This is a genomic window from Oceanisphaera litoralis, from assembly GCF_016907015.1.
Classification (GTDB): domain Bacteria; phylum Pseudomonadota; class Gammaproteobacteria; order Enterobacterales; family Aeromonadaceae; genus Oceanimonas; species Oceanimonas litoralis.
In genome coordinates, this window is record NZ_JAFBBE010000020.1 from 1 (window position 1) to 56,213 (window position 56,213).

A 56,213-nucleotide genomic window follows, 5' to 3' on the forward strand; every position below is an offset into this window, starting at 1 on the left:
CTGATGGCGAAGTTTTCTTACTACCTGTCTCAGCACCGCTTATACAAGCGGATCTTCGGTATTATTTGAACAATAAAAATGAGGGGATTCGTAAGCCATTAACATCAAAACCCCAGCAGAAATGCTGGGTTTTTCTCGTTATGGCTGGCCTAGCCGGCTCATACGCGCCTTCGCTTTCAAGTGCCGGGCTTCTGCTACTCCACCATTACAGAAAAGCCCTGACATAAGGTCAGGGCTTTTTTCTTTTTCTGTAGTTCCTATACCAATCCGACTGGTATTGCTCAGGCGGTATAGTGGCCCCAGTTGATATCGGTGAGTGTGGTATTGATATCGAAGATTTTTGTCCGGATCTCGGTGGCGCCCATCGCCGCCACACGCTGGCTGTGCATCTGGGCATATTGATCGGCAAGTGCCTTGTCGGTAAAGACATAGATACCACCTGCTTCGCCGGTTTCGGCATTTTCCGTCCAGATCTTGGAGATGAAGCCGGGCTCCTGATTAATGGAATGGGCCAGCTCCCGGGCTCCTGCAGTGAGAGCATCGCCCATCATCTCTGTGGGGAATTTGAAATCGATTTGCAATACAGCGGGCATGGTTTTCGGTTCCTCAGGTAACGATGGTCTTGCCCTCGATAATGGCAAATCGGCACCTGGCCGACAAGTACCATTATCGTGAGAGGATGATGCAGGTCTGCAACCGAGGCCGGCCGGTATCCCACGCCAGGACAAGCAGCGGCCATACGCTTATGCCGCCCGGGACCATCATTCATCTCCATATTCATGCTCGATACCATCACCATCACCGTCAGGGCATGCAGGGAATCACGCCGCTGAGTGCCGGTTTCGGGAAGCAGGCGGCATAAGTAATCTTGCGTAACAGGTGTGGATACAAGGGTTGGTTTGCCTTTATCGTCACCCTCGCGAAGGCGGGGGTCCAGTGTCTTTACAGGTGAACCGCAGTCTGAAAATTCTGCGCTACAGGCCCTGGATTCCCACCTTCGTGGGAATGACGACTGAACCACTCCTGTTATGCGGTATTACTTAGAGGAACACCGTTCTTCATGTCGGACGCTGATCATCTGAACGGTGGTCTCGGCTGATGAATTATTTTATTTCTTCGTAGGGCAGGCCGACGTAGTTTTCCGCAATGGTCTTTCTTCCGGCTTCCGAGCCGACGAAATATTCCAGTTCGGTCTGCTGCATACGCTTGGTGAAGGCGTCGTTTTCCGGGAAATCATGCAGCATGCTGGTCATCCACCAGGAGAACCGCTCTGCCTTCCAGATCCGGCGCAGGCAGATTTCGGAGTACTTCTCCAGCAGTTCGGTACGGCCTTCCTGATAGACCTTGACCAGGATGCGGTACAGGGTGTTGACGTCACTGGCGGCCAGGTTCAGCCCCTTGGCGCCGGTGGGCGGGACTATGTGGGCGGCGTCGCCGAGCAGGAACAATTTGCCGTACTGCATCGGCTCCACCACAAAGCTGCGCAGCGGCGCTATGCTCTTCTCCAGAGACGGACCGGTCACCAGCTTGGCGGCCTGCTCGGCGGGCAGGCGGCTGCGCAGTTCATCCCAGAAGCGTTCATCTGACCAGTCTTCCACTTTTTCAGTCGCCGGTACCTGTACATAATAACGGGTGCGGGTGGAGGAACGCATGCTGCACAGCGCGAAACCACGCTCATGACGGGCGTAGATCAGTTCATCGTGCACCGGCGGGGTATCGGCCAGCAGGCCCAGCCAGCCGAAAGGATAGACCCGTTCAAACTCGGTGAGTACCTCGGCGGGAATCGACTGGCGCGATATGCCATGAAAACCGTCACAGCCGGCGATATAGTCACAGTCCAGGCGATAGCTTTCACCGTCTTTTTCAAAGGTGATATAGGGACTGTCGCTTTTCATGTCATGGGGTTGGACCTGGTCGGCCTGATAGATGGATTTGGCGCCACAGGCGTCGCGGGCGGCCATCAGATCGCGGGTGACTTCGGTCTGGCCATAGACCATCACTGTCTTGCCCCCGGTCAGCGCTTTCAGGTTGATATGCTCCAGCCGGCCATCGAGTGCCAGCTCAAAACCGTCGTGCACCAGGCCTTCGGCATCCATCCGTTCACCGACACCGGCTTCGCGCAGCAGGTCAACCATGCCCTGTTCCAGTACCCCGGCACGGATGCGGCCCAGTACGTATTCCGGTGTCTGGCGCTCGACAATCACATTGTCGATGCCCGCCCTATGCAGCAACTGACCCAGCAGCAGGCCCGCGGGGCCTGCACCAATAATAGCGACTTGTGTTTTCATTTCTTTCCTCCATGCCGGTTGAAACCGGTTATCCCGATGTTTCTTGTTTGTATTTTTGGTTAATATTGGGTGAATGAACAGGGACTATTGGTGATTATAGTTGGACTTTTTTAAACTCCAGGAGAGGGTATGGGTGGCGAAATACCGATTTTTAAGCTCTACGGAGAGCTGGGTCACTGGTTGACTCCCGATCTGTTGCACTATGAATCCATCGCCCAGCGCAGCAGCCTGCATGACTGGGAAATCAAGCCACACCGGCACAGTGATCTGTACCAGTTGCTCTATGTACAGCAGGGCCAGGCAGAGCTGTATATAGAAGGGGAGACCCGTGTCGTTGAGGGCGGGGTACTGCAGTGGGTCAGCCCCCTGTGTGTGCACGGTTTCCGCTTTTCCAGGGATGTGCGTGGCGCGGTACTGACCCTGGCGACGCCTCTGGTTTCCCGCTTCGAGCAAGCCATGAACATGCCGCTCGCCTTTGGCAGTGCGTCGCTCAGCCTGCCGATAGCAGAGGACAAGGCGTTTCTCGATTTCGTGTTTAGCTCATTGGCGCGGGAGTACGGCCATCATGGGACGGGCAGGGAGCTGGCACTGGAATCCTGGATCACCCTGTTGCTGACCTGGCTGCAACGGCGCAGTATCGAGCTGGATACCTTCAGTGAATTGCGCTCGAAGGGGCATGTCTATTTCGCCCGTTTTTCCGGGCTGGTCGAGCGCCATTATCATGAACAATGGTCGGTGCAGAAGTATGCCGCCAACCTGGGGATTTCGGTGGTGCGTCTGAACTGTCTCTGCCAGCAATTGGGCAAGCAGACGGCGTTGCAGTTTATTCACCAGCGCTTGTTGCTGGAAGCGAAGCGAAACCTGATCTACACCTCCATGACCATTGCCCGGGTCTCCGACAGCCTGGGATTCAGCGAGCCGGCTTATTTTTCACGTTTTTTTCGCCGACTGACAGGCCGTTCACCCAATGAATTTCGGCAGGCCGGGGTCGGGCAGTTGTCAGGCAAGGTCGACAAGGCCGAATCATGACATGCTGCCGGTAAGGGGGGCGGGGATCGGCCGTGAAGATAGCCGATACCCTGTTTGAGAGCACAGCAGTGGCGACGCGTGGCCGCCGCTGCCGGGGTTATGGGGTGAATGGGGTGAATGGGGTAAATGGGGTAAATGGGGTAAATGGGGTGAATGGGGTGAATGGCCGGCATGGTCCGGCCATTGCAGGTCAGGATTCAGCGTTCGAAAAACGCCAGCGCCCCCGTGACCATGGCCGCCATGCCGGTGATCAGTGAAGGCTGGCGATCCGGCGCATAGTAGGGCGAATGGGGCATGGGCAGTTGCAGCATGCGCTCGGCGGCCCTGTCTCCGGTGGTGGTTTGCCAGTTTTCCGGGGTCGCGGCACCGATAAACCAGTAGGCATAGGGGATATCCTCTCCGCCAAAGCCACCGGCGGCGGCATTGCCGAAATAGGGAAAGTCCTCACTGCCGCCCAGGCGCTTCATCTCGAAGAGCTGCCCGGCGCCGAAGAAATCCCCATGGGCCTGGCGCAGCCGGGCCACCGTGGCCGCGTCGTTGTTCATGGTGATGGTTTCGGTCAACACCCGGTATTCCGCCGGTCTGGGTGAGCGGCCCGCCTGGCATTCGGCATCGATGATACGCTTGATCGCCGCTATTACCTGATCATGCACCTCGTCGCTGAAGCTGCGCACATTGATTTCCAGCTCGGCGCTGTGCGGGATCACATTGCCCTGGGTGCCAGCCTGCAGCTTGCCGACCGTGACGATCACCTGTTCGCTCGGCTCCACTTCGCGGGAAACAATGGTCTGCAGCCGCACCACCGCATGGGCGGCGATCACCACGGGATCGACCGTTTGTGCCGGCATGGAGCCATGGCCGCCGTTGCCGTGTATGGTCACCCCCAGGGTGGTGGCGGCGGACATGGTCTGACCGGCCAGGTGGCCGACCATGCCGGACAATGCCGGCATGTTGTGCTGTCCCAGGATCACGTCGGGACGGGCGAAGCGCTCATAGAGACCATCGGCCAGCATGGCCTGGGCGCCGCCGAAAATCTCTTCCGCCGGCTGATGCACTATCATCAGGGTGCCCTGCCAGTGCTCCCGCAGGGCATGGAGTACGGCGGCGGCACCGGCCAGGCAACTGGCGTGCAGATCGTGGCCACAGGCGTGCATCACGGGGATACCCGCCTCGGTCTGCTTGCAGCTGGCATAGTCCAGCCCGGTCTGTTCGCGGATGGGCAGGGCATCCATGTCACCCCGCAGCATCACGCAGGGGCCTTCGCCATTGCGCAGCAGACCGACCACGCCGGTCTTGCCCACGCCGGTGGTGACCTCGTAGCCCGCCTGTCGCAGCTGCTCGGCCAGCTTGCGGCTGGTTTCAAACTCCTCGAACGGCAGCTCCGGATGCTGGTGGATGTCCTTGTACAGCCGTTCCACGCCGGCATAGACCTGGTCGATGGCGCCGCTAATCAATTCATTGATATGCATACCGTTACCTTAAGCCTTGGGTGAGACGGTGTGTGTCTTGCCGCTAATCAGCAACTGCAAGGTGGTCACCACCAGCAGGTTCAGGGCTATGCCCCAGAATCCCGGATGAAACGCGAAGGGGGAGGGCAGAATGAACTGATACAGCAGGGTCAGGGCACCGCCCAGGGCGGCGCCGGCCACCACGGAGCTCTTGCGCAGGCTCGGTATAAAGAGGGCACCGACCACCATGGGCATCAGTTGCAGGATAAGGCCGAAGGCGCCCAGCAGCACGGCCACCAGTGAGGCGGGGCTGTAGATGGCGAACAGATACCCCAGCAGGGACACCACCAATACACTGATCTGGATGGCCCTTACCACGGTTTGTTCCGAGGCATTGCGCAGTACCGAAATACAGAGAATATCGCGCACCGCTATGGTAGCGGCGGTATGCGCCAGGTTGGCACCGGTCGACATGGCCGCCGCCAGCGCACCGGACAGCATAATGCCGGTGACCCAGGGAGAAAGATCCAGCACCTCCATCACCAGCTTCAGCAGTACCTCATCGGGTTTGGCCAGAGGCGCATCGGCGAAGGTCAGTATGCCGGCAAAGCCAACAAACAGCAGCGGAACCAGCAAATAGGCGAACAGCGGATAGAACACGCTCACCTTGCGCAGGGAGTAGGCGCTGTCGGCGGTATAGAATTTCATGAACAGATGTGGCCACATGGCGCCACCGAAGGCGCTGACCAGGATGGCGGTGCTGAAGGCGCCCCAGCCCATGACCCCGGTGGAGCCGGGCATCACCAGGTATTCCGGCATCTGCAACTGGATTTGCTCGAACATGGGGCCGACGCCGCCAAACAGGTTATCGGTGACCACCCAGCCGAGGAACCAGGCAATGCCCACCATCATGACCCCCTGCATCAGGTTGGTCCAGCCGATGCCGCCCAGGCCACTGCAGTAGACATACACGGCCACTACCAGGAAGGCGATCAGCGAGCCCAGCCAGAAGGGGACCAGGCCGCCGGTCGCCGCCTGAAACAGCATGCCGGCACCGGCAATCTGAATGGCCAGATAGGGAATAAAGGCCACCACGCTGATGATACCGGCGAAGGCCCCCAGGCTCTTGCTGTTGTAGTGGTGGGAAATCATGTCGGCCTGGGTCAGGTAGCCGTGCTGCTTGCCCAGCTCACGCACCCGGGGGCCCATGATCCAGATGATGATGGGCACCAGGCTGAGGTAAGCCAAAATATAGAGGGCGGGAGCGCCGTGCTTGTAGGCCCAGCCGGGGGCCCCGAGGAAGGCGAAGGCCGAGAAGATTTCCGCACCCAGAATAAAGAACAGGATCACCACACCCACGTGACGGCCGCCGGCCACATATTCCTCCAGGCTGGAGCCGGTGTTCTTGGTGCGGGCCCGTAGCCCGACCCACAGCACCAGCGCCAGATAGGTCAGGGTGATCCCGGTAACAATAATCGAATCAGACATCACGCTTGCCTCCATGCACCTTGATAAAGGCCACCAGCAGGCCGGCGAACAGCAGGAACATCCACAGGATGTACCAGAAGAATAAAAACGGCAGACCCAGCACTGTGGGTTCATAGCGGTTGGCGATCAGGGCACCGGGCCAGATCATGGCCAGGGTACAAAGCACAAAATGCAACCCTATCCAGTAGTTGCTTCGCATACGGCATCTCCTTTGCGAGGTAATTTTTAACATGCAGGTGTTTTTTAACATGTAGGTAATATTATTGACCTTGCCAGTGAAGGTAACGTTAAAAAATGGATACATAAAATAGTAAATAAATATATAGTCCATGCCTTTATGGTATACCTTGCATGGGTAAAGTATGCCTTGGTGGCAGCAAGAGGGGAGCAGGAACCAATGGATTTTCGCCAGTTACGTTATTTTGTCGCCATCGTCGAGGAAGGCTCCATCTCCGCGGCCAGCCGCCGGGTGCATATCGCCCAGCCGGCACTGACCCGTCAGATCCATGCCCTGGAAACCGATTTGGGGAGCAGCCTGTTCGAGCGCGGCGCCAAGGGCATCAGCCTCACCGTGACCGGCAGGGCCCTGTACGAAGAGGCAAAGCAGTTGCTGGCAACCAGAGAGAGGGTCATCGCCCGCATCGGCTCCCTGAGCCAGGGGGTCATCGGCAAGGTGACCGTGGGGGTAACGGTGGCGCACCTGTGGGTGCCGGGGATCAAACGGGTGCTGTCCGGTTTTCGGGAGCGCTACCCTCGGGTGGCGCTGGAGGTGTTTCCCTTGTTGTCCGGCCCTCAAAGCGAAAAGCTGAAAGACGGCTCCATCGACGCCGGCTTCCTTTATATGGAGGACAACCGACCCGATTACCTGAAAGTCCGGAAGTTTCACCGGGATAACCTGGTGCTGGCGGTGCCCGAACAGTCTCCCCTGGTCAGCGCGCCGCCCGAGACCGTCGCACAGCTGAGTCGGTACAATTTTGTCTGGGGACCGCGCAGTTCCTCGCCCGTTTACTATGACCGTCTGCTCGCCTACATGCACCAGCTGGGCTTCTATCCCAGGGTGGTTCAGCTCGGCGCCGACAATGTCACCATCCTCAGCCTGGTGGCCGCCGGGCTGGGCATCTCCATTGTTCCCGGTGACTGTAAATGGATATCGCCGCCCGGCGTGAGATTTATCGAGATGCCGGAGCTGGCGCTGTGTGACATGTCGGTGTCCTTTGCCTGGAACACCCACAATCATTCCCCGGCCCTGCAGAACTTTATCAATACGGTACTGGAGTGCAGTCAGGATGAAAGCGTGGGCGGTTAACGGCCCGACATGAGCGGGCCCGGCCCGGCTCAGAAAATCTTGGTGAAATTGACCCGGAACAGCTCGCCCTGAGGGCCGTTCTTGACCTGATATTCGTTCAGGTAGGCGGCGGATACGCCCAGGCCCAGGCCGGGCCAGAAGTAGCCGGCTTCCAGGCCCATGGCATGTTTCTGCAGTTTGGCGTTGTCCTGGCCCTCGTCGTTTTCGAACTGCCAGCCGTCGTAGCCGACCAGACCCAGCTCGATGCCGTTGTCCAGACGCTTGCCCAGGCCCCATTCCACCAGCCAGCTGTCGCCCTGATCCAGCCCTTGCTTGTTGTCGCCGTTGATCTCGTAACGGGACAGGGCCGAGAAAGACCAGCTCTTGGCGGTATCGAAATGATAGGTGCCGCCCAGGGTGATCATCACGCTTTTGTAACCCAGGCCGGGGTCGGCGGGCTTGGAGCTACTGGCGTTGTCGAACCAGAGGCCGGAGGCAAACACCGCATCCCACTGCTGGCCGTGCCAGCCGAGGATCACCGGGCCGACAAAGATATCCCCCACCCCGCTCTCGGAATTGTCGATACCGGCGATATTGAAGTCCAGCGAGGTATGCTGGATCGGAATAATGGTCTCGAAGCCGTAGTCGGCATTGAGAAACTTCTTGTCGGTAATATGGATAATACGGTTGGCCAGGGCGGTCACCGAGCCGGTGTTGCTGCCGGGCAGGGCCTTGCCATTGTTGTCGTTGAGCTGGTCGATCTCGTACCGCACCGTATAGCCGCGGTAATAGGTACCGGGCGGCGGCGCGGAAGCGCCCCTGATCCCTTCTATACCGGGCACATAGTGGCCGTTAACGGCCAGGGCGGCACCGGGGGCAAGCAGCAGGGCGGCGATGAAACAGCGGCTCTTGTGACGGCCTTGTTCACTCGGTGAATAGGCGGGGCTATGAGTCTTCATAGGCGTTTCCTTACTGTGTGTTGTGTTGAGCATGCCTCCGGCATGCCGTTCTTTGTTGTAATAAATTGTTGTAATAAATGGTTGTAATAAGTTGTTGTAACAAGTCGTTTAAACATGTGGCTTAAATCAGGCCCAAAGCCAGTACCGGAAAGGCGATCAGCAGCATTAGTCGAACCAGATCCGACAGCACGAAGGGAAACACGCCCTTGTAGATATGGCCGATAGGCACTTCCGGTGCCACGCTCTTGATCACGAACACGTTCATGCCCACCGGCGGCGTTATCAATCCCAGCTCCACGGTGATCACCGCAACAATACCGAACCATACGGGATCGAAGCCGGCATTGAGGATCAGCGGCATCACTACCGGCACCGTCAACAGCAGCATGGCGAGGCTGTCCATCACGCAGCCGAGCAGTACGAACAGTAGCAGTACGGCAAACAACACCGCATAGGGAGAAAGCTGCCATTCGCCAACCAGATCGACCAGGAAGAAGGAAATACGTGATACCGACAGAAAATAGCCGAAGATTTCGGCACCGACAATCATGAAGAAAATCATCGCCGACAGTGCCAGGGTTTCCGATACCGCTTCTTTTAGCCCTTGCCAGCGCACGCCGCGCAGCAAGGCGATGATCAGGGTAATAAAGGCGCCGATGGCGGCGGCTTCGGTGGGGGTAAAGAAACCGCTGTAGATGCCGCCGATGATCAGGCCGAATACCAGCATGAAAGGAAGGAAACCCCGGGTGTCCAGCAGCTTTTGCTTCCAGCCCGTGACATTGCCTGGCCTGGCCAGGTGAGGATAAAAGTACACCAGTAGGGCGATGGTCGAGCAGTAGAGAACGAGTCCCAAAATACCGGGGAGCAGGCCGGCGATGAACATGTCACCCACCGATTGCTCGGTGATCAGCGCATACAGCAGCAGGGCGATGCTGGGCGGGATGATAATGCCCAGGGTGCCGCCGGCGGCCAGGGTGCCGGTGGCGAGGGAGTCGGCATAGCCGTGTTGGCGCATTTCCGGCAGAGCCACTCGCGACATGCTGGCGGCGGTCGCCACCGAGGAACCGGAGATGGCGGAAAAGGCGCCGCAGGCGGAGACCGAGGCTATGGCCATACCACCGCGCCAGCCGCCGAACAGCGAGCGGGCGGCATTGAACAACTCTTGCGACATACGCGCTTTGGATGCCAGTACTCCCATCAGCAGGAACATGGGAATGGGGCTGAAGCTGTAGTTACTCAGAGTTTCAAAAGGGCCGGCTTCCAGCAGGGCAAACGCCGGTTCGAAAGCCACGATCAGGCCGAAGCCGACCAGCCCGGTCAGAGCCATGGCCAATGCCACCGGGCAGCGCAGGGCTATCATCACCAGCATGCCGACCAGGCACAGTAATCCGAGAATGGCGGGGTTCATGAATGGGCCTCCTTGACGATGTCATCCTGATGGGAACCAGGTTGTGGCTGCTGAAAAAGGGTGGCCTGGCCGGCGAGCAGACCGCGGGCTGCCAGCATGGCCAGGGCCAGGGCGGCGACATAATAGATGTTGGACAGAGGTAACAGCAGATCCTGGGTCAGCTCACCGGTCTGGGTGGCGGAATGGGCCGCTTCAAAGAAGCGCCAACAAAGGGCGCCGCCGAGAAAGCCAAAACAGATGGTGTAGCCGCCGGTAAAGAAACGTAGCCTGGTCTCGTCCATCTGCTGAGTAAACAGATCGACCACGATTTGTCCCTTGTCCACCGCGTGGGGAAAGGCGAACAGCATGGAAAACAGCAGGCTGAACTTGACCAGCTCGATGCCGCCGACAAAAGTCAGATCCAGGCCGCCGGCGGTCACGGCAAACAGCGCCCTGGCCGCCACGTCGGCCACTACCACCAACATCATGAAAATAATCAGCACACCGGCAAGCCGATACATCAGCAGGGCGATAAAGTCTGCTATTCGTGTCAATACAGCCATTTCATACTCTCCTTGTAATTATGACTGACAGCGGTTGCTGAGCTCTCGGGCACGCTGATAGACATCACGAGCGGGCAGGCGGCGTTTTTCCAGGCCCGACAGATATTCCTCGGTAGCCTGCTCGAACACCGGCTGCCAGAGGCTGTTATCCGCGCCAGTAATGTCATGATTATCGGCCACCGCTTCGGCTCGCCCGGCGTTGTCCAGGCCATCAAATACCTGGGCCAGCTTTTGCGACCACTCCTGCCCCGAGTGCTGCTGGAGCACCTGCTTGAGATCTTCCGGCATGGCGTTGTAGACCTGCTTGTTCATGGTGACCATGAATGACAGAGTGTACAGGTTGACTTCACTATGATGGGTGGCCTGTTCGTTGGTGCGGAACACTTTCATGGCTTCCCAGGGGAAGGCTACGCCATCGAGCACACCGCGCTGCAGGGAAGGATAGGTTTCGGGGGCGGGCATGCCGACCGGCTGGGCACCCTGAGACTCGAGCAGTTGGGCGACGACGGTGGTGGGGCGGCGAATTTTGAGACCGGCCAGATCTTCGGGCTTTTCAATCGCCTTTTCACGGGTGTGCAGGTAACCGGGGCCATGGGTAAAGAGGTAGAGCACCTGGGTGTCCTGGTATTCTTTGGCGATCAGCCCCTCATCAAACAGTGACTGTAGCACGCAGGAACCGTGCGCCGCCGAATCGGCCATGCCCGGCAGTTCTACTATCTGGGTCAGAGGAAAGCGGTTGGCAGTATAGCCCTGCACGGTGGCGGCAATGTCGGTGATGCGCATCTTGACGCCATCGTAGCTCTGGGCCGCCTTGGTCAGGGTCTGGGCCGGGTAGAAATCCACCTTGATACGACCATCGGAGGCGGTCTCCAGTGATGTTGCCCAGTCTTCAAACCCCTGGTGCACTCCCGAGCTGGCCGGCCAAAAATGGGAAAACCGCAGATTATAGTCGGCGGCATGGGCGGCGGCGGTGCCGAGCAGCGTGGCCAGGGTCAAAGTTGCAAGTTTATTCATGGGCTCACCTCTATGATGGTGGTTGGCAGCGTCCTTGCGATTACCGAATAACTGCAAACCTATGAAACAATTACATCTCACTTGTGAAACAACATTAAAACAAAGGGGCGGGGAGGAATAATGAATAATCGGCCCTTGCTTATATCGGTTTCGATATGGTTAAGGGCCGAAGGCAGGGAGCGGGGAAGATCAGCGGATGAACAGCAACAGTACCGAAATGGTGATAAATGCGCTGATTGTGGTCAGCAGCAGGGTGCCGGCGGCGAAATGGCGATGGCCATACTGGCTGCCGAAGATGGGATAGATGCTCATCATCGGCATGGCGGCCAGCAACAGCAGCGCCAGCTGCAAATCAGGGTTGAAGGGCGGCAGCAGCCAGATCATCAGCCCCACCAGCAGCGGGTGGGCGATCAGCTTGCCGGCCAGAACCGGCATCATGCCGCCCACCTGCCCCCTGAGCGGGCTGCCCACCAGGGAGGCGCCGATCACGAACAGGGCCACCGCCGCCGAGGAGCGGCCCAGCATGTCCAGGGTGGTGGTCAGAGCCGGGGGCAGGCGCAGCTCAAGCAGGGCGAACAGCAGGCCGACGAGAATGGCGATGATCATGGGGTTGCGCAGTACCCGTTTGGGCAGGGTCAGCAGCACCTGACCCAGCGACTGGTTGCCGTCGCGCGAGGAGTAAAATTCCAGCAGCGCCATCGACAGCGGGATGATCAGCAGGGCCTCGACCAGCATGGCCAGGGCCAGGGCCTGACCGGCCACGCTGTCGACCACCTGCAGCAGCACCGGAAAGCCGAAATAGGGGGTATTGGGCATCACCATGCCCATGGTCTTGAGCGAGGCCAGCACCGGCTCCTGCCGCCATAGCCGGAACCCCAGCAGCCCAATCCCCATCAGCAGCAGCGAGCCCAGGCCATAGGCCAGCATAAAGCCGGGATCGATGACGTCCTCTATTCGCATCTTGCTCAGGGTGCTGAGGATCAGCCCCGGCATGGCAAAGTAGAGGACAAAGCGGCCCAGGCCGGGAACGGTCTCGGTGGGGATAATGCGCCAGCGGACGGCGCCATAGCCCAATCCTATCAGCAGGAAGATGGGGGCGGTAATCGATAGTATGGCCAGCAAGGCAACTCCTCTTATGTGTAATCGGTTCAGTGGTCGGTGGCGGCCAGTATATCCTCGAACCAGGTGGCGGTGGCACCCCCTTCGAGCAGGCTCTGTTGCAGGCTGGCCAGATCGAGGGTGATGCCGCTTTGTTCGGCGATCAGTGCAAACAGGTGGCGCTCACCACCAATGGCCTGTTTGCAGGCGGCCTTGACCAGCTCGGCCGCCTGATCCCGCGGCATCTGCCGGGCCAGGGCGAAGGTGGCGGCCTCGGCAAAGATAACCCCATTATAGAAGGCCAGGTTGTCCTCCATCCGGTCGGTGTTCACCACCAGGTGAGCGAGCGCCTCTTCGGCGTGCCGCAGGGCCACTGCCGTGCTCATCAGCATGCCGGGCAACACCAGCCACTCCTGGGTCCAGGCGCTGCCGCTGCGTTCATGCTCCTGCACCATGGCCTGGTGCATCTGCCCGACCTGTCCCGCATTATGGCGCGCCATGACCACCAGAATCTCGGCATTCACCGGGTTGCATTTCTGGGGCATGGTGGAGGAGCCGCCCCCATTGGTGAAGCTGATTTCACCGACCTCGGTCTGGCTCAGCCACAGCCAGTCCTGGCCGAGCTTGCCCAAGCTGCCTGTGGTCAGGGCCAGCCAGTCGGCCAGCTCCACCAGGCTGTCGCGCTGGGTGTGCCAGTTGCGGCCGGGGGCCAGCCCCAGTCGCTCGGCCAGCCGTTCGGCAATCCGTGGGGCCTGTTCCCCCATGGCGGCCAGGGTGCCGACCGCGCCGGCCAGCTGCACCTTGAGCAGACGCGGTTTAAGCTGTTGCAGCCGCTCCTGCTGGCGCAGCAGCGGGGCCAGCCAGTTGGCGGCCTTGAAGCCGAAGCTCATGGGTACCGCCTGCTGGGTACGGGTACGGCCGGCGATCAGGGTATGGCGATGGGCCCGGGCCAGTCGGGCCAGCCGACCGATAACCTGGGTCAGGCCGGCTTCATAGTGCCCCAGCAGCTCCCGGCAGTTCAGGACCAGGGCGGTATCGACAATATCCTGGCTGGTGGCGCCGAAGTGTACCCAGCGGGCCTGTTCGGCGGGCAGGGCCTTTTTCAGCGCCGTGATCAGGGCCGGAACAGGCACCCCGGCGGCGGCGGTGCCGGACGCCAGCTTGATGGCGGGCAATTCCAGTTCGGCGGCGGCCCGGGCGATGGCCTCGGCGGCGTCGACCGGGATCAGGCCGCAGTCGGCCTGGGCCAGGGCCAGCTCGGCCTCGACATTCAGCATGGCGCGGATCTGGGCCTCATCGCCAAGCCAGCGGGCGGCGTCCGGATGGGACAGCAGCTCGCGGAACAGGGCGGAATCAAAAGGAGAAATGGAAAACATGGCAGCCTCGCTGTACGGATGATGGCGGGGTTAAGGGTATCGTGCGGCGCACCTGGCGCATAGGGATACCGACGCGAAAAACGACCTGACGATGGGCGGAGGTGGGCACGAGGCTCCCGCCCGGGCGGGAGCCTCGTCGGCATGGCCGGCTCATCCCGGGCATGCCGATGCCTGCACCCCGGTCGCCAGCATGATGGCCGGGGTGCAGGCTGGGTGGTGAGGTTAGTCCCTATACATCGAAGAACACGGTTTCCTGCGGGCCCTGCATGTGAATATCGAAGCGATATTCCACCCCGGTGGCGGTGTCGGCACGGTGGGCGATCAGGGTCTGGCGCCGCTCGGCGGGCACCTTGTTCAGCACAGGGTCCGCCTCGTTGGCCGCGGCTTCATCGGCAAAGTAGATGCGGGTATAGGCATGGCTCAGCAGGCCACGCAGGAACACCACCACTGTGATAAAAGGCGCATGACCATCCTGGGCCGCACCCGGCTTGACGGTATCGAAGCTGAAGCTCTGATCGGTGCTGGTGCCGGTGCCACAGCGACCAAAGCCGAGGAAGCCGTCATCCAGCGGACGCTCGGCGCGCTGGTCGAGCGGATGCTTGAAGCGACCGGCGGCGTTGGCCTGCCAGATTTCGATCATGGCATCGTCCACCCGCTCACCCTGGCCGTCGAATACCTGACCGGTGATGCGGATGCGCTCGCCCTTTACCTCGCCCTGCACCAGCTGACTGCCGGCAATCTGGGAAAAGGGGTAGTGATATTGCTGGGGGGTCAGGCCATAGGCGAAGTAGGGACCGACGGTTTGCGACGGGGTTTGTTTCATGGTCATGGCTCAGGCCTCCACTGGGGTGGCGTTGATGCCACGCAGCACAATATTGAAGATATAACCCAGGGCAAAGCCCTCTTCGGTCACCTCCAGCGAGAAGTCGCTGATCAACCGGTCACGGGCTGCGGCCGGGGTGCTTTCGAAGATGGGGTCATACTCCAGCAGGGGATCGCCGGGGAAGTACATCTGGGTCACGATGCGGGTGGCGATGGACGGCCCGAACAGGGAAAAATGGATATGGTTCGGACGCCAGGCGTTGGGATGGTTGCCCCAGGGATAGGCGCCGGGCTTGATGGTGTAGAATCTGTAGCGGCCCTCGGCGTCGGTCAGGCAGCGGCCCGAGCCCAGGAAGTTGGGGTCCAGCGGTGCCTCGTGCTGGTCGGCCTTGTGTACATAACGACCGGCGGCGTTGGCCTGCCAGATTTCGACCAGAGTATTGGCCACCGGCTGGCCGAATTCGTCGAATACCTGGCCGGTCACCACGATGCGCTCGCCGAGGGGCTCGCCGTTGACCTGGCCGTTTTTGGTCAGATCGTGATCCAGCGGTCCCAGCACTTCTGGGCCGAAGGCCGGGCCGGTCAGCTCGGCCAGCTCGGGGTCGATCTGGATCAGGTTCCGGGAGGCGCCCCGCTGGATGGATGACTTGTATTCCGGCGAGAGGTAGGCGGGATGGCTGGACCAGTCCCTCTTGGTGATGCTGCTCATGCTCATTGTTCCTCTTGGTTTTCGAGTTCGTTATAGACTTCCTTGGCGATGCGGAAGGCGGTATTGGATGCCGGCACGCCGGCATACACGGCGAGGTGGAGCAGGGTTTCCTGCACTTCCGCCTTGCTGGCGCCGGTATTGCGGGTGGCGCGAATATGCATGGCCAGCTCTTCTTCATGCCCAAGCGAAGCCATCAGCGCTATGGTCAGCAGGCTGCGATCCCGCTTGCTGAGACCGGGGCGGCTCCATACCGAGCCCCAGGCGCCTTCGGTGATAAAGGTCTGGAAGGGCTCGTCGAAGACACTCTTGTTGGCATTGGCCCGGTCCACATGGGCATGGCCCAGTACCGAGCGGCGCACCGCCATGCCCAGGTCAAAACGATTCGGCGGGGCAGTGCGTTGGCCGATAAAGTCGGTGATCAGCGCCGCCAGCGCCGCCGGCTGCTCGACGCAGGGCAGATGCCCGGCATTGTCTATGATGGCGAAACGGCTGTTCGGGATCAGCTCGGCGGTGCTTCGCACCAGCTCCGGCGGGGTGGCGCCGTCCTGATCCCCGACCAGGCACAGGGTCGGCTGGGTCAGACGAGCGGAACTGTCGGTCAGATCCGCATCGCGGATGGCGGCACAGGTACCAATATAACCTTCCATCGGGGTACGAACCAGCATGTTGCGCCACAGGGCCAGCTCAACCGGCTGCTGGCGGCGGAATTCGGCGGCAAACCAGCGCTCCATGACCGCATCGGCGATAACCTCGATGCCCTGGCCGCGGATGCTATTGATGCGATCGTCCCAGCCCTGAGCAGGGCCGATTTTGTGGGCGGTGTCGCACAGAATCAGCTGCTTGACCAGCTCGGGCCGGCGGGAGGCCACGCCCTGGGCGATGATGCCGCCCACCGACAGGCCGCACAGGGCCACCTGATCAAGCTGGAGTGCATCGAGCAGGCCAATCAGATCATTGATATGATCATCGATATGATAAGGGGCCGGCGGACAGGCCGACAGGCCATGGCCGCGCTTGTCGTAGCGCAGGAAACGAAAATGGTTGGCCAGCAGGGGAAGCAGAGGCTCCCATACCCGCAGATCGGTGCCCAGGGAGTTGGAAAAGACCAACAGGGGCAGATGGCTCGGTCCTTCCAGTCGATAGTGGAGCATGACTCCATTGATTGCCAGGGTCTGTGTCATGATGCTTGCCTGTGTTGGCTACGGAAAATACTAAGCTTAATGTTGCTTAAAGTAACGGTCGTGTAAAATAAGGTTTTATCGAATTGATATATCGAAAACGGAATGGTTGTTGGGTGCTTCAGTTTGTACCCTGTCCGGAGTAGAATACCGGCGTAGAATAAGAGGTACTATTCATGCTGCCTCATCATCATGCATATCGTTTTCGATATGCATGACGGCAAAAAATTCATTTTTAACCGGCACTATTAATAATTAGTCTGGAATAACATTGATATAACATATTGCTGCCGGTTCCGGGGCATACATGTTTACTGGCAGAGAATCCCGTGACCCGGGGGTCAACGGATACCGTTATTCTCTGCAAGCCGGCAGTCTGCTACTGCTGATCCCAATTTAAAGAAAGGATGTTTTATGACTACCAGTTCTTACCAGAACCTTGAGCTGCAGCCGTTAGCCGGTCAATGGCGGCCCGGGCGCGCCGAGCGCAAGCTGCAAGTCGTTAACCCTTACACTCAGCAGCCCCTGCTGGAGCTGAATCTGGCCACCAGGGAGGACTTGGACGAGGCCTTTGCTGCCGCGCGCGAGGCCCAGAAAGGCTGGGCGAAGATGGCACCGGCGGCGCGTGCCGCGGTAATGCTGAAGGCGGTGGCTATCTTTGATCAGCGCAAGGACGAGATCGTCGACTGGATCATCAAGGAGTCGGGCAGTACCCGCATCAAGGCCCAGATCGAGTGGGGTGCCGCCCGCGCCATCACCCTGGAAGCCGCCAGCTTCCCGTCACGGGTGCATGGCCGCATTCTGCCGAGCGGTGTGCCGGGCAAGGAAAGCCGGGTCTACCGCAAGCCCCTGGGCGTGGTGGGCGTGATCAGCCCCTGGAACTTTCCCCTGCACCTGACCCAGCGTTCCGTGGCTCCGGCCCTGGCTCTGGGTAATGCGGTGGTGATCAAGCCGGCCAGCGATACCCCGGTCACCGGCGGCCTGCTGTTGGCACATATCTTCGAAGAAGCCGGCCTGCCTGCCGGCGTGCTGAGCGTGGTGGTGGGCTCCGGTGCCGAAATCGGTGACGCCTTCGTCGAGCACCCGGTACCGGGCTTTATCTCCTTTACCGGCTCCACCGAGATCGGCCTCAACATCGGTCGCCTGGCCACTGGCGGCAAACACCTCAAGCACGTGGCCCTGGAGCTGGGCGGCAACAGCCCCTTCGTGGTGCTGGCCGATGCGGACGTGGAGCAGGCGGTCAGTGCCGCCGTGGTGGGCAAGTTCCTGCATCAGGGCCAGATCTGCATGGCCGTTAACCGCATTATCGTGGAGCAGCCGCTGGCCGAGGAATTTACCCGTCGCTATGCGGAGCGCGTCAAGGCGCTGCCTTACGGGGATCCGAGCAAGCCCGACACCGTGGTGGGCCCGGTGATCAACCAGAAGCAGCTGCAGGGGCTGCTCGTCAAGATTGAAACCGCCAAGGCCGAAGGGGCCAGCGTGCTGGTGGGCGGCGAGCCCGAGGGCAATGTGCTGCCGCCTCATGTATTCGGCAATGTTACCGCCGACATGGAGATCGCCCGGGAAGAAATCTTCGGCCCGCTGGTGGGCATTCAGGTGGCTCGCGACGAGCAGCATGCCCTGGAGCTGGCCAACCAGAGCGACTACGGCCTGTCCAGTGCCGTCTTTACCGGCAACCTGGAGCGGGGCGTGCGCTTTGCCCAGGGCATTGAGGCGGGCATGACCCACGTCAATGACATGCCGGTCAACGACGAGCCCAACGCGGCCTTTGGCGGCGAAAAGAGCTCCGGTCTGGGCCGTTTCAACGGCGAGTGGGCCATCGAGGAATTCACCACCGATCACTGGATCACCGTGCAGCACGAACCGCGTCGTTATCCGTTCTGAGTTTCACTGAGCCCTTCCCCCGGTGCGCCGGGGGAGCATATGGCTTGACCCAACAAATAAGCAAGGAGCATCCAAGATGTCAGCGATTCGTTCCAAGGCAAGATCCCTTGCCGTTGCCGCCTTGGCACTGCCGGCGGCCCTGACTGCTTTTTCTGCCAGCGCCAGCGGCGATGGCCAGTGGAAAGGCGGTGAGCATGTGTACCAGAAGGTCTGTGGCCACTGCCATGAGACCAATGGCGAAATCGGCCCGGTACTGGCCGGCCGCGGCCTGCCGCCGGCCTATATCTCCGCCATCGTGCGCCAGGGCTTCCGGGCCATGCCGGCCTTTCCCGCTTCCTTTATTGATGATGCCTCGCTGCAGCAGGTGGGTGAATACATTCAGCAACTGCCGGCCCCGGCCAAGGAGTAAGCATGACTATTGAACGTCGTTCCGTACTCAAGGGGGTCGCGTTGGGCGGTCTGGCCGGCCTGACCCTGGGCCGGGCCGGTCTGGCCAGTGCCGGCCCGGTCGCCAGCGACCCGGCCGGCAAACCGCTGCTGATGCTGGTGAGCGGCGCCGAGGCCGAGGCCGCCTTTGCCGCCGGTGTGCGGGCCAACCCCGCCGGCCAGGACGCCACCCTGCTGCGCACCGACAGCGACATGGAGTTTCTTTCCGAGCTGCAGCAGCGGCTGCACGGCGCCCGGGGCGAGCGCATCATCGGCCTGGTGGATGACGCCAGCGGCACTCTTATTCTGAGCCTGGCCCGCAGTGCCGGTGCCCGCCTGCACTGGTCCGGTCAGCATGTGACCGAGCATGGCCAGTCGCGCCACCGGCTGTCGGTGACGTCCGAGGCCGGCGCCTGCATCGGCCAGTTTGCCTCCCTGAGTGACGGCTGTGATCGGCCCTCCGCTCTCACCGAGCAGACCCTGGCGGCGGGCACCCAGTGGGCACCGGCGCTGGCCTTTGCCCTGGCCTCGCCGGAGCCGGGTCGTCGTTACCTGCGCGCCGCGCCCCCGGCCCGTGCCGCCATTCCGAATGGCCACTATGTGTCATTTTCCATTGAGACCTGAAGGATACCCATCTCATGAGTGAACAAGATTACAAGGTATTGCCCCGCGATGTTGATCAGGGTGAGTTCCATCAGGCCATCGAGAAGTTCCGGGCCCTGCTGGGTGACGAGAACGTGCTGGTGGAAGACGCCCAGCTCAAGCCCTACAACAAGATCATGATGCCCAGCGAGGACGCCGAGCATGCGCCCTCCGCCGCCGTGACCGCCACCACGGTCGAGCAGATCCAGGGGGTGGTCAAGATCTGTAACGAACACAAGATCCCGGTGTGGACCATTTCCACCGGCCGCAACTTCGGCTATGGCACCTCGGCGCCCCATCATCGCGGCCAGATCATCCTGGATCTGAAGAAGATGAACAAGATCATCGAGGTGGATGCCGATCTGGGCACCGCCCTGGTGGAGCCGGGGGTGACCTACCAGCAGCTGTATGACTACCTGCAGGAAAACAACATTCCGCTGATGCTGTCGTTCTCGGCGCCCTCGGCCATTGCCGGCCCCCTGGGTAACACCATGGACCGGGGCGTGGGCTACACCCCTTACGGCGAGCACTTTCTGATGCAGTGCGGCATGGAGCTGGTGCTGGCCAACGGCGACATTTACCGCACCGGCATGGGTGGCGTGGAAGGCGACAACGCCTGGCAGGTATTCAAATGGGGCTACGGCCCGACCCTGGACGGTATGTTCACCCAGGCCAACTACGGCATCTGCACCAAGCTGGGCTTCTGGCTGATGCCCAAGCCGCCGGTGATCAAGCCGTTCGAGATCCAGTTTGAGGAAGAGACCGACATCGCCGAGATCGTCGAGTTTATTCGTCCGCTGCGCATCAACCAGGTGATCCCCAACTCGGTGGTGATCGCCGGTGTGCTGTGGGAAGCCTCCACCGCCGGGGTGCGTCGTTCCGACTACACCAGCGAGCCGGGCGCCACCTCCGACGCCATCCTCAAGCAGATCCAGAAAGACAAGCACCTGGGTGCCTGGAACGTGTATTGCGCCCTATACGGCACCCCTGAGCAGGTGGAAGTGAACTGGAACATCGTGACCGGTGCGCTGAAACAGCTGGGCAAGGGCAAGATCGTCACCGAGGAAGAAGCCGCCGGTACCGAGCCCTTCACCTACCGTGCCAAGCTGATGTCCGGCGTGCCCAACCTGCGGGAGTTCGGCCTGTATAACTGGCGCGGGGGCGGCGGCTCCATGTGGTTTGCACCGGTCAGCCAGGCCAAGGGCAGCGAGTGTGACAAGCAATACGCCCTGGCCAAGCAGATCCTCAACAAGCACGGCCTGGACTATGTGGGCGAGTTCATCGTTGGCTGGCGCGACATGCACCACGTGATCGACGTGCTCTATGACCGCACCAACCCGGAAGAAACCAAGCGCGCCGATGCCTGCTTCAACGAGCTGCTCGACGAGTTTGAGAAGCGCGGCTACGCCGTGTACCGGGTCAACACCCGCTTTATGGATCGGGTGGCCCAGAGCTATGGTCCGACCAAGCGTCGCCTGGAGCACACCCTGAAGAAGGCCCTGGATCCCAACAATATCCTGGCCCCGGGCAAGTCCGGTATCGATCTGGACAAGTTCAACGACTGGTAAGCCGACAAACAGGGTGTCGCCCGGCACCCTGTCATAACAAACGGCCGGCACGGCAGGATATCCCCCTTTGGGGTGGAACGCTGCACCGGCCTTTTTTATGTCCGCAATAGGACTCATTCGAACTGCAAAGAGGGTGGCTCGGGTAGCCACCGAACCTAAAGGAACTAGCATGATGAAAGGAACCCTTAAGCCCCTGTTGATGGCCCTGGCGCTGGCCGGCCTGGCCCCCACCGCTGCCCTGGCCGAGAGCCGGCCGGCCACCGCCGCCGAGGTCAAGGAGCAAAGCCAGACCCATGTGGTGATGTTGGGCACCGGCACGCCGACCCTGCATCACAAGCGTGCCGGCCAGGCCATTCTGGTGGTGGTCGACAAGCAAATGTACCTGTTCGACGCCGGCCCCGGCTTTGTGCGCAATTTCGAGGCCCTGTCGGGTCGCGACTTTATGCCCCCCTATACCCAGTTCGTCAACGAATCCGTTTATGGGGCCATCGACAAGGTGTTTATTACTCACCTCGACTCGGATCATGTGCTGGGCCTGCCCGAGCTGCTGCTACGCCCCTGGGTGCTGGGCCGGGATCAACCGATGAAGGTGATAGGCCCCAAGGGCACCGCCCAGCTGGTTGAACATTCCCTGAAAGCCTTCAAGGAGGATATCGATCATCGCCTGTACGGCACTCAGCCGGCCAACGCCAATGGTTACAAGGGCGAGGTGACCGAAATCAGCGAAACCCAGATTGTTCATCAGGACGACAAGGTGACGGTCAAGGCGTTCCGGGTGCCCCACGGCAGCTGGGATGCAGACATGTCCTTCGGTTATCGGGTGGAAACGCCCACCAGGACCATCGTTATCAGCGGCGATACCCGCAAGGACGAAGCCAACTATGAGCACTTCAGGGGGGCGGATATCCTGATCCACGAGGTGATGCACGAGGGCGCCATCTCCCGCATGCCGCAAGACTGGCAGAAGTACATGTACCACGCCCATACCAGCACCCGCCAGTTGGCCGAGATCGCCAAAGAGGTCAAACCCGGCCTGCTGGTGATGAACCACCCGCTGTTCTTCGGCGCCACCGACGAAGACATGGTGGCGGACTTGGCCAAGCACTACGATGGCAACTTTGTGCTGGCCCAGGATCTGGATATCTACGAATAAACCGGTTGGTGTCGGTATTGCAGAAAATTGCAAAAAAAAAGGGCGCCTGGCGCCCTTTTTCTGTTCAGCCGGGTCTGTTATGACCGTTTTATCCCCAGTGTCGCCTACCTCTACTTATTTGAGGCCGGTTTTGTGAACGATGCGGCTCAGCGCCATGCTGCCGGAATGGCCGGAGGGGGGCTACGGTAGCCGACTGGCGGGTCAATAGACCCTAGTTTCTGGGTATCCGCCCGCTGGCCCGCTCGATATTGTCCCGGTAGCTCTGCAGCGTCTGCTTGATCCGCTCGCCCTGGGTCCTGGCACGGGTACTGGGTACGACCACGGTCAGCGAGTAGTAGCCCAGATAGGTATCCAGGGGTACGGCAAAGGAGGACAGGCCCTCGATGTATTCGTCCTGCTCCACGGCCACGCCGCAGGCCTTGATCTCCTTGAGTTGCGCAAGCAACGCCTCCCGGGACAGGGTGTGGGGGGTGAAGGTGTCCAGAGTCGCGGGCAGCAGGGGCTGCAGCGTGGCCTCGGGCAGCTCGGCCAGCAGCACCTTGCCACTGGCGGTGGCAAAGGCCGGGACATTGATGCCGAGGGGAAACACCACCCGCAGTTCCCGCTCCGCCACAATACGTTCCAGCGCATAGGTCTCGCCGCCGACCAGGGACGTCAGACAGGTGGTCTCCTGCAACTGTTCCGAGAGGGTCACCAGATGAGGCCTGATCAGGGAAATAATGTCGGTCTGGGCCTGATGGATCAACTGGCCGAGCGCCGGACCGAGCCGAAAGCCGCCGCTGGGACCGAGCCCTTCCACCAATAATTCCTCTTCCAGGGCGCTGATAATGCGCTGCACGGTCGAGCGCGGCAGGCCCACAGTCTGGGCAATGCCTCCGAGGCTAAGGCCCTGAGGATGGCTGCCCAGGGCCCGCATGATGGCGCCGGCGCGGGCGATCACCTGGATCCCTCCCTGCTGTTTGCCCGTGCTTTTTTCCGGCTTGCTCATTCCCTTGTTTTCTCCTTGGCGCTTGTGTGTGGATGCCGGAGCGACACCACCTCATGTCAGGGTATCACTCATGTCAGGGTAGCACTCTGGCCAGTAGACCAATTATCCCCAATCCATCGCCGCGCAGGCAAGTCGCGTTATTGCATCGAGGTATCGCACCGAGGTATCGCATCGCGGATATTGAAGGCGTAACCCTTGGTTTGGTGTACCGCAATAAGATACACTGTATCGCCTTATGATTCATTGGCTGAAGTTCGTGATATTTCGAGACCATCAAAAAGAGAGCAAGCAGATGAAGCTCAAACGATATTTGCATACGCAACGTGTTTTTCCCCTGGCCGCCTTGTTGCTGCTGGCCGGTTGTGGCGAACCGCCGCAGGCCGCCGGCGCCGACGCACCACCGATGCCGGAAGTCGGCGTCCACCTCGTGCAGGCACAGCCGTTGACCCTGACCACCGATCTGCCCGGGCGCACCAGCGCCTACCGGGTGGCCGAAGTCCGCCCGCAGGTATCCGGCATTCTGCAGCGGCGACTGTTCACCGAAGGCAGCGAGGTCAAACAGGGGGAGCCGCTGTACCAGATAGATCCGCGTACCTATGAGGCGCGCCTGGCCCGCGCCGAGGCCAATTTGATCACCGCCGAAAACCTGGCGAAGCGCTATGAGCGTTTGCTGGAGACCAACGCGGTCAGCCAGCAGCAGTACGACGACGCCATGGCCGCCTGGAAACAGGCCCAGGCGGAAGACCGGGTGGCACGCATTGATGTGCAGTACACCAAGGTGCTGTCGCCGATCTCCGGGCGTATCGGCCGCTCCGCCGTGACCGAAGGCGCCCTGGTTACCGGCGGCCAGGCCCAGGCGCTGGCCACCGTGACCCAGCTCGATCCTATCTATGTGGACGTCAACCAGCCCATCACCCGGCTGCTCGGCCTGCGTCGCGCGCTGGAGTCCGGGCGCCTGCAGCAAGTGGGAGAAAACCAGGCCGAAGTCAGCCTGACCCTGGACGACGGCAGCCAATACCCCCTGTCGGGCACCCTGCAATTCTCCGAGGTCAGCGTCGACCCGACCACCGGTTCGGTCACGCTGCGAGCCGAGTTCCCCAACCCCGATCGCACGCTGCTGCCGGGCATGTTTGTCCATGCGCAGCTTAAGGAGGGCACCCGGGAGCACGCCATCCTGGTACCGCAACAGGCGGTGAGCCGGGATTCACGCGGCATTCCCAGCGTGTGGGTGGTCGGCCCGGACGATACCGTCGAGCAACGCGAGGTAGAGACCCTGCGCACCGTCGGCAACGCCTGGTTGATAGGCAAGGGCGTGGCCGATGGCGAACGGGTGATCACCGAAGGCATCCAGCGGGTGCGTCATGGCATCAGGGTGCAACCGGTGGCGGCAAAGAACGTCAGGCTGGTGGCCGGGTTCGGCGATGACACCGATGCCGTGGTCAATTAAGGAGCAACCGAGACATGTCACGTTTTTTTATAGACCGGCCGATTTTCGCCTGGGTGCTGGCCATCGTTACCATGCTTGCCGGCGCCCTGTCGCTGATGAAAATGCCGATCAGCCAGTACCCCAACATCGCCGCCCCGGCGGTGTCGATCCAGGTCTCCTACCCGGGCGCCTCGGCGCAGACCGTGCAGGACACTGTGGTGCAGGTGATCGAACAGCAGCTCAGCGGCCTCGACGGCTTTCGCTATATGTCTGCCGAGAGCAACTCCGACGGCAGCATGATGATCATTGTGACCTTTGAGCAGGGCACCGATCCGGACATCGCCCAGGTACAGGTGCAGAACAAGCTGCAGCTGGCCACGCCCAGGCTGCCCGAGGAAGTGCAGCGTCAGGGCCTGCGGGTGGTGAAGTTTCAGCAGAACTTCTTCCTGGTCGTCGGTCTGGTGGATACCAGCGGCAAGATGACCGACTTTGATCTCGGCAACCTGATCGCCTCGCAGTTGCAGGATCCCATTTCGCGCATCAACGGCGTGGGCGACTCCCTGCTGTTCGGGTCGCCGAATGCCATGCGCATCTGGCTTGACCCGGCCAGGCTCAACAGTTACCAGCTGACTCCGGGCGACGTGGCCAACGCCATTCGCGAACAGAACGTGCAGGTCTCTTCCGGCCAGCTCGGGGGCCTGCCGACCCGCAGTGGGGTGCAGCTCAACGCCACCGTACTGGGCAAGACCCGCATGACCACTCCGGAGGAATTCGAGGAGATCCTGGTCAAGGTCAATGCCGATGGTGCGCAGGTGCGGGTCAAGGATCTCGGCCGCGTTGAACTGGGCGCCGACAACTTCGCCATCTCCTCCAAGTACAAGGGGGAATATTCCGCCGGCCTGGCCCTGCGTCTGGCCAGTGGCGCCAACCTGCTGGGCACCGTGGACGCGGTCAAGGCAGTCCTGGAACAGCAGCAAGCCAACCTGCCACCCGGCGTCGAGATCGTCTATCCCTATGACACCACACCTGTGGTGGAAGCGTCGATCAAATCCGTGGTCATCACCATCATCGAAGCGGTGGGCCTGGTTTTCCTGGTGATGTTCCTGTTCCTGCAAAGCTTCCGCGCCACCCTGATCCCGACCCTGGCGGTGCCGGTGGTGCTGCTCGGCGCCTTCGCCCTGTTGCCTTTTTTCGGCATGAGCATCAACGTCTTGACCATGTACGCCATGGTGCTGGCCATCGGCCTGCTGGTGGACGATGCCATTGTGGTGGTGGAAAACGTCGAACGCCTGATGCACGAGGAAGGGCTGTCGCCACTGGAAGCCACGCGCAAGTCCATGGGCCAGATCACCGGCGCCCTGATCGGTATCGGCCTGGTGCTGTCGGCGGTGTTCGTCCCCATGGCCTTCTTTGGCGGCTCGGCCGGCATTATCTACAAGCAGTTCGCCGTCACCATAGTGTTGTGCATGGGGCTGTCGGTGCTGGTGGCGCTGATCTTTACCCCGGCGTTATGCGCCACCATTCTCAAGGCGCCCACGGGAGATGCCTTCCACGAGAAGAAAGGCTTTTTCGGCTGGTTTAACCGCACCTTTGATCGCGGCGCCACGCGCTTTCAGCGGGGGGTGGGCGGCATGCTCCGGCATCGTGGCCGTTACCTGCTGGCCTTCGTGCTGATCACCGCCGGCACCGGCTATCTGTTTACCCAGATCCCCAAGGCGTTCCTGCCGAATGAGGATCAGGGCCTGATGATGGCGGAAATCCGCATGCCGGCCAACTCGTCCGCCGAGCGCACCGAGGCGGTGCTGGGCGAAGTGAGCGACTACCTGTTGAAGGATGAGGCTCACCTGGTCGAGCACGTGATGACCGTCAACGGCTTCAACTTCGCCGGGCGCGGGCAAAACTCGGGCCTGGTGCTGATTGTGCTCAAGGACTGGGCCGAGCGTCAGCAGCCGGGCCAGGACGTGTTCAGCCTGGCCGAGCGTGCCAATGCCCGTTTCGCCAGGATCAAGGACGGCACCGTCATGGCCTTTGTGCCGCCGGCGATCCTCGAAATGGGCAACGCCATGGGCTTTGACCTGTTCCTGCAGGACAACGCCGGCCTGGGCCACGCGGCGCTGATGGACGCACGCAACCAGTTCCTGCAACTGGCCAACCAGCACCCCATGCTGAGCGCGGTGCGCCCCAACGGCAAGGATGACGAGCCGCAGTTCCAGGTCAATATCGACGACGAGAAGGCCCGCGCCCTGCAGGTCAGCATCGCCGCGATCAACGAAACCATGTCGGCGGCCTGGGGCTCTATGTATGTCAACGACTTCATCGATCGGGGCCGGGTCAAGCGAGTCTACCTTCAGGGCGAGGACATCGCGCGGATTGCGCCCGAGGACTTCGACAAGTGGTATGTGCGCAACGCCCTGGGCCAGATGGTACCCTTCTCCGCCTTTGCCAGCGGCGAATGGGTGTATGGCTCACCCAAGCTGGAGCGTTACGGGGGTATCTCTGCGATGCAGATCCTCGGCGAGCCGGCGCCCGGCTACAGCACCGGCGACGCCATGCTGGCCATTGCCGGGATCATGCAGCAACTGCCGCCGGGCATTGGCCTGAGCTACAACGGTTTGTCGTATGAGGAAATCCAGACCGGCGACCAGGCACCCATGCTTTACACCCTGACCGTGCTGATCGTGTTCCTCTGCCTGGCCGCCCTGTACGAGAGCTGGTCGGTGCCGGTGTCGGTGATCCTGGTGGTGCCGCTGGGCATTCTCGGCGCCGTGGCCGCCACCCTGGCGCGGGATCTGACCGCCGATGTCTATTTCCAGATCGGCTTGATGACCACCGTTGGGCTGTCGGCTAAGAACGCCATCCTGATCGTCGAGTTCGCCAAGGATCTCTACGAGCGGCAGGGTATGCCGCTGGTCCAGGCCGCCGTGGAAGCCGCCAAGTTGCGCTTGCGGCCGATCATCATGACCTCGCTGGCGTTTACCTTCGGGGTGCTGCCGATGGCGCTGGCCAGCGGTGCCGGGGCCGGCAGTCAGCACTCGGTGGCCACCGGGGTGGTCGGCGGCATGATTACCGCCACCGTGCTCGCGGTATTCTTCGTGCCGCTGTTCTACGTGATAGTGGTCAAGCTGTTTGAAGGGCGCAAAAAACCGCAACCCGTTGTCGCGCAATCCGTTGCCGAAGGAGAGACTATATGAGGCTCAAGACACTGACCGTGGCGCTCGCCCTGACCCTGGGCGGCTGTACGCTGATGCCGGAGTATGAGCGCCCGTCGGCGCCGGACGACTGGCCGGCGGGAGCGGCCTATGAGCAGGCGCAATCAGGCGGCGCCAGCGCCGCCGACCTGGGCCGGGAGTCGTTCTTTCTCGACCCGGCGCTGCGCCAGCTGGTTGACCTGGCGCTGGACAACAACCGGGACCTGCGCCAGGCCGCGCTGAACGTCGAGGCCTACCGGGCGCTGTATCGCATTCAGCGTAGCGAGCTGTTGCCGACCCTGGAGGCGGGAGGCAGCGGCGTTCGTCAGCGCCTGCCGGACGATCTGTCGCCGACCGGCGAGGCCGGGATCCAGAGCCAGTACGACGTATCGCTGGGTCTGTCCTACGAGCTGGACGCCTTTGGCCGTATCCGCAGCCTCAGCCGGGCGGCGCTGGAGGAGTACCTGGCCACCGCCGAGGCGCAGCGCAGTGTGCACATCGCCCTGGTCGGCGATGTGGCCATCGCCTACTTTACCTGGCGCACCGACCAGGCCCAGCTGGCGCTGACCGAGGCGACCCTGGAGAGCTACCGGCACAGCCTGGCCCTGATCAGCGACAGAGCCGACGCCGGTACCGCCTCGGAGCTGGATGTACGCCAGGCGCGTACCCTGGTGGATCAGGCCCGTACCCAGAAGGCGCTGTATACCCGGCGTGTGGCGGAAGACGCCAACGCCCTGCGGCTGTTGCTGGGCACCGGCATTCCGGCGGCGCTGCCGGAGAGTGACCAGCCGGGCGTGGAGTTGCTGGCCGAGTTCCCCGCCGGCCTGCCGGCGGATCTGTTGCTGCGGCGGCCGGATATTCGCGCCGCCGAACACCGCCTGCTCGCCGCCAACGCCAATATCGGCGCGGCCCGGGCGGCGTTCTTTCCGCGCATTGGCCTGACCGGCGCGGCCGGCACCGCCAGCAGCGATCTGGACGGCTTGTTCGACGGCGGCTCCGGCACCTGGAGCCTGGTGCCGCAGATCAACCTACCGATCTTCACGGCCGGACGGCTCAAGGCCAACCTGGACTACGCCGAGCTGCGCAAGGATATCCATGTCGCCGCCTACGAGCAGAGCATCCAGGCGGCCTTTCGTGAAGTGGCCGATGGCCTCGCCGCCCGTGGCACCTACGGTGAGCAGGTACAGGCGCAGAGTGATCTGGTCGACAACAACCAGGCCTACTATCAGCTGGCCCGGCAGCGCTACGACGAGGGAGTGGACAATTACCTGACCGTGCTCGACGCCCAGCGCCAGCTGTTCGCCGCCCGGCGCCAGCTGCTCAACGACCGCCTGCAACAGCTGAGTAGCGAGGTCGGTCTGTACCGGGCTCTCGGCGGTGGTTGGGACTCAGCCGGCTAGCATTGCCGCTTGCTGCTTGCCATAGTGGTCATGGTGGTCATGGTGGCCACTATGGCCACTATGGCCACGATAATCAGGGCCGCAGCGTTGCTGCGGCCCTTTGGCATCTCTGTACCGGGGATACCCGGCCGCTCGCTGGCTGTCAGCCCATCTTGTTGCCGATGGCGGCGGCCGTGCTGCGGATGCTGTTCATGAACATCTGTACCGCCGGGGTGGGCAGGGTGTCGGCCCGGGTGGTCAGGCCCACGGGCCCCAGGGTTTCCCGCGTATCCAGCGGCAGCTCCATCATCTCGCCTTCCTCGATTTCCCTTGCTACCACCCCCCGGGAGATGATCCAGACGGCATCGGTCTGGCGAAGATATTCCTTGCCGAAGGAGTCCGAGATGGTTTCAGTCCGATCCGGTGGCAGGCCCACGCCCCGGGAGAGCAGGAAGCGCTCGGCCGAGGCGGCAATAATGGACTCCTTGGTGGGAAACAGCACATTGAAGTGGCGAATGTCCTGAATATTGAAGGGCTGGTTGCGCAACAGGGGGTGTCCGGGGCGAACCACGAAGGTAATACGCTCTGAATAAAGATGCTGGAACGACAGGCCCGTCATCAGTTCGGGCTCGGCCAGCCGGCCGACCACCAGATCCAGCTCGCCGACCCGTAACTCACTCAGCAGCAGGGTATTGGGGCCTGAGCTCAGGTTGAGGGTCACCTCCATCCCGGACTGCCGAAAATGGCTCACGGCGCCCGGCAACACGCTGGCCGCGACCGTGGGCAGCACGCCAACGCTGATGCGCAAGCTGCCCTTCATCTGGGCCTGAATGATGCTGTCGGTGCCTTCGCGCAGGGCGGACACGCTGGCACCGGCATATTTCAGGAACAGCTCGCCATACTGGGTGAGCTCCAGGCCTTTCTTGCTGCGATCCAGCAATTGTACTTCCAGCATCGCTTCCAGTTCTTTCAGCTTCTTGGAGACCGCCGGCTGAGTCAGCGACAGCACATCGGCCGCACGACTGACGCTGTTCTGACGCGCGACTTCGATAAAGCACTGCAGGTGCCGGAACTTGATTCGATTCTCTATCATCTTTGTCTCACTGAAGTCCGAACGAACCGTTCGCTATTTGGGAGTATCGAAGGATGGCACGGGCTTGAGTCGTTCACGACCGATGCCGTTTGGATAATGATCTTTCGCATCGGGCTATTATGCCCAATGCGAAAGAGGGTGAACATCTCCTTATTTACACTGGGCATTTACACCGGGCGCGGGTTCCAGTAGGGGGCACCGCGATATCGGCGGTCTGGTCCAGATCGGGTTCGGCCAGGCCCGGCTCCTTCAGCGCCAGGGGGGCGCCGAGGGACGCGGCGAAGTGGTACAGGCCGCCGCGTCGGCATTGTCGTCGGCATTGTCGCCAGCGGTATGGGACAACGGTATGGGACAACGGTATGGGGCAACGGTATGGCAGCATGGCCGACCGTTGTCTTTACGCCTGGGGCGTGGCTCGCCAGTAGAAGAATCCCGCCTTTTTTCTCAGTACGGTGGCCGAAATATGGGTATCGCAGGGTTGCTCCGCCAGCCCGTAGCATACATGCAGCGGCAGCAGATGCTCTTCCCGCGGGTGACAGAAGCGGGCATGGGGGGCCTGCTCCCATTGGGCCAGGCGCCGGCCTCGTTCCGTTTCGCTTATCTCGGTACTCGAGCAGGTTTGTTCCAGCCAGTCTTCGAAGGCCTGGTTGCCGGCCTGGATGTCGGGTGTGTTGGGACCAAAGAAGGCCCGCATGTTATGGAATGAAAAGCCGGAGCCGATAACCAGCAGCCTGTCGTGCTTCAGTGTCTGCAGGGCCCGGCCGATGGCGAGGTGGGTCTCGGCATCCATGTTGTTCACCAGTGACAGCTGCACACAGGGAATGTCCGCCTGCGGGTACATCAGCTTGAGCGGGACGAAATGGCCATGATCGAATCCCCGCTGGGCATCGAGTCGGGCCGGGAGCCCGGCCTGCTCCAGTGCCTGCTGGATCTGCCGCGCCAGGGCCGGCTCGCCGGGGCAGGGATAGGTGATCTCGTAGGACTCGGGCGGAAAGCCGTAGTAATCGTAGATCAGCGGCGGCTTGGCCCCGGAGGTGATGGTGGGGACGGACTCTTCCCAGTGGGCGCTGATAACCAGGATGGCGGAGGGCTTGCGCAGTGTACCGGCGAGCTCGGTGAGGGTGCTCACCAGCTCGCTATGGTCGGGATCCCCCAGCAGGGGCATGGGCCCGCCGCCGTGGGAGATATACAAAACATCGATATTCGCATTCATGATGGTGGTTGCTCCAGTTCGGGGTGGCCGCCAGTGACGGTGACGGCGCTTACAGCTCGCCGGGGCCCGCCGGCACTATACCGCCGGGATTGAGCGCCTTGATCGAGTAGTAGCCGGCCTTGATATGATCAAGCCGCACCGTATCGGCAATGCCGTCGAGTGCCAGTATCCTCTGCATATAGGCGTGCAAGGCGGGCATGGCGGCCAGGATATTGCGGTTGCACTTGAACAGGCCGTGGTAGGCCGCATCAAAGCGTACCAGAGTCACGAACAGGCGCACATCGGTTTCGGTCAGGCCGTCGCCGAACAGGAAGGCGCGGCCGTCGGACAGGCGGGACTCCAGCCTATCCAGGCAGGCAAAGACCTTGGCATAGGCTTCTTCGTAGGCTGGCTGGCTGGACGCAAAGCCGGCCTGATAGACGCCATTGTTCAGCTCCCGGTAAAGGGTGTCGTTCAGGGCATCGATCTCGGTGGCCATGGCCGGCGGATACAGATCCGGGCCTTGATTGACGATGCGCGAGAAGGCGTTGTTGAGCATGCGCATTATATCCGCCGATTCATTGTTGACCAGGGTGCCGGTCTGCTTGTCCCAGAGTACCGGCACGGTGGCGCGGCCGGTAAAGTTCGGGTCGGCGCGGGTATACAGCTCATGCATGTAACGGGCGCCGCTGGGATCGCGCTCGTCGGCGCCGGGAAAGCCGCCAAACTGCCAACCCTGCTCGGTCAGCCGGGGATTGACCACAACTACCTCGATCACCTCGTTCAGCCCTTTCAGGGCCAGGACCATCAGCGCCCGCGAGGCCCAGGGACAGATGTAGGCAACATAGAGCCGGTAGCGCCCTGCCTCTGCCTTGAAGCCGCCGGTGCCGGTGGGGCCGGGTTGACCATCCGGGGTGACCCAGTTCCGAAACGACGAGGTCTGGCGAATGAATCGCCCCTGCTCGTCTTTTGCCTGTACCGGTTGCCAGTTTTCTTGCCAGATGCCATTGACCAGCATGATGCGGTTGCTCCTCTTGCAGCAGCACCCCCGGGTGGGGGTGCCTTCGATATTCTAGGTGGATAGGGCGATAGGGAGCCAGGTGCCGTGATTAGCTGCCCGGCATCTGCCTTCAGCCCTTGCTGCCGGCGGTACGCGCCAGTATTACATTATCCAGGGCCAGCTTGCCGGCGCCCTGAATCGCCAGGGCCAGGGTCACGGCAAACAGGCTCAATGCATACTCGTAGCCGTTGTTGGACATAAAGAGGCCATTGCCGATGTGGACGCTGAAGATGGCCACCAGCATGGTGAAGGCGGTGACCAGGGCCGCCGGGCGCGTCAGCAGCCCCGCCACCAGTGCCAGGCCGCCGAAGAATTCGGCACCGCCGGCCAGCAGCGCCATCAGGTAGCCCGGCGCCAGGCCGATGCTCGCCAGCCACTGGCCGGTGCCTTCCAGGCCATAACCGCCGAACCAGCCGAACAGTTTCTGGGCGCCGTGGGCGGCCAGGATCAGTCCCACCGGTACCCGCAGAACCAGGGCGGCATAGCCGCCGCGAGAAGCAAGCAGCGCCTTTGAGAATGGCGTATTCATGATAATCACCTCTACATATGTGTTGTTGGTTATCCCTGAAGCCCCTCCCCAGGTGATGGGTTCACTCTACTATCGCCAAATAAAAAGACTAAGATGGTCTGCGTTGATTAATTATAAATGTTTCGTTGATAATAGGATTTCCCACACCGGAGTAGCTTATGGATCGTATCGATGCGATGCGTGCCTTTGTCACCGTCGTGACCGAAGGCTCCTTCACCCGTGCCGCAGACCGACTGGCGCTGTCACCACAGCTGGTCAGCAAACAGGTGGCCCGGCTTGAACAGCACCTGGGCGTGCGCCTGCTCAACCGCACCACCCGCAGGATACACTTGACCGAAGCGGGCCTGCGCTATCAGGTGCGGGCGCAACAGCTGCTGAATGATCTCGACGACATGGAAAGTCAGCTCGGCGATCTGCATACCCAGGCCCAGGGACTGCTGCGCATCAGTGCGCCGGTTTCCTTCGCCATCCGGCACCTGGCCCCCCTGATCAGTGACTTTCAGCACGCCCATCCCGCCGTCGGTATCGATTTGCAGCTGAACGATCGCAAGGTGGACATTGTGGAGGAGGGGTTCGATATCGCCCTGCGCATTGGCCACCTGAAAAGCTCGTCGCTGATCGCCAAAAAGATAGCGCCGGTACGCCTGGTGATGTGCGCCTCGCCCGGCTATCTGGCACGGCACGGTACGCCCCGGCGCCCGGAAGATCTCGGTCACCATCGTTACCTGCACTACAGCTACATGGAGCAGGGCGGGGGCAAGGCACTGAACCGATGGCTGCACCAGGGCGAACAACACAATTACCTGACCAGCAATAATGGCGACGTGCTGGTGGCCGCGGCCATCGCCGGCGCCGGCATTGTCCTGCAGCCGACCTTTATTTCGGGCCAGGCGATCCGGGAAGGCAAGCTGCGCATTGTCCTGCCGGAGCATGAACCCGAGCCGATGGCGCTGTATGCGGTGTTTGCCCACCGCCAGCTGATGGCGAGCAAGGTGCGGTATTTTGTCGATTATATGGAAGGCTACTTTGGGGAGCCCCCGTACTGGGATCGGTTCAACGGCTGACTATGCCGGGCGTGCGCCTTCCCAGGCGCGCTGCAGCAGGGCGCGCAGGCCGTCGCGTTCCACCGGGCGCGGGTTCCAGTAGGGGGTCTGCACCGCGATATCGGCGGCCCTGTCCAGATCAGGCTCGACCAGGCCCAGTTCCTTCAGCGCCAGGGGCGCACCAAGGGCAGCGGCGAAGTCGTACAGGCCACCGCCCACGCTGCCACCGAACAGGCCGGCCACCGGCGACAGGGCCTCGGCCGCCGCCTCGGCATTGTAGCCGGCAGTATGGGGCAGCAGGATGGCGTGGGTCTCGGCATGGGGCAGGTTGAAGCTGCCGCCCAGGGTGTGGCACAGCTTGTGGTGCAGTGCCATGCCGACGGTGCCGAGCACGGTGCCGCACAGCCAGGCCCCGTACTGGGCGCCACTGCGGGCTTCCAGATCTGCCGGGTTGGCGGCAATGCCGGGCAGGGCGTCACGCAGGGCGCGAATGCCTTCCACCGCCATCAGCGAGGTGATGGGGTTGCGGTTTTTAGCATAGAGGCCTTCCACCGCATGGGCCATGGCGTTGAGGCCGCTGGTCATGCTCATGTTCACCGGCAGGCTCAGGGTCAGCTCGGGATCGTAGAGCACCACCTCGGGCAGGATGGAAGCATGGCTGACCGTGGTTTTGACGCCGTCTTCGGTCTGGCCCAGCACGGGTGTGACTTCGGAGCCGGCATAGGTGGTGGGGATCACCAGCTGAGGCGCGTTGTTGCGATAGGCGATGGCCTTGCCGAGACCGATGGTGGAGCCGCCGCCGAGGGCCACCACCCCATCGGCCCCGCTGTGGGCATAGGCCTGCATGGCGTCATCGGTCACCGCCACCGGGGTGTGCATGGTGGCGTTGGCATAGACGCCGGCAGACAGTTTGCCCAGCTGTTCACTCAGGCGTTCGGCGTCTTCCCGCTGAAAGGGCGTGGCCAGCACCAGGGCCTTGCGTACGCCCAGTTGCTCCAGCTCCTCGGCAACCTGGCTCAGGCAACCGGGGCCGAACACGATACGGGCGGGGTTGATGTTGTAGGTAAAGGGTTTTGTCATGGTGACCTCTTTTTTATTCCATTCGGACTTGATGCGTTACGCCACCCGAGCCAGGGCCTTGTCGGTCAGGCCTGTCACTTGCGGAAGGAAGGCGGCTGAAGCGACAGGCCAGGGGCGTGCGGGTGCGCCCCGTTGAGTCGGGGGTCAGCGGGGCTGGCTTAGCAGCTGCTGTATTTCGCCAAAGCGTTGTTGTTCAAGCCGGCCGAAACCGGGCTGTTTTCTGGCTTTCAGGCGATTGAGCATGGGAGTGCTGATACCGCACAAGAAGCAGGCCAGGGTGTGGTTGCTCAGCGGCTGTGGGCTGTCGGCCTGTAACGCCCGGCACCAGTGCTGCCATTGCTCGCTGGCGGGCAACGGCGGACGTTCCGGAACGGGCAGCCGGGCAGGCTGACCGGCACAGACCGAGCAATGGCCACACTGCTCCGGGGCCAGATGATCGGCAAAGTAAGCGGCCAGTCGATGGCTCAGGCAAGACTCACTCTCGAAGAAGCCGAGCATGTCGTTCAGGCGGGTGATTTCGCTTCGCTCCTTCTGCTGGAACAACTGGTGCAGCCGGCGGGTTTCGGTCTGCAGATCGAAATGCTGCTGAAGCACCCGATAGACTTCGATCATCTGCTTGCTTTCCAGGCTGATCCAGCCTTGCTGGTGCAGGTAATCGAGCGCACTGATCACCCGTTTTCTCTCGCCGCCGTCCTGCTGCCAGATGGCCTCAAAGTTGACCTGACACCAGCTTCTGGCCAGAGGGGATCCATTGAATACGGCGGTGAGAAACGCCTGACGTTCGGGATTGAACCCGCTCAGTATCTCCTCGCGCGATTTGATGAACTTGAAGCGATAATCGGCAAAATAGCTGTATTGTGGCTCGATAATTCGATTTATCTCCAGGTAGACCAATAGGGTTTTCAGCGGCAGCAGACGGATGTTGGTACTGTTGGACAGCCGCAGCGGCATCAGCTCCCACTGCTCGCCGGCCTGCTGCAGTTCATGCAGCAAGGCCTTGATGGCCTCCGGCTCCGGCGTATCCCCGTAGACGAAATTTTCCAGTACATTGAGCCCGGCCTGGTTGCCGAGCAGGATACACTGCGATGGCTGGCCGTCACGACCGGCGCGGCCTATTTCCTGACTGTAGTTTTCGATGGATTTGGGCAGGTCATAATGGATTACCCGACGGATATCGGCCTTGTCTACGCCCATGCCAAAGGCGATGGTGGCGACGATACAGGGGACGGCTCCCGCCATAAAGGCCTGCTGCAGCTGACGACGCCTGTCCTGATCCATGCCCGCATGATACGCTCGGGCCTGAATACCGGCTGCCGCCAGTCGTTCGGCAACCCGCTCGGCGGTGTGTTGCAGGGTGACATAAACGATGCTGGGCAGGGTGGGATCTTCACGTAGTTGCTCGATCAGGACCGGCATTTTTTCCGCTTCACTAACCGGTATGACTTCAAGGTGCAGGTTGGGCCGGTAAAACCCGGTGATGACCACGTTTTCCCGAGACAAGCCGAATTTTCGCTGCATATCATCGATCACATTCGGGGTGGCGGTGGCGGTCAGCAGCAGCACCCGGGGGATATCAAGCTGTCGGCAATAGTCCGGCAGCTTGAGGTAGTCGGGACGAAAGTTGTGACCCCACTCGGAAATGCAGTGTGCTTCATCCACCACCAGCAGAGAAATCGGTATCTGGCCGATAAACTGGCGAAAGCGCTCGTTTTTCAGCCGTTCGACCGAAATCATCAGTATCTTGATACGCCCCTCGCGCACATCCTGCATGATCCGGCGGCTTTCTTCCCAGCTCTGGGTAGAGTCGATACTGGCGGCAGGAATATTCTTCTGTCGCAGAAAGGCCAGCTGATCCTGCATCAGTGCCAGCAGGGGAGAAATCACCAGGGTCAGCTGCGGCAACAGCAGCGCGGGTAGCTGATAACAGAGTGACTTGCCCGAGCCGGTGGGGAAAATCGCCGCCGCCGAGTGGTCGGCCATCAGGGTGTCGATCACCTGTTGCTGGCCGGGGCGCAGAGAAGAAAAGCCGAAATGCCGTTGCAGGGTCTGGAGTAGAGTCATTAAGCAGGTGCCTTAAAAAACGATATTGATAGCCTGGACTGACGTCATGGCTTTGGCAACTGTAACTACATGTAACTACATGTAACTACAGCGCCGAGCGCCAAGTTAAACATGGGCGGTATTTTTTGTGGTTTGTCGTCGCCCTGATGAACATCAGGATCCCGGAGTTTTGAATGAGACTAAAAAGATACCGGGGCAAGCCCGGTATGACTGCCGAACGCCCGGTATGACTGCAGAAAGTCCGGTATGACTGCAGAAAGCAAAATACCGAATTGGGGGACTGTCTTGTGTATAGCGTGGCGCCGGGCGCTTTCTTCGCTTGTTAAAAAACCATGAAATCCTGGTGGAACGACTTTTCGCAGTAGTTGCAGCGAAAGCGGACCTGGCCCGCGACGGCGCGCACCTTGAACTTGCTGGTCACAGGTTCGTTATGGCTGATGCAGTTGGAGTTGGGGCAGGAGAAGACGCCTTCTACCCGCTCGGGCAGCTGCAACTGCAGCTTTTTCACCACTTCGAAGTCTTCGATCAGGTTCACGGTGGCATCCGGCGCAAACAGCGCCAGCTGGTTGGCCTGGGCGGCAGACAGGCGGGTATTTTCCACCTTGATGATGTCCTTGGCACCCAGCGCCTTCGACGGCAGGTTCAGGCCCACTGTGATCTTCTCGTGAGTCTGTACCAGGCCGAACAGTTGCAGGATCTTGATGCCCTGACCGGCGGGAATATGATCGATCACGGTACCGTTGTGAATGGCTTCGACTTGCAGTTGGCTCTTGTTCATCATGTCTCTCACAGGCTCTCGTTCAGCACCAGGGCAAGCAGGGCCTGGCGGGCATAGACGCCGTTTTCCGCCTGCTCGAAATAATAGGCATAGGGAGTGTTGTCCACCTCGGCGGAGATTTCGTCGATACGGGGCAGGGGATGCAGCACCTTGAGGCTGTCTTTGGCACCGTCCAGCACCTCGGGGGTGAGCACGTATTTCGAGGCCACATGCACGTATTCGGTTTCGTCGAAGCGCTCCTTCTGCACCCGGGTCATGTACAGAATGTCCAGTTCGTCCATCACCTCTTCCATGCTGTCGCGGAGCTCGAAGTTGATGCCTTTTTCGGTCAGCTCGTCACACAGGTAGTCGGGCATGGCCAGCGCCTGGGGCGCGATAAAGTAGAACTTGCAGCCAAACAGACTCAGCGCCTGGGTCAGGGAGTGTACGGTGCGGCCGTACTTGAGATCTCCGACAAAGGCCACCGTCAGTCCCTGCAGCGTGCCCTGGGTTTCGTAGATGGTAAACAAATCCAGCAGCGTCTGGGTGGGATGCTGATTGGCGCCGTCACCGGCGTTGATCACCGGCACCGAGGAAAACTCGGCGGCCAGCCGGGCCGCGCCGTCCTGCGGATGGCGCATCACAAAGGCGTCACTGTAGGAGCTGATGATCTTCACCGAGTCGGCGAGAGTCTCCCCTTTTTTGGCCAGTGAGGTGCTGCCGCTGTCGGAAAAACCGATAACGCCGCCACCCAGGCGTTGAATGGCGGTTTCAAACGACAGTCGGGTTCGGGTGGAGGCTTCGAAGAAGCAGCTGGCCACCACTTTATGCTTGAGCAAATCGGGACGAGGATGGGTCTTGAGCATCACGGCGGTGTCGATGATCAGTTCCAGCTCGGCGCGGGTGAAGTCGGATATGGAGATTACATGCTTTTGATATAGGGGGTTTGCCATCAGCAACGCTCTTTAAGGTGTAAAGTGAAGACCATAAAAAAGCCCCTGAACGGGGCCATTAGAGCTAACTCATTGCAAGCGCCGCCGTTTTCACGACGTGCGGGTGTAAAAACAGCCTGACGTTCGGGTACAGAAACGAGCATTTATTCCATTCACTCCGGGCGCTTGCAAATCAGGCAGATTATAGAGAAATGTGTGCCCAAAGCAAAATCCGGCGAGTGCAGCAGCCAGGGCGGTGAAAAGATAAGCGAACGAACCGATGGCTGCGAAAAAGCGCTTTACCTTTAAAGGGCTATCGTTATAATTCGCCTCGTATTGCAGGGGCGTAGTTCCAATTGGTAGAACAGCGGTCTCCAAAACCGACGGTTGGGGGTTCGAATCCCTCCGCCCCTGCCAACTTCTTCTCGAAAAGCCAGCCTAACCGCTGGCTTTTTGCGTTATGGAGTATCTATGACGCCGTTACAAGCACAATTAAGGCAATTGTTGAAACTGCCCACCTGGCGCTGCGCGCATCCCGAGCGACTTCCTCATGCGCCTGCTCCCCCCCCCGAAATGGCAGAAGTGCTGCTGGTCACCGGGCAGGGCAAACTGCTGCCGCCTTTATTAGGCACCGATCTGATGCAGGCGCTGTCGCTGAATGAAACCCAGCTACAGGTGATGGATGAAGCCGCCTGGCTGGCGGCCGGCATGCCGGCGGCGAAGGCGATGCTCGGGCTGAGCCTGACCGGGGATACCACCGCCTTCCACTGGCATGGCAGCCTGCCGTTGACGCCCTCTCATAAACGCGAACTCTGGAGCCGCTTATGCAGCCTCTGTTTCGCCCACTGAGTGCCGATGATCTGGACGCCATGCTGGTGGTGGAGCAGGCGGCTCATGTTCATCCCTGGAGCCGGCGCCTGCTGGCCGACAGTTTCGGTGAGCGTTACATTACCGGCTCTCTCTGGTTACCCGAGCAAGGGCTTAAGGAGCGGCTGCTGGGCTACTTTATTGCCGACCGTATCCTGGATGAAAGCACCCTGATGAACATCTGCGTGTCTCCCGGGCAGCAAGGGGGCGGGCTGGGTCGCCAGCTGATGGAACATTATCTGCGCCTCTGCGAGCGGCAGGGTCTTACTCGGCTCTGGCTGGAGGTGAGAGAATCGAATATCGCTGCCCGAGCCTTGTATCTTTCCTGCGGATATGTGGAAAGCGGCCGCCGCCGACATTACTATCAGGGCATCACCGGGCCTGAAGATGCCATCATGATGAACAAGTGCTGATGAACAAGCGCTGATGAATAAGCAGCCCGACTGCTTCTATACTCAAATGCAAACACTCTTTCTGCAAGGATGAAGAATGAGAGGCTCATGGATTTGCCTGCTGAGTACCTTATTGCTGTGGTCACCGCTCTCTCACGCCAATATCTACCGTTATCAGGACGCCAACGGCATGGTGCACTATACGGATAACCAGTTGCGTGCGGCCAGCCATTCGAGCGCCCATCAGGATGCGATTAACCGCGACGGTGTGCTGGTGCGGGTGGTCGAGAAAAAAGACGGTCACTATTTTTTCGCACTGAATCGGCTGCCCACCCAAACCGAACTGACGTTTCGCTTCACCCAGGAAAAGAACGTCAGTATTCCCGACCAGATGCAACAGGTGATCAGGCTGCCCCCGCGGGAAGAAAGGTTTATCGGCAAACTGGCCGCCCAAGCAGCCGGTGACTGGCGTTACGACTATGGTTTTGCCTACAGCAATCACGCACTGAGGCCGGCCGGCAGCGACCGCAAGGTGCAGAAAATCGCCGGCTCCACCCTGATACCATCCAAGACTGTCTTTAACCGCTCATTACCGCCATCCACTTTGTCCGCAACGATAGATCTGGCTTCGCCGGTCGCCGGACGCTACCGGGTTACTCAGGGCTTTAACGGCAAGTTCAGTCATAACAAGCCATCCAATCGCTATGCCCTGGATATCGCCCTGCCGATAGGTACCCCGCTTTACGCTACCCGGGACGGCGTGGTGTTGGTCGCGGTGGATCATCATGTGGGAGGAGGCCTGAAGGCAAAATACCGGGGCAAGGCCAACCATTTGCGACTGCGACATGCGGACGGCACCATGACGCTGTATGCCCACCTGCAAACCGGCTCGCTGCAGGTGAAAAAAGGCGACAAGGTAAAAGCCGGGCAACGGGTAGCGGCGTCCGGCCACACCGGTTACAGCTCGGGCCCCCATTTACACCTGGCGGTACAGGTCGATCATCAGGGGCGAAGGGAGTCTATCCCCTTTACCCTGCAAGGCAGTTACCCCATCGCCGGACGCTGGTTGCAGGCCAATGAGTGGGGTGATGAGTAGGGTGGTGAATAGGGTGGTGAGCAGTGTAATATGCTGAAATGTGGTTTGGCGTTATATAGGGTTCTTTTCCGGTATTAAGACAATATAAAGGGTGTCGGGTTTTATTGTTGAAGTTAAAAACTGAAATTCAACTTGATGTTGGATTTTTATGTTTTAGTCTTCGGCTGGCAACGCGAAAAAGCAGTTGATTTCTCCTTTTTGCTGTGGCCTTTTACTTTCTTTTTCGCTTTAAAATCAAAGTAAAAAGTCAGGAAAGCAAGATGAAAGAGTTAGTCGGTGTGGCAGATGAGGCTCCTCGTAGCATAAGTCACTACATGAGAGTACTGGGGCCGGGGATTCTGGGGGCCGCGGCCGCCATCGGTGGTTCTCATCTGGTGGCATCCACCCAGGCCGGTGCCATTTACGGCTGGCAGCTGGTGGGATTGATCCTGCTGGTCAACCTGATCAAGTATCCTTTCTTTCAAATCGGTGCCCGCTACACCATGGCGGCAGACGAGACCCTGATCCAGGGCTATGATCGCATCGGCCGAGGCTATCTCTATCTGTTTACCGTGCTCAACCTCTTTGCCTCCGTGGTCAGTACCGCCGGGGTGGCCATGTTGTGCGGCAGCATACTGGGGCTATTTATCGGCGACAGCCTCAATGTGACCCAGCTCAGCATGATAGTGCTGGCGGGCTCTCTGGCCTTCCTGATCACCGGTCATTACAAGACCCTGGACCGGGTGACCAAGTGGATTATCGTGGGGCTGGCTATCGCCACCGTGACCGCCGTGTTTATCGCCTTGAATCAAGGTGGCGTGGCGCAGCCCGATTTTGTCTCGCCCAGCCCCTGGAATCTGGCCTCGGTGGGATTTCTGGTCGCGCTGATGGGCTGGATGCCGGCGCCTATCGAGCTGTCGTCCTGGAACAGCGTCTGGCTGCGCCAGAAGAAAAAAAATCTGGGTGGCGCGCTGGATTACAAGGACGCCCTGGTCGACTTCAACGTGGGCTATGTGACCTCTACCCTGCTGGCGCTCGCCTTTGTTGCTCTGGGCACCCTGGTGCTGCATGGCAGCGGTGAAAGCCTGGCGACCTCGGGCATTGCCTTCGCGCATCAGCTGGTGAACGTTTATGCCGGCGTCATGGGGGAGTGGAGTCGCTGGCTGATTGCCCTGATTGCCTTCCTGTGCATGTTTTCCACCACAGTGACGGTGCTCGACGGTTACAGCCGGGTGTTGAGTGAATGTTGCGTACAGTTTGGTCAGCCACAGGGCAGTGACGCCACCGGTAACGGCAGCCGTTATACCTATCCCGTTATGGTGGTGATGGGGATTGTCGGCGCCCTGATCGTCATGTTCTTCAAGGGAGCCCTGCTGGCGATGCTGGAGTTCGCCATGATTTCGGCCTTTATCAGCGCCCTGGTCTTTTCCTGGTTGAACTACCGCCTGATGGCGTTGCCGCGGGTGCCGGAGCAGTATCGTCTGGGGCGCGGCATGAAGGGCCTGAGCTGGGCCGGCATCCTGTTTCTTGCCGGTTTCAACCTGCTGTTCGGTTACTGGTATCTTTTGGTGAAATAACCGACGTGGTTAAAACATGTTTGCGGGGGCCTCTGGCCCCCTGTTTTTTTCGCCGTCATTTCCGTGCTCGCCCTCGCTTAATCCCCCGCTTAATCCCCCGCTTAACCCCTCGCTTAACTCCCCGCCAGCTTGCTTGCCGATAGATGATATGTTAGTGATTGAAAGCCATAGCCTATTAAGCCTCGAGGAAAGATCGATTAATCTTTTGGCTAAAGAGGCAGTATAGTGCTGGTGGTGTTGTCGTTTTCTTGTGCTATCTCCTTATCTTGTCACGCTTTTTGGCAATAAATATCGAGATTTCGATGTTTGCAGCATTAAAAAATATCAAGGCGTCGTTTTGGACTGGCCAGATAAGGCATCCCCGGGCTGGACTGCGTTATTCAGCCTGAAATAATCAACGGCAAGGCTGCCTGAAGTTGAAGGAACAGCTTGTCCCAAACCGGATACGCCTCGTTTATCCGATGCGATATCAACATTAATCAGGGATTTATTATGTTAATCGGGATTCCAAGGGAAACGCTTGACGGCGAGACTCGGGTGGCGGCGACCCCCAAGTCGGTCGAACAGTTACGTAAACTGGGTTTTGACGTCAGTATCGAACAGGGCGCGGGCAGCAAGGCCAGCTTTGACGATGCCGCCTATGAGGCGGCCGGCGCCACACTGGTCGCGGCCGAACAGGTCTGGCAAGCCGCCATTATCTACAAGGTGAATGCCCCCACCGCCGATGAAATCGAGCGGCTGCAGGCAGGCACCACCCTGGTCAGTTTCATCTGGCCGGCGCAAAACCCCGAGTTGGTAGAGCAGCTCAGGAACAAGGGCGTCACCGTGATGGCCATGGACATGGTGCCGCGTATTTCCCGCGCCCAGTCGCTGGATGCCCTGTCTTCCATGGCCAACATCGCCGGTTATCGTGCCGTGGTGGAAGCCGCCCACGAATTCGGTCGCTTCTTTACCGGTCAGATCACCGCCGCCGGCAAGGTACCGCCTGCCAAGGTGCTGGTGATTGGTGCCGGTGTGGCCGGTCTGGCCGCCATCGGTGCCGCCGGCTCCCTGGGTGCCATAGTGCGCGCCTTCGATACCCGCCCCGAGGTTAAAGAGCAGATTAACTCCATGGGTGGCGAGTTCCTGGAACTCGACTACGAAGAAGACGCAGATTCTTCCGACGGTTATGCCAAGGAAATGAGCCAGGCCTTCATCGACGCCGAAATGGCGCTGTTCATGGCTCAGGCCAAGGAAGTCGACATTATCATCACCACTGCGCTTATCCCCGGCAAACCGGCACCCAAGCTGATTACCGCCGAGATGGTGGCGAACATGCATCCGGGCTCGGTGATCGTGGATCTGGCGGCGCAAAACGGCGGCAACTGCGAGCTGACCCAACCCGGCGAGCTGTTCGTGTCCGATAACGGTGTCAAGATTATCGGCTATACCGACCTCAACGGTCGGCTGCCGACCCAGTCTTCCACCCTGTACGCCACCAACCTGGTCAACCTGGCCAAGCTGCTGTGCAAGGAAAAAGACGGCAACATCAAGGTCGACTTCGACGACGTGGTACTGCGCAACATGACGGTGGTCAAAGACGGCGAAGTCACCTTCCCGCCGCCCGCCATCAGCGTGTCTGCCGCCCCCAAGGCGGCCGCTCAGGCACAGCCGAAGGCCGAACCTCACGCCAGGCAGCCCAGTAACCTCAAGTACTATCTGGGGGGCGTGGGCGTCTTGCTGTTCGCCTGGCTGTCGGCCGTGGCACCGGCGGAGTTTCTGTCTCACTTCACCGTGTTCGTGCTGGCCTGCATCGTGGGGTATTACGTGGTGTGGAACGTGTCGCACTCGCTGCATACGCCTCTGATGTCGGTGACCAATGCCATATCGGGAATTATCGTCGTGGGCGCCTTGTCTCAGGTAGGGGCCGGTGGCTTTGTCAGTTTTCTGGCCTTTGTGGCAATACTGATAGCGTCAATCAACGTGTTTGGCGGTTTTACCGTGACACACCGTATGCTGAAGATGTTTAGGAAGGGCTAATAAAAATGTCACAAGGACTTGTAACTGCGTCTTATATTGTTGCCGCCGTGCTCTTTATTCTGAGCCTGGGTGGTCTTTCCAAGCAGGAATCGGCCAAGGCCGGTAACTGGTACGGTGTTGCAGGCATGGCGATTGCCCTGCTGGCCACCATCTTCAACCCCGAGGTCACCGGCCTGGGCTGGATCATCGTGGCCATGGCCATCGGTGCCGCCATTGGTATTCGTTTGGCGTTAAAGGTCGAAATGACCGAAATGCCGGAACTTATCGCCATCCTGCACAGTTTTGTCGGTCTGGCGGCGGTATTTGTGGGTATCAACACCTACATCAGCCACGGCGACATGACCGGCGCCATGCTCAACATTCACAACACCGAGGTCTTTCTCGGCGTCTTCATCGGTGCCGTTACCTTCACCGGCTCCATCGTCGCCTTCTGCAAGCTGCGCGGCCTGGTGTCGTCCAAGCCGCTGATGCTGCCGCACCGTCACAAGCTGAACCTGCTGGCGGTGGTGCTTTCGACCCTGCTGCTGATCTGGTTTGTACAGGTAGAAGGCTCGACTTTCGCCCTGCTGGTGATGACCCTGATTGCCCTGGCCTTTGGCTGGCACCTGGTCGCCAGCATCGGCGGTGCCGACATGCCGGTGGTGATCTCCATGCTCAACTCCTACTCCGGCTGGGCGGCGGCGGCGGCGGGCTTCATGCTGTCCAACGACCTGCTGATCGTCGTCGGTGCCCTGGTGGGTTCCAGCGGTGCCATCCTGTCTTACATCATGTGCAAGGCGATGAACCGCTCCTTCGTGTCCGTCATCGCCGGTGGCTTCGGCTCCGACGGTGCCGTGAGCAGCGGGGGGGAGGAAGAAGACGGCGAATACACCGAAGTGAACGCCGAAGACGTGGCCGAGATGCTGAAGAATTCCAGTTCGGTTATCATCACTCCCGGCTACGGCATGGCGGTGGCGCAGGCTCAGTATCCGGTGGCGGAACTGGTGTCCAAACTGCGCGCGGCCGGGGTGACGGTGCGCTTCGGTATTCACCCGGTGGCGGGTCGTCTGCCCGGGCACATGAACGTCCTGCTGGCGGAAGCCAAGGTGCCCTACGACATAGTGCTGGAAATGGACGAGATCAACGACGATTTCAACGATACTGACACGGTACTGGTGATTGGCGCCAACGACACGGTCAACCCGTCTGCGGCAGAAGATCCGGCCAGCCCCATCGCCGGCATGCCGGTGCTGGAAGTGTGGAAATCCCAGCAGGTAGTGGTGTTCAAGCGCTCCATGAACACCGGCTATGCCGGGGTGCAGAACCCGCTGTTCTTCCGCGAAAACAGCGTCATGCTGTTCGGCGATGCCAAAGACAGCGTGGACAACATCCTCAAGGCGCTGTAATCGGTTGGAAATGACGTAAAACGGTAAAAAAGGGAGCTTCGGCTCCCTTTTTGTGATCAGAGCCTGCCGTTACCAAGATTGCCATCGATCGATCCGCCGATCCGCCGATCCGCGCCGTCGGACCGCAGCAGCTTGCCAGTGGCCAGCCAATCCTTTATTTTTTAATGTTTTATGAAAGCTGGAGTGAATACGATGACGAGCTGGCGTGGCGTATTGCCGCTCACCCTGCCGGTGATGATGGGCTATTTGCCACTGGGCGCCGTGTTTGGCGTGCTGTGGATCGATGCGGGGCTCAGCTGGTACTGGGCTCCCTTGATGAGCATTATCGTTTACGCCGGCGCCCTGCAGTATCTGGCGGTGGGTATGCTGGCGGCGGGGATTGGCTGGATCGATCTGGCGGTGGCCTCGCTGCTGGTCAACTTTCGCCACCTGTTTTACGGCCTGTCGCTCTATCATCTGCTGCCCAACGGCGTGATTGGCCGCCCCTATTTTATCTTCGGCATCACCGACGAAACCTATTCCCTGCTCAGTGCGCCGGGCCAGGTGAACGACAGCAAGACGGCGCTGCTGGTGGTGCTGTTCAACCAGAGCTACTGGGTGCTGGGCACCCTGGTCGGCATCCTGCTGGCGCGCGGCTTGCCGCCGGGGTTACAGGGGCTGGACTTCGCCCTGACCGCCCTCTTTACCGTGCTGGCGGTGGAGCAAATTCGCGCCAGAAAAGACTGGGGGGCCGTGGTGCTGGGACTGGGGGCCGCCGGGGTGGCGGGTGTCTGGATAAGCGAGTACTTCCTGCTGACGGCATCCGTGATGCTGGTGCTGGTGTTGCTGGCCTGGCCCGAACAAAAAAGGAGGGAGTCCGCTCATGGCTGAACTGGATTATCTGTTGGCGGCGCTGATCATGGCCGCAGTCACCTTTGGCCTGCGCGCCTTTCCCTTCGTGGCGCGGGGCTTTATTGCCCATCACCGGCGTATCCAGGTGCTGGGGCGGCGCCTGCCGGTGGCCATGATGGTGCTGTTGACCCTGTACGCCATGGGGGTACACAACTGGAGCAGCCCCGCCGACGGCCGCGCACAGATGATGGCGGTGGCCGTGGTGGCGGTGCTGCAATGGTGGCGGCGGCAGGCATTGCTCAGCATTCTGGCCGGCACCCTGGTGTATATGACGCTGATGAATGGCTGGTTCGGGCTCTGATCCGGGCCCGTTATCGGCTATAATCCGGGCCCCCCATTTTTTGGACTTGTGATCATGACCATTACTGTTTCTTTTCGTGCCCGGCTGCTGGGCCTGGCGACTCTGTGCCTGAGCACCCTGATACCGGCGCAGGCCGCGCCCTTCGTGTTTACCGCCATTCCCGATCAGGACGAGCGGCACCTTACCGAGCGCTTCGGAAAGATAGCCGATTACCTGACCGACAAGCTGGGTGTGGAAGTGCAATACATACCGGTGAAGAGCTATCCGGCGGCGGTGAGCGCCTTTCGTAACGATCAGGTGCAACTGGCCTGGTTCGGCGGCCTGACCGGGGTGCAGGCCCGCGAGCTGGTACCCGGCAGCGAGGCCATCGCCCAGGGCAAGGAAGACACCGAGTTCGTCAGCTACATCATCGCCCACAGCAGCACGGGTCTGACCGAAAGTGAGCAGTTACCCGCCGAGCTGGCCGGCAAGCGCTTTACCTTCGGCGACAAGGGCTCCACCTCCGGTCGGCTGATGCCCGAGTTCTTCTTGCGTCAGCACTTCGGTCAGGCACCGGAGCAGCTGTTTTCCCGGGTTGGTTTTTCCGGTGACCACAACAGAACCATCAGTTTGGTGCAGTCCGGTGCCTTTGAAGTGGGCGCGGTCAACTACGCGGTGTGGGAGGCGGAAAAAGCCAAGGGCAATATCGACGACAGCAAGGTCGGTGTTATCTGGGCCACGCCGAGCTATCCCGACTACCAGTGGAGCATTCGCGGCGATGTGAATGCTCGCTTCGGTGATGGCTTCAAGGAGAAAGTACAGCAGGCATTGCTGGAGATGACCGATCCGGCGTTGCTGGCGGCCTTTCCCCGCTCCGGCTTCGTGAAAGCCGATAATGACGACTATGCCCCCATTCGCGATACCGCCGTGGCCATCGGCATCATGGATCCCGCCCGGTAATGAACACGGATGCCAGCCTGTTTCGGTTTCAGCAGGCGTCGCTGGGTTATGCAGGCAGCCCGGTGCTGCGCGAGCTGACGCTTGAGCTGCGTCGGGGTGAAAAAGTGGCCCTGCTGGGCGAGTCCGGCACCGGCAAGAGCACCCTGCTGCGTCGGCTGCGCGAGCTGCGCCCGGCCGAGGTGGCTTGGTGCCCGCAGCAACCGGGGCTGGTGCCCGTGCTGTCGGCCTTTCACAACATCTACATGGGGCGGCTCGAACGCCATCCGTTCTGGTACAACCTGGCCAACCTGGTGTGGCCGCTGGCAGGCCCGCGGGCGGAGATCGCCACTCTGGCGACCCGCCTGGGGCTCGGCGATCAGCTGTGGCGGGCCACCGAGCAGTTGTCGGGCGGCCAGCAGAGCCGGGTCAGCCTGGGCCGGGCCCTGTATCAGGAAAAGCCCATCTTCATCGGTGACGAACCGGTGTCGGCGTTGGACGAGCACCAGGCCGACGAACTGCTGCGGCTGGTCTGTGGTCAACACGAGACGGTGGTGCTGGCGCTGCATAACGTGGAGCAGGCACTCACTCACTGCACTCGCGTGGTGGGGCTGAGCGAGGGGCGGCTGGTACTGGATGCGGCCACCGACGCGCTGACCGCGGCGCAACTGCACACCCTGTACCGGCATCACTGATGGCTTTTTTGTTGCCCGGGGCTGGCTCTCGGGCCCACCCCGCGCGGGCCATGGTGCACGGCAGCCTGCTGTTTGTGCTGCTGGTCCTGTTGTGCCTGCCCTGGGCCGATTTGTCTGTTACCGCCGTGGATCCCTGGACCGAGCTGTCCCGGCTGGGCGCCGGTTTGCTTATGCCTGTGCTGCCCGACATGAGCATCCTGGTGTCCGCCGTGGCCAATACCCTGGCCTTTGCCTTGCAGGGGGTGGCATTGGGTGCCGTGCTGGGACTCTTGCTGGCGGCCGGTTATCGCCGTGGCGGCATTCGCCGACTGGCGGCGGGATTGCGCGCGGTGCACGAGTTGTTCTGGGCGCTGCTGTTCATTCAACTGCTGGGACTGTCGGCCCTGGCCGGGGTGCTGGCCATAGCACTGCCTTATGCGGGCACCTTCGCCAAGATTTTTGGTGAGCTGTTTGAAGAGGCGGATCCGGCGCCGGAGCAGGCATTGCCACCCGGACCGGGCTGGTTGTCCCGCCTGGTGTATCTGCAATTGCCGCTGTGCTGGCGGCAGATGGCGACCTATACCGGCTACCGGCTGGAGTGCGGCATTCGCAGCTCGGCGGTGCTGGGTTTTATCGGCCTGCCGACCCTGGGTTATCACCTGGAATCGCTGCTGCGCCAGGGCTATTACGACGAGGCCGCCAGCTTCTTCTATGCCCTGGTGCTGATCATCGCCACCCTCAAATGGTGGCTCAGGCCCAGGCTGGTGCCGCTGTATCTGCTGGCGTCCCTGTGGTGGCTGCCGCCGCTGGCCAGCCTGAACTGGGCGCTGATGGCGCGCTTTTTTAGCGAAGATATGGTACCGGCTCCCGTGCGCATCGGCGATTGGGCCGGGCTCTGGCCCTGGTTACAGGGGCTATGGCTGCAGCAAATCGGCCCCGGCCTCTTCAATACCCTGGTGCTGGCGCTATTGGCGCTGCTGGTCACCGGTGTGTTGGCGTTGTTGTGGTTTCCGTTGATTTCACGACGCTTCGGCAACCGCCTGACCCGCACCGGCAGCCACGGCTGTCTGGTGTTGATGCGCTCCTTGCCGGAATACCTGCTGGCCTTTATCGGCATGCTGCTGCTCGGCCCCGGCATGTTGCCAGCCATTGCCGCGCTCAGCCTGCACAACGGCGCCATTATAGCGCACCTGCTCGGGCATCATCTTGATACCCTGAGCCTGCGAGAAGATGCGCCCCGGGGGCTTGGCCTGTACTGCTTCGAGGTGTTGCCCCGCCTGTATCGGACCTTCATGGCCTACAGCCTGTATCGGTTCGAAAACCTGATCCGGGAGACCGCGATTCTGGGTATGCTCGGCATTCCCACCCTCGGTTTTTTCATCGACTCGGCCTTCAGTGAATTCCGCTTCGACCGGGCCATGGTGCTGTTGCTGGTGTGCGCCGGGCTCAATATGCTGGTGGACTCCCTGGCCCGGCGCCTGCGTCGTCGTCTGCATCTGAGCAGTCGGGCCGACATGCTTTAAAGCACCAGGCCACCGTCTATTTTCAGGACCTGGCCGGTAATGTAACGGGACCGGTCGCCGGCCAGAAACAAGACACCTTCGGCGATATCCTGCGCTTCACCCAACGCGCCCAGCGGAATGCGGGCGGTCATCTTCTCGAGCACTTTTGCCGGCACCGCCTGAGTCATCTCGGTATTGATGAAACCGGGGGCGATGCAGTTGGCGCGGATCTGGGCGCCACCATAAACGAACTCTTTCGCCCAGCCCCTGGTCATGCTGATGATGCCGCCCTTGCTGGCCGCATAGTTGCTCTGGCCTATGTTGCCATCGGTTCCCACCACCGACGAGATGCTGACGATGCTGCCTTTTGCCTGCAGCTTCATCAGCGGCAGCAGGGCCCGGGTCACCATGAAAACGCCCTTGAGATTGACGTCCAGCACCTGATCCCAGTCGGATTCGGTCATTTTCTCGAGCAGGGCGTCGCGGGTAATGCCGGCATTGTTCACCAGCACATCGACCCGCCCCTGTTCGGTCATGATGCGGCTGTTCAGGGCGCTCAAGGCGTTGGGGTCGCAGACATTCAGGGTAATGGAGGTAATATTGCCGTAGTTGCCGATCCAGTCGTCTGCCGGGGCCATGTTGATGTCGCAGGCATAAACCCGGGCGGCACCCGCGTTGGCCAGGGTTTCGCTGATGGCCCGGCCCAGGCCTCTGGCGGCACCGGTGACGACACAGATTTTTTCATTCATATCAAGATTTGGCATATTCATGCTCGGGTATCCTTAAATGAGTGGGATGGTCCCGTTGGCACTGCAGCGGACCACGACATGGATCCTAGCCCTTTTTGTGCGCTGCATTGTTAATTTATTCTTAAATAATCTAAATTTTACGCTAAATATAAAGATTTTAGTTGATAGCGCGAGCTTATTATTTTGCTTTGCGGTATTGGTTGGAGCCTGGTGACCCGAGTGGATGGCTAGGTCGTTTTGCTTACTGGCCGTTCCAGGCGGCGATCATGTCGCGTTCTTCATCGGTCATCCTGGTTATGTTACCCAGCGGCATGTATTTGCTGGCCACCACCTGCTTGACGTGATCGGCCTGCAGTGTTAGCTGCTCTTCCGAGTCCAGCACCACGCCCAGGGGGGCGGCGGCAAAGCCGGGCTGAGTCGGATTGACCGCATGGCACTGCACGCAGCGGTGTTCCATTATGGTCAGCACCTGGGCCGTGGTCACCTCGGGGGTGCTCTGCTCGGTACCCATGGTGCTCGCTTCACCGCCCCGAGACGGGGTTGCAGCGGGGGTTACCGTCTTGGGAGCGCCGGGGGCACCGAACCATGCCGCGATCAGGATCAGCACCACACCGGCGATGGGATAGCCGGGACGGATGTGACCGGCATGCATCAGCACGAAGTACTGACGGATCAGGGCGCCTGCAAAGATGAACAGGGTCATGATCACCCAGGACTGCGGGTGGGTATAGGTGAAGGAGTAATGGTTGCTCAGCATCAGCAATACCACGGGCAGGGTGAAGTAGGTGTTGTGTACAGAGCGCTGCTTACCACGCAAACCGTCAATCGGGTTCGGGGTTTCACCGGCCTGCATGGCGTTTACCATGCGGCGCTGGCCGGGAATGATCCAGAAGAAGACGTTGGCAGACATGGCGGTGGCCATGACGGAACCGGTCAGCAGAAAGGCGGCACGGCCAGAGAAGATATGGGTGCTCAGGTAAGCCACCACCACCATCATCACGGCCACGGCAATACTCAGAATACCATCACGGCTCATGTTGGGGCTGATGCGCTTGCACAGCTCGTTATACACAATCCAGCCCAGCAGCAGGAAGGCCAGGGCGGCAAGGTTGGCCTGCCAGCCAACCATGTTGGCGGCCCATTCCCAGGGGCTGTTGGCGTTAACCAGGTAGAAGCTCGGCTTGGTCAGATACAGCAGGGTGAAGAGACCAAAACCGGACAGCCAGGTGACATAAGACTTCCAGAAGGACCAGTGCAGCTTGTTCGGCAGTTTTTCCGGGTTGGTGGCGTATTTCTGGTTGTGGTAGAAGCCACCACCGTGTACCGCCCACATCTCACCGTAGACGCCTTTTTTACTGCACTCTTCGTCTTTCGGCGGTCTCAGACCCTTGTCGAGCATCACGAAGTAGATGGACTCACCCACCCAGGCGATGGCAGCGATGACGTGCAGCCATCTCAGCAACAAGTTACCAAATTCCAGCAGATACGCTTCCATGATGGGCTTACCCTCCCTGTTTCATCTCAGGTTAGCCTTCGGGAACCCTGTGCGCCTGAAATTGCGCGACCCTGGCCCGCAGCAAGCGATGCAGCGGCGCCGGGGAAAAATCGGCATCGAGCCGGTTCAGCACATGGGCCAGGCTTTCGAGGGTCGACAACGCCTGACCGCCGGGTCCCTTGCGGATGGCGTAGGCGCCGGCGGGCGCCCGGCTGAAGCTCAGGGCCGGCAGCTGTCGTAGCCAGGGATTGAGGTGCAGCAAGCGGCGGGTCTTGCGCCAGGTGCCGTCCAGTACGATCAAGCCGCCGATATCGGCCATCGGCAGCGCCACTCCGGCGCTATCCAGGTCCAGTGCCTGCTCCGATGGATACAGCAGCCACCAGCGTCCGCTGGCCGGTGGCGGCAGGGGAGCCAGGTGTTCGGTGATGGCCAGTTGCATGTCGGGTAATGCCAGCCGCAACAGGGGCACAGTGCTCTTGGCGTGTTTGGCTTCCAGCGGATGCTGCAGTATCAGCACGGGCAAGGGGCAGGGCTGGGGCGAAACATGCGCGCACAGGCAGGCGCTCTGGGGAAGGCTGCAGGCGTGGCAGTAAAATCGAGACATGATACGGCGGGCTTCATCGATGCAAAAGAGCATGATAACGGCAAGCCGCTCCGGGATGAAGACCGGTGCAAAAATCGTCATTTCGGGTGGGCTGAACGTAACTGTCGATTGAGGATCCGCCCCGGATCGGGGACAATGGCTGCCGTTTTATCTGTCGTTCCCCGAGCGAAGCGCCGACCGTTGCCCTTTGCTCCTTCACCAAAGTAGAAGAAAGCCGACCATGTCATCACCGCAATTCCAGCAGGAAGTCGCCAAGCGCCGCACTTTTGCCATTATCTCGCATCCGGATGCGGGTAAGACCACCATTACCGAAAAGGTGCTGTTGCACGGGCAGGCCATTCAGACCGCCGGCACCGTCAAGGGCCGGGGTTCCAACCAGCATGCCAAGTCCGACTGGATGGAAATGGAAAAGGAACGGGGCATCTCGGTCACCACCTCCGTGATGCAGTTCCCCTACAATAACTGCCTGATCAACCTGCTCGACACCCCGGGGCATGAAGACTTCTCGGAAGATACCTACCGTACCCTGACGGCGGTGGACTCCTGCCTGATGGTGATCGACGGCGGTAAGGGGGTAGAAGACAGAACCCGCAAGCTGATGGAAGTGACCCGGCTGCGCGATACCCCCATCGTCACCTTCGTCAACAAGCTCGACCGGGATATTCGCGATCCCATGGAACTGCTGGACGAAGTCGAGACCGAGCTGAACATGATGTGCGCGCCCATCACCTGGCCCATCGGCAGTGGCAAGTGGTTCAAGGGGGTGTATCACCTGCACCGTGATGAAGTGATCCTCTACCAGCCGGGTCAGGGCCATACCATACAGGATGTGAAGATCATCAAGGGGCTGGATAACCCGGCGCTGGATGAGGTGATGGATGAAAAAGAAATTGCCGACTTGCGTGAAGAGCTGGAACTGGTGCTGGGCGCCGCCACCGAATTCGATCACGAGCTGTTTCTCCGTGGCGAACTGACGCCGGTCTATTTTGGTACCGCCCTGGGCAACTTCGGTGTGGATCATGTGCTGGATGGTCTGAGCACCTGGGCGCCGGCGCCCATGCCGCGACCCACCCAGGAGCGTGAGGTGAACGCGAGCGAAGAGAAGTTCTCCGGTTTCGTGTTCAAAATTCAGGCCAACATGGACCCTCGCCACCGGGATCGCATCGCCTTCATGCGGATCGTGTCGGGCAAATACAGCCAGGGCATGAAGATGAAACACGTGCGTCTGGGCAAGACCATCAGTATTTCCGATGCGGTGACCTTCATGGCCGGCGATCGGGAGCGGGCGGAAGAAGCCTTCGCCGGTGATATCATCGGCCTGCATAACCACGGCACCATCCAGATTGGCGACACCTTCACCCAGGGGGAAGACATCAAGTTTTCCGGCATTCCCAACTTCGCCCCCGAGCTGTTCCGTCGCATTCGGCTGCGGGATCCGCTCAAGCAGAAGCAGCTGCTCAAGGGCCTGGTTCAGCTGTCGGAAGAAGGGGCGGTACAGCTGTTCCGTCCGCTGGACAACAACGATCTCATCGTCGGTGCCGTGGGTGTGCTGCAGTTTGAGGTGGTGGTGGCACGACTGAAGTCCGAATACAACGTGGACGCTCTCTACGAATCGGTCAACGTCTCTACCGCTCGCTGGGTATACTGTGATGACGCCAGAAAGCTGGACGAGTTCCGGCGCAAGGTGTCGAACAACCTGGCGCTGGATGGCGGTGACAACCTCAGCTACATAGCGCCGACCATGGTCAACCTGAACCTGGCCCAGGAACGTTACCCGGATATTCAGTTCAGCAAGACCCGCGAGCATTGATCACTTAGCTCCCGATAACAGCCCCGGCCACAGTGCCGGGGCTTTTTTATTTCTGAACTGCGGTATAACGGTTGTGAAGCGGCTATCGTCTGTGGTTCTGCTCCGGAATACACCTCGGTGATGGGGTATTCTTGATCTGAATCTGAACCGACTCTGGAATAGCCTCATGCACCTCACCGACAGCCACTGCCATTTCGACTTTGCCGCCTTCGATGACAACAGGCCCGCTCACTGGCGTCGGGCACAGGCCGTTGGCGTGCGCCGGCTGGTGATACCGGGGGTGGAAGAGGCCCGGTGGCCGGTATTGCCGAGGCTCTGTGCCTCGCTGCCCGGTGTTTACTATGCACTGGGTCTGCACCCCTGGTGGCTGGCCGATGCTTCTGCCGACTGGCACAAAAAACTGGCACAGGCGCTGGACCGTGCCGACGAGCGTTGTGTGGCCCTGGGCGAGATGGGGCTGGATGCCCATCTCGATCTGGCGCCGGGCGAACAGGAGGACGCGCTGAATGCCCAACTGCGGCTGGCCCGGGATCGATCGCTGCCGGTGATACTGCATAGCCACAAAACCCACGATCAACTGCTGAAATGGCTGCGGCGCACCCCGCCGGTGGGCGGCGTGCTGCACGGTTTTTCCGGCTCTTTGCAGCAGGCCGAGGCGTTCTGGAAGCTCGGCATTCACCTCGGCGTCGGCGGCACCATCACCTATCCAAGGGCCCATAAAACCCGGCAGGCCATCGCCGCCATGCCGGTAGAGGCGCTGGTGCTGGAAACCGATGCCCCGGATATGCCGCTGTGCGGCTTTCAGGGCCAGCCCAATCATCCGGCGCAACTGCCGCGGGTATTGAGCGCCCTGGCCGAATTGCGCCGGCAGGAAGAAACTACCCTCGCAGCGCAACTCGAACACAACGTATC

Annotated in this window: 51 protein-coding genes and 1 tRNA gene (1 of these 52 running past the window's edge); 26 read left to right on the plus strand and 26 right to left on the minus strand. The window is 60.6% G+C overall.

Translation table 11 applies throughout. The features are described from left to right. Positions 1 to 227: hypothetical protein (locus HNR62_RS12480; protein WP_204796425.1), on the plus strand; the 227-nt coding region annotated here is incomplete at its 5' end. 54 nt (positions 228 to 281) lie between these two features. Here HNR62_RS12480 and HNR62_RS12485 read toward each other — a convergent pair. Both HNR62_RS12485 and pobA read right to left on the minus strand, forming a co-directional pair. Further along, a complete protein-coding gene (locus tag HNR62_RS12485; protein WP_204796426.1) occupies positions 282 to 593 on the minus strand; it encodes a monooxygenase in 312 nt (103 codons plus the stop codon). A gap of 510 nt (positions 594 to 1,103) precedes the next feature. Next, positions 1,104 to 2,288 (minus strand): 4-hydroxybenzoate 3-monooxygenase, encoded by a 1,185-nt coding sequence (gene pobA / locus HNR62_RS12490; RefSeq protein WP_204796427.1) that lies wholly within the window; start codon positions 2,286 to 2,288, stop codon positions 1,104 to 1,106. Positions 2,289 to 2,417: 129 nt separating this feature from the next. Between pobA and HNR62_RS12495 the strand changes: the two genes are divergently transcribed. Next, the gene (locus tag HNR62_RS12495) at positions 2,418 to 3,317 is read left to right on the plus strand and encodes a helix-turn-helix domain-containing protein (RefSeq protein WP_204796428.1); all 900 of its coding nucleotides are present in this window, start codon (positions 2,418 to 2,420) and stop codon (positions 3,315 to 3,317) included. 197 nt (positions 3,318 to 3,514) lie between these two features. Here the strand turns inward: HNR62_RS12495 and HNR62_RS12500 are convergent, their stop codons facing one another. The 3 genes from HNR62_RS12500 to HNR62_RS12510 are packed head-to-tail and all read right to left on the minus strand — an operon-like array spanning position 3,515 to position 6,452. Beyond that, a complete protein-coding gene (locus HNR62_RS12500; RefSeq protein ID WP_204796429.1) occupies positions 3,515 to 4,786 on the minus strand; it encodes an amidohydrolase in 1,272 nt (423 codons plus the stop codon). A gap of 9 nt (positions 4,787 to 4,795) precedes the next feature. After that, on the minus strand, positions 4,796 to 6,253 hold the full coding sequence (locus tag HNR62_RS12505; RefSeq protein ID WP_204796430.1) for a sodium:solute symporter family protein: 1,458 nt from the start codon (positions 6,251 to 6,253) through the stop codon (positions 4,796 to 4,798). Further along, positions 6,246 to 6,452, minus strand: coding sequence for a hypothetical protein (locus tag HNR62_RS12510; RefSeq protein WP_204796431.1), 207 nt, complete (start codon positions 6,450 to 6,452; stop codon positions 6,246 to 6,248). Before HNR62_RS12510 ends, HNR62_RS12505 begins: the two co-directional genes overlap by 8 nt. 198 nt (positions 6,453 to 6,650) lie before the next feature. Between HNR62_RS12510 and HNR62_RS12515 the strand changes: the two genes are divergently transcribed. Then, positions 6,651 to 7,559: a LysR family transcriptional regulator gene (locus tag HNR62_RS12515; RefSeq protein WP_204796432.1), complete on the plus strand. Its 909-nt coding sequence runs from the start codon at positions 6,651 to 6,653 to the stop codon at positions 7,557 to 7,559. Positions 7,560 to 7,588: 29 nt separating this feature from the next. Here HNR62_RS12515 and HNR62_RS12520 read toward each other — a convergent pair whose 3' ends face one another. The 9 genes from HNR62_RS12520 to pcaDC all read right to left on the minus strand — a co-directional run bounded on the left by HNR62_RS12520 (position 7,589) and on the right by pcaDC (position 16,647). Next, entirely contained in the window at positions 7,589 to 8,497 is a 909-nt protein-coding gene (locus tag HNR62_RS12520) for a SphA family protein (RefSeq protein WP_204796433.1), read from the minus strand. A gap of 121 nt (positions 8,498 to 8,618) precedes the next feature. Further along, a complete protein-coding gene (locus HNR62_RS12525; protein WP_204796434.1) occupies positions 8,619 to 9,905 on the minus strand; it encodes a TRAP transporter large permease in 1,287 nt (428 codons plus the stop codon). Further along, the gene (locus tag HNR62_RS12530; protein ID WP_204796435.1) at positions 9,902 to 10,447 is read right to left on the minus strand and encodes a TRAP transporter small permease subunit; all 546 of its coding nucleotides are present in this window, start codon (positions 10,445 to 10,447) and stop codon (positions 9,902 to 9,904) included. The genes HNR62_RS12525 and HNR62_RS12530 overlap by 4 nt, the downstream gene beginning before the upstream one ends. 18 nt (positions 10,448 to 10,465) lie before the next feature. Beyond that, the gene (locus HNR62_RS12535) at positions 10,466 to 11,461 is read right to left on the minus strand and encodes a TRAP transporter substrate-binding protein (RefSeq protein WP_204796436.1); all 996 of its coding nucleotides are present in this window, start codon (positions 11,459 to 11,461) and stop codon (positions 10,466 to 10,468) included. Between the two features lie 189 nt (positions 11,462 to 11,650). Next, complete coding sequence (locus HNR62_RS12540) at positions 11,651 to 12,583, minus strand: AEC family transporter (protein ID WP_204796437.1); 933 nt, start codon at positions 12,581 to 12,583, stop codon at positions 11,651 to 11,653. A 26-nt stretch (positions 12,584 to 12,609) separates the two neighbouring features. Then, entirely contained in the window at positions 12,610 to 13,935 is a 1,326-nt protein-coding gene (locus HNR62_RS12545; RefSeq protein ID WP_204796438.1) for a 3-carboxy-cis,cis-muconate cycloisomerase, read from the minus strand. Positions 13,936 to 14,164: 229 nt separating this feature from the next. After that, positions 14,165 to 14,764, minus strand: a complete 600-nt coding sequence (pcaG, locus tag HNR62_RS12550) for a protocatechuate 3,4-dioxygenase subunit alpha (protein WP_204796439.1) — start codon at positions 14,762 to 14,764, stop codon at positions 14,165 to 14,167. A gap of 3 nt (positions 14,765 to 14,767) precedes the next feature. After that, on the minus strand, positions 14,768 to 15,466 hold the full coding sequence (gene pcaH, locus HNR62_RS12555; RefSeq protein WP_239552788.1) for a protocatechuate 3,4-dioxygenase subunit beta: 699 nt from the start codon (positions 15,464 to 15,466) through the stop codon (positions 14,768 to 14,770). Positions 15,467 to 15,468: 2 nt separating this feature from the next. Further along, the gene (pcaDC, locus tag HNR62_RS12560; protein ID WP_239552789.1) at positions 15,469 to 16,647 is read right to left on the minus strand and encodes a bifunctional 3-oxoadipate enol-lactonase/4-carboxymuconolactone decarboxylase PcaDC; all 1,179 of its coding nucleotides are present in this window, start codon (positions 16,645 to 16,647) and stop codon (positions 15,469 to 15,471) included. Positions 16,648 to 17,058: 411 nt separating this feature from the next. On the opposite strand from pcaDC, the gene HNR62_RS12565 reads away from it, so the two are divergent. The 5 genes from HNR62_RS12565 (at position 17,059) to HNR62_RS12585 (ending at position 22,317) form a co-directional block, all read left to right on the plus strand. Further along, the gene (locus tag HNR62_RS12565) at positions 17,059 to 18,528 is read left to right on the plus strand and encodes an aldehyde dehydrogenase family protein (RefSeq protein ID WP_204796441.1); all 1,470 of its coding nucleotides are present in this window, start codon (positions 17,059 to 17,061) and stop codon (positions 18,526 to 18,528) included. Between the two features lie 76 nt (positions 18,529 to 18,604). Further along, positions 18,605 to 18,937, plus strand: coding sequence for a c-type cytochrome (locus HNR62_RS12570; RefSeq protein WP_204796442.1), 333 nt, complete (start codon positions 18,605 to 18,607; stop codon positions 18,935 to 18,937). A 2-nt stretch (positions 18,938 to 18,939) separates the two neighbouring features. Continuing rightward, complete coding sequence (locus tag HNR62_RS12575) at positions 18,940 to 19,578, plus strand: hypothetical protein (RefSeq protein WP_204796443.1); 639 nt, start codon at positions 18,940 to 18,942, stop codon at positions 19,576 to 19,578. Between the two features lie 14 nt (positions 19,579 to 19,592). After that, positions 19,593 to 21,164 carry an FAD-binding oxidoreductase gene (locus HNR62_RS12580; RefSeq protein ID WP_204796444.1) on the plus strand — a complete coding sequence of 524 codons (1,572 nt, stop codon included), beginning with the start codon at positions 19,593 to 19,595 and terminating at the stop codon, positions 21,162 to 21,164. A 169-nt stretch (positions 21,165 to 21,333) separates the two neighbouring features. Beyond that, positions 21,334 to 22,317, plus strand: a complete 984-nt coding sequence (locus HNR62_RS12585) for an MBL fold metallo-hydrolase (protein WP_204796445.1) — start codon at positions 21,334 to 21,336, stop codon at positions 22,315 to 22,317. 211 nt (positions 22,318 to 22,528) lie between these two features. Here HNR62_RS12585 and HNR62_RS12590 read toward each other — a convergent pair whose 3' ends face one another. Continuing rightward, positions 22,529 to 23,305: an IclR family transcriptional regulator gene (locus HNR62_RS12590; protein ID WP_204796446.1), complete on the minus strand. Its 777-nt coding sequence runs from the start codon at positions 23,303 to 23,305 to the stop codon at positions 22,529 to 22,531. A gap of 292 nt (positions 23,306 to 23,597) precedes the next feature. Here HNR62_RS12590 and HNR62_RS12595 point away from each other — a divergent pair, with 292 nt between their 5' ends. The 3 genes from HNR62_RS12595 to HNR62_RS12605 are packed head-to-tail and all read left to right on the plus strand — an operon-like array spanning position 23,598 to position 29,319. Further along, positions 23,598 to 24,752 (plus strand): efflux RND transporter periplasmic adaptor subunit, encoded by a 1,155-nt coding sequence (locus HNR62_RS12595; RefSeq protein ID WP_204796447.1) that lies wholly within the window; start codon positions 23,598 to 23,600, stop codon positions 24,750 to 24,752. 14 nt (positions 24,753 to 24,766) lie between these two features. Then, positions 24,767 to 27,922 carry an efflux RND transporter permease subunit gene (locus HNR62_RS12600; protein ID WP_204796448.1) on the plus strand — a complete coding sequence of 1,052 codons (3,156 nt, stop codon included), beginning with the start codon at positions 24,767 to 24,769 and terminating at the stop codon, positions 27,920 to 27,922. Then, a complete protein-coding gene (locus HNR62_RS12605; protein ID WP_204796449.1) occupies positions 27,919 to 29,319 on the plus strand; it encodes an efflux transporter outer membrane subunit in 1,401 nt (466 codons plus the stop codon). Before HNR62_RS12600 ends, HNR62_RS12605 begins: the two co-directional genes overlap by 4 nt. Positions 29,320 to 29,461: 142 nt before the next feature. Here HNR62_RS12605 and pcaQ read toward each other — a convergent pair whose 3' ends face one another. The 4 genes from pcaQ to HNR62_RS12625 all read right to left on the minus strand — a co-directional run bounded on the left by pcaQ (position 29,462) and on the right by HNR62_RS12625 (position 33,172). After that, complete coding sequence (pcaQ, locus tag HNR62_RS12610) at positions 29,462 to 30,391, minus strand: pca operon transcription factor PcaQ (protein ID WP_204796450.1); 930 nt, start codon at positions 30,389 to 30,391, stop codon at positions 29,462 to 29,464. A gap of 397 nt (positions 30,392 to 30,788) precedes the next feature. Beyond that, on the minus strand, positions 30,789 to 31,604 hold the full coding sequence (locus HNR62_RS12615; protein ID WP_239552790.1) for a DODA-type extradiol aromatic ring-opening family dioxygenase: 816 nt from the start codon (positions 31,602 to 31,604) through the stop codon (positions 30,789 to 30,791). Positions 31,605 to 31,653: 49 nt separating this feature from the next. Further along, positions 31,654 to 32,601, minus strand: a complete 948-nt coding sequence (locus HNR62_RS12620; protein WP_204796451.1) for a glutathione S-transferase family protein — start codon at positions 32,599 to 32,601, stop codon at positions 31,654 to 31,656. Between the two features lie 112 nt (positions 32,602 to 32,713). Beyond that, a complete protein-coding gene (locus tag HNR62_RS12625) occupies positions 32,714 to 33,172 on the minus strand; it encodes a DoxX family protein (protein WP_204796452.1) in 459 nt (152 codons plus the stop codon). Between the two features lie 158 nt (positions 33,173 to 33,330). Here HNR62_RS12625 and HNR62_RS12630 point away from each other — a divergent pair, with 158 nt between their 5' ends. Further along, positions 33,331 to 34,236 carry a LysR family transcriptional regulator gene (locus HNR62_RS12630; RefSeq protein WP_204796453.1) on the plus strand — a complete coding sequence of 302 codons (906 nt, stop codon included), beginning with the start codon at positions 33,331 to 33,333 and terminating at the stop codon, positions 34,234 to 34,236. Here HNR62_RS12630 and HNR62_RS12635 read toward each other — a convergent pair whose 3' ends face one another. From HNR62_RS12635 to pyrB, 4 genes are all read right to left on the minus strand, one after another. Further along, positions 34,237 to 35,295, minus strand: coding sequence for a maleylacetate reductase (locus HNR62_RS12635; protein WP_204796454.1), 1,059 nt, complete (start codon positions 35,293 to 35,295; stop codon positions 34,237 to 34,239). A gap of 144 nt (positions 35,296 to 35,439) precedes the next feature. Then, complete coding sequence (locus HNR62_RS12640; RefSeq protein WP_204796455.1) at positions 35,440 to 37,356, minus strand: RecQ family ATP-dependent DNA helicase; 1,917 nt, start codon at positions 37,354 to 37,356, stop codon at positions 35,440 to 35,442. 322 nt (positions 37,357 to 37,678) lie between these two features. Continuing rightward, positions 37,679 to 38,137 (minus strand): aspartate carbamoyltransferase regulatory subunit, encoded by a 459-nt coding sequence (gene pyrI, locus HNR62_RS12645; RefSeq protein WP_204796456.1) that lies wholly within the window; start codon positions 38,135 to 38,137, stop codon positions 37,679 to 37,681. Between the two features lie 5 nt (positions 38,138 to 38,142). After that, positions 38,143 to 39,066: an aspartate carbamoyltransferase gene (pyrB, locus tag HNR62_RS12650; RefSeq protein WP_204796457.1), complete on the minus strand. Its 924-nt coding sequence runs from the start codon at positions 39,064 to 39,066 to the stop codon at positions 38,143 to 38,145. Between the two features lie 319 nt (positions 39,067 to 39,385). Here pyrB and HNR62_RS12655 point away from each other — a divergent pair. From HNR62_RS12655 to HNR62_RS12710, 12 genes are all read left to right on the plus strand, one after another. After that, a tRNA-Trp gene (locus HNR62_RS12655) sits at positions 39,386 to 39,462 on the plus strand. Between the two features lie 54 nt (positions 39,463 to 39,516). Further along, a complete protein-coding gene (locus HNR62_RS12660) occupies positions 39,517 to 39,894 on the plus strand; it encodes a hypothetical protein (protein WP_239552791.1) in 378 nt (125 codons plus the stop codon). Beyond that, positions 39,870 to 40,325, plus strand: a complete 456-nt coding sequence (rimI, locus tag HNR62_RS12665; protein WP_239552792.1) for a ribosomal protein S18-alanine N-acetyltransferase — start codon at positions 39,870 to 39,872, stop codon at positions 40,323 to 40,325. The genes HNR62_RS12660 and rimI overlap by 25 nt, the downstream gene beginning before the upstream one ends. Before the next feature lie 76 nt (positions 40,326 to 40,401). Continuing rightward, the gene (locus HNR62_RS12670) at positions 40,402 to 41,400 is read left to right on the plus strand and encodes a peptidoglycan DD-metalloendopeptidase family protein (protein ID WP_204796458.1); all 999 of its coding nucleotides are present in this window, start codon (positions 40,402 to 40,404) and stop codon (positions 41,398 to 41,400) included. 260 nt (positions 41,401 to 41,660) lie between these two features. Beyond that, a complete protein-coding gene (locus tag HNR62_RS12675) occupies positions 41,661 to 42,956 on the plus strand; it encodes an Nramp family divalent metal transporter (protein ID WP_204796459.1) in 1,296 nt (431 codons plus the stop codon). A 492-nt stretch (positions 42,957 to 43,448) separates the two neighbouring features. Next, the gene (locus tag HNR62_RS12680; RefSeq protein ID WP_204796460.1) at positions 43,449 to 44,975 is read left to right on the plus strand and encodes a Re/Si-specific NAD(P)(+) transhydrogenase subunit alpha; all 1,527 of its coding nucleotides are present in this window, start codon (positions 43,449 to 43,451) and stop codon (positions 44,973 to 44,975) included. A gap of 5 nt (positions 44,976 to 44,980) precedes the next feature. Continuing rightward, positions 44,981 to 46,360, plus strand: coding sequence for a Re/Si-specific NAD(P)(+) transhydrogenase subunit beta (pntB, locus tag HNR62_RS12685; RefSeq protein ID WP_204796461.1), 1,380 nt, complete (start codon positions 44,981 to 44,983; stop codon positions 46,358 to 46,360). Positions 46,361 to 46,552: 192 nt separating this feature from the next. Then, a complete protein-coding gene (locus HNR62_RS12690; RefSeq protein ID WP_204796462.1) occupies positions 46,553 to 47,230 on the plus strand; it encodes an AzlC family ABC transporter permease in 678 nt (225 codons plus the stop codon). Continuing rightward, entirely contained in the window at positions 47,223 to 47,552 is a 330-nt protein-coding gene (locus HNR62_RS12695) for a branched-chain amino acid transporter permease (protein ID WP_204796463.1), read from the plus strand. Before HNR62_RS12690 ends, HNR62_RS12695 begins: the two co-directional genes overlap by 8 nt. A gap of 54 nt (positions 47,553 to 47,606) precedes the next feature. Then, a complete protein-coding gene (locus tag HNR62_RS12700; RefSeq protein ID WP_239552793.1) occupies positions 47,607 to 48,491 on the plus strand; it encodes a putative selenate ABC transporter substrate-binding protein in 885 nt (294 codons plus the stop codon). Next, positions 48,491 to 49,162 (plus strand): ATP-binding cassette domain-containing protein, encoded by a 672-nt coding sequence (locus tag HNR62_RS12705; protein ID WP_204796464.1) that lies wholly within the window; start codon positions 48,491 to 48,493, stop codon positions 49,160 to 49,162. The genes HNR62_RS12700 and HNR62_RS12705 overlap by 1 nt, the downstream gene beginning before the upstream one ends. Further along, positions 49,162 to 50,664 (plus strand): PhnE/PtxC family ABC transporter permease, encoded by a 1,503-nt coding sequence (locus HNR62_RS12710; RefSeq protein ID WP_239552794.1) that lies wholly within the window; start codon positions 49,162 to 49,164, stop codon positions 50,662 to 50,664. The genes HNR62_RS12705 and HNR62_RS12710 overlap by 1 nt, the downstream gene beginning before the upstream one ends. Here the strand turns inward: HNR62_RS12710 and fabG are convergent. The 3 genes from fabG to HNR62_RS12725 form a co-directional block, all read right to left on the minus strand. Then, the gene (gene fabG / locus HNR62_RS12715; protein ID WP_204796465.1) at positions 50,661 to 51,413 is read right to left on the minus strand and encodes a 3-oxoacyl-ACP reductase FabG; all 753 of its coding nucleotides are present in this window, start codon (positions 51,411 to 51,413) and stop codon (positions 50,661 to 50,663) included. The two genes, HNR62_RS12710 and fabG, sit on opposite strands and share 4 nt — an antisense overlap. 220 nt (positions 51,414 to 51,633) lie before the next feature. Further along, positions 51,634 to 52,887 carry a urate hydroxylase PuuD gene (locus tag HNR62_RS12720; protein ID WP_204796466.1) on the minus strand — a complete coding sequence of 418 codons (1,254 nt, stop codon included), beginning with the start codon at positions 52,885 to 52,887 and terminating at the stop codon, positions 51,634 to 51,636. Positions 52,888 to 52,918: 31 nt separating this feature from the next. Continuing rightward, entirely contained in the window at positions 52,919 to 53,491 is a 573-nt protein-coding gene (locus HNR62_RS12725) for a tRNA-uridine aminocarboxypropyltransferase (protein ID WP_204796467.1), read from the minus strand. Positions 53,492 to 53,711: 220 nt separating this feature from the next. On the opposite strand from HNR62_RS12725, the gene prfC reads away from it, so the two are divergent. Both prfC and HNR62_RS12735 read left to right on the plus strand, forming a co-directional pair. Then, positions 53,712 to 55,301 (plus strand): peptide chain release factor 3, encoded by a 1,590-nt coding sequence (gene prfC, locus HNR62_RS12730; RefSeq protein ID WP_204796468.1) that lies wholly within the window; start codon positions 53,712 to 53,714, stop codon positions 55,299 to 55,301. A 166-nt stretch (positions 55,302 to 55,467) separates the two neighbouring features. Further along, on the plus strand, positions 55,468 to 56,213 hold the 5' portion of the coding sequence (locus HNR62_RS12735) for a TatD family hydrolase (protein ID WP_204796469.1). The gene runs 22 nt beyond the window's last position; 746 of the gene's 768 nt are visible here — the first part of the coding sequence; it begins with the start codon at positions 55,468 to 55,470; its stop codon lies off the right edge, out of view.

What these genes read in the sequence shown, in the direction of transcription:
- HNR62_RS12485 (WP_204796426.1), bottom strand. Translation starts at nt 593, where the DNA reads ATGCCCGCTGTATTGCAAATCGATTTCAAATTCCCCACAGAGATGATG.
- pobA (WP_204796427.1), bottom strand. Translation starts at nt 2,288, where the DNA reads ATGAAAACACAAGTCGCTATTATTGGTGCAGGCCCCGCGGGCCTGCTG.
- HNR62_RS12495 (WP_204796428.1), top strand. Translation starts at nt 2,418, where the DNA reads ATGGGTGGCGAAATACCGATTTTTAAGCTCTACGGAGAGCTGGGTCAC.
- HNR62_RS12500 (WP_204796429.1), bottom strand. Translation starts at nt 4,786, where the DNA reads ATGCATATCAATGAATTGATTAGCGGCGCCATCGACCAGGTCTATGCC.
- HNR62_RS12505 (WP_204796430.1), bottom strand. Translation starts at nt 6,253, where the DNA reads ATGTCTGATTCGATTATTGTTACCGGGATCACCCTGACCTATCTGGCG.
- HNR62_RS12510 (WP_204796431.1), bottom strand. Translation starts at nt 6,452, where the DNA reads ATGCGAAGCAACTACTGGATAGGGTTGCATTTTGTGCTTTGTACCCTG.
- HNR62_RS12515 (WP_204796432.1), top strand. Translation starts at nt 6,651, where the DNA reads ATGGATTTTCGCCAGTTACGTTATTTTGTCGCCATCGTCGAGGAAGGC.
- HNR62_RS12520 (WP_204796433.1), bottom strand. Translation starts at nt 8,497, where the DNA reads ATGAAGACTCATAGCCCCGCCTATTCACCGAGTGAACAAGGCCGTCAC.
- HNR62_RS12525 (WP_204796434.1), bottom strand. Translation starts at nt 9,905, where the DNA reads ATGAACCCCGCCATTCTCGGATTACTGTGCCTGGTCGGCATGCTGGTG.
- HNR62_RS12530 (WP_204796435.1), bottom strand. Translation starts at nt 10,447, where the DNA reads ATGGCTGTATTGACACGAATAGCAGACTTTATCGCCCTGCTGATGTAT.
- HNR62_RS12535 (WP_204796436.1), bottom strand. Translation starts at nt 11,461, where the DNA reads ATGAATAAACTTGCAACTTTGACCCTGGCCACGCTGCTCGGCACCGCC.
- HNR62_RS12545 (WP_204796438.1), bottom strand. Translation starts at nt 13,935, where the DNA reads ATGTTTTCCATTTCTCCTTTTGATTCCGCCCTGTTCCGCGAGCTGCTG.
- pcaG (WP_204796439.1), bottom strand. Translation starts at nt 14,764, where the DNA reads ATGACCATGAAACAAACCCCGTCGCAAACCGTCGGTCCCTACTTCGCC.
- pcaH (WP_239552788.1), bottom strand. Translation starts at nt 15,466, where the DNA reads ATGAGCAGCATCACCAAGAGGGACTGGTCCAGCCATCCCGCCTACCTC.
- pcaDC (WP_239552789.1), bottom strand. Translation starts at nt 16,647, where the DNA reads ATGACACAGACCCTGGCAATCAATGGAGTCATGCTCCACTATCGACTG.
- HNR62_RS12565 (WP_204796441.1), top strand. Translation starts at nt 17,059, where the DNA reads ATGACTACCAGTTCTTACCAGAACCTTGAGCTGCAGCCGTTAGCCGGT.
- HNR62_RS12570 (WP_204796442.1), top strand. Translation starts at nt 18,605, where the DNA reads ATGTCAGCGATTCGTTCCAAGGCAAGATCCCTTGCCGTTGCCGCCTTG.
- HNR62_RS12575 (WP_204796443.1), top strand. Translation starts at nt 18,940, where the DNA reads ATGACTATTGAACGTCGTTCCGTACTCAAGGGGGTCGCGTTGGGCGGT.
- HNR62_RS12580 (WP_204796444.1), top strand. Translation starts at nt 19,593, where the DNA reads ATGAGTGAACAAGATTACAAGGTATTGCCCCGCGATGTTGATCAGGGT.
- HNR62_RS12585 (WP_204796445.1), top strand. Translation starts at nt 21,334, where the DNA reads ATGATGAAAGGAACCCTTAAGCCCCTGTTGATGGCCCTGGCGCTGGCC.
- HNR62_RS12590 (WP_204796446.1), bottom strand. Translation starts at nt 23,305, where the DNA reads ATGAGCAAGCCGGAAAAAAGCACGGGCAAACAGCAGGGAGGGATCCAG.
- HNR62_RS12595 (WP_204796447.1), top strand. Translation starts at nt 23,598, where the DNA reads ATGAAGCTCAAACGATATTTGCATACGCAACGTGTTTTTCCCCTGGCC.
- HNR62_RS12600 (WP_204796448.1), top strand. Translation starts at nt 24,767, where the DNA reads ATGTCACGTTTTTTTATAGACCGGCCGATTTTCGCCTGGGTGCTGGCC.
- HNR62_RS12605 (WP_204796449.1), top strand. Translation starts at nt 27,919, where the DNA reads ATGAGGCTCAAGACACTGACCGTGGCGCTCGCCCTGACCCTGGGCGGC.
- pcaQ (WP_204796450.1), bottom strand. Translation starts at nt 30,391, where the DNA reads ATGATAGAGAATCGAATCAAGTTCCGGCACCTGCAGTGCTTTATCGAA.
- HNR62_RS12615 (WP_239552790.1), bottom strand. Translation starts at nt 31,604, where the DNA reads ATGAATGCGAATATCGATGTTTTGTATATCTCCCACGGCGGCGGGCCC.
- HNR62_RS12620 (WP_204796451.1), bottom strand. Translation starts at nt 32,601, where the DNA reads ATGCTGGTCAATGGCATCTGGCAAGAAAACTGGCAACCGGTACAGGCA.
- HNR62_RS12625 (WP_204796452.1), bottom strand. Translation starts at nt 33,172, where the DNA reads ATGAATACGCCATTCTCAAAGGCGCTGCTTGCTTCTCGCGGCGGCTAT.
- HNR62_RS12630 (WP_204796453.1), top strand. Translation starts at nt 33,331, where the DNA reads ATGGATCGTATCGATGCGATGCGTGCCTTTGTCACCGTCGTGACCGAA.
- HNR62_RS12635 (WP_204796454.1), bottom strand. Translation starts at nt 35,295, where the DNA reads ATGACAAAACCCTTTACCTACAACATCAACCCCGCCCGTATCGTGTTC.
- HNR62_RS12640 (WP_204796455.1), bottom strand. Translation starts at nt 37,356, where the DNA reads ATGACTCTACTCCAGACCCTGCAACGGCATTTCGGCTTTTCTTCTCTG.
- pyrI (WP_204796456.1), bottom strand. Translation starts at nt 38,137, where the DNA reads ATGATGAACAAGAGCCAACTGCAAGTCGAAGCCATTCACAACGGTACC.
- pyrB (WP_204796457.1), bottom strand. Translation starts at nt 39,066, where the DNA reads ATGGCAAACCCCCTATATCAAAAGCATGTAATCTCCATATCCGACTTC.
- HNR62_RS12660 (WP_239552791.1), top strand. Translation starts at nt 39,517, where the DNA reads ATGACGCCGTTACAAGCACAATTAAGGCAATTGTTGAAACTGCCCACC.
- rimI (WP_239552792.1), top strand. Translation starts at nt 39,870, where the DNA reads ATGCAGCCTCTGTTTCGCCCACTGAGTGCCGATGATCTGGACGCCATG.
- HNR62_RS12670 (WP_204796458.1), top strand. Translation starts at nt 40,402, where the DNA reads ATGAGAGGCTCATGGATTTGCCTGCTGAGTACCTTATTGCTGTGGTCA.
- HNR62_RS12675 (WP_204796459.1), top strand. Translation starts at nt 41,661, where the DNA reads ATGAAAGAGTTAGTCGGTGTGGCAGATGAGGCTCCTCGTAGCATAAGT.
- HNR62_RS12680 (WP_204796460.1), top strand. Translation starts at nt 43,449, where the DNA reads ATGTTAATCGGGATTCCAAGGGAAACGCTTGACGGCGAGACTCGGGTG.
- pntB (WP_204796461.1), top strand. Translation starts at nt 44,981, where the DNA reads ATGTCACAAGGACTTGTAACTGCGTCTTATATTGTTGCCGCCGTGCTC.
- HNR62_RS12690 (WP_204796462.1), top strand. Translation starts at nt 46,553, where the DNA reads ATGACGAGCTGGCGTGGCGTATTGCCGCTCACCCTGCCGGTGATGATG.
- HNR62_RS12695 (WP_204796463.1), top strand. Translation starts at nt 47,223, where the DNA reads ATGGCTGAACTGGATTATCTGTTGGCGGCGCTGATCATGGCCGCAGTC.
- HNR62_RS12700 (WP_239552793.1), top strand. Translation starts at nt 47,607, where the DNA reads ATGACCATTACTGTTTCTTTTCGTGCCCGGCTGCTGGGCCTGGCGACT.
- HNR62_RS12705 (WP_204796464.1), top strand. Translation starts at nt 48,491, where the DNA reads ATGAACACGGATGCCAGCCTGTTTCGGTTTCAGCAGGCGTCGCTGGGT.
- HNR62_RS12710 (WP_239552794.1), top strand. Translation starts at nt 49,162, where the DNA reads ATGGCTTTTTTGTTGCCCGGGGCTGGCTCTCGGGCCCACCCCGCGCGG.
- fabG (WP_204796465.1), bottom strand. Translation starts at nt 51,413, where the DNA reads ATGAATATGCCAAATCTTGATATGAATGAAAAAATCTGTGTCGTCACC.
- HNR62_RS12720 (WP_204796466.1), bottom strand. Translation starts at nt 52,887, where the DNA reads ATGGAAGCGTATCTGCTGGAATTTGGTAACTTGTTGCTGAGATGGCTG.
- HNR62_RS12725 (WP_204796467.1), bottom strand. Translation starts at nt 53,491, where the DNA reads ATGTCTCGATTTTACTGCCACGCCTGCAGCCTTCCCCAGAGCGCCTGC.
- prfC (WP_204796468.1), top strand. Translation starts at nt 53,712, where the DNA reads ATGTCATCACCGCAATTCCAGCAGGAAGTCGCCAAGCGCCGCACTTTT.